Raw genomic sequence first — 56,838 nt, forward strand, 5'->3', positions numbered from 1 at the left:
CCCTTCCGGGTCACCTGGACGCTGGTGCCGGAGGTGGTGGTCACGGTCACGGTGGTGCCGTCGCCGCCGATGCGGAACCCTCCGGGGAAGCCGCCCTGCTGGTCGGTGCTGGTGGACGTGGTGGCCTGGCGGACGACCTCATCGCCCTCCTCCAGGCCCGAGGTGATCTCGGTCGTGCGGTCGCCGACCACACCGGTCTCCACGATCAGCGCCCTGCGCCGCAACGACAGTTTCACAAGCCCCAACTGTGGCGACGCTCGCTGGGCCCAGGCTCAGCCGTCGCTGAGCGTTTGCTGACAGCCGCGCGCCCGGCGCGCACACACAGCAAACCCTCAGCCCGGCCCGAGCATCGGCTGACGTGGCCGGGGCCAGGATGACACGCATGAGAACGACGTGGCCGAGGGTGGCCATCGGGGGTGTGGCCGCCGTCGCGGTGGCCGGGGCGACCGTCCTGGCCGTGGCCGGATCCGGCTCGACGGTGGAGATCACCGCCGGGCTCACCGCCAACGACCGGGTCGTGCTGCCCGCGTCCGTGACCGGTTTCCCCGACCCCTCGTTCCCAACCGGCTAGTCGTCGGGTTCCATCGACTCCAGCGGCAGCAGCACGCGGAAGGTCGCGCCCTTGCCCGGCTGCGAGGTGATCGAGACCGTGCCGTCGTGGGCCTCCACGAGCGCCGCAACGATGGCCAGCCCCAGGCCCGTGCCGCCGTCGTTCTTCGCGGCGCGGGTGCGGGCGGTGTCGGCCCGATAGAAGCGCTCGAAGACCCGCTCGATCTGCTCGGGGGCCAGCCCCGGCCCCTGGTCGGCCACCTCCAGGCAGGCGAACCCGTCGGCGGCGGAGAGCCGTACGGTGATCGGGGAGCCGTCCGGCGTGTGGGTCAGCGCGTTGGTGACCAGGTTGGCGATCACCTGGCGGAGCCGTACCTCGTCACCGGAGACGATCAGCGCCGCGCCGTCCACCTGGAGGGTCAGCTCGCGGTCCGGGGCCAGGATGCGCGCGTCGTGGACGGCGTCGGCCGCCAGCGCGAGCAGGTCCACCGGATCGGTGGCCAGCGGGCGCTGCCGGTCGAGGCGGGCGAGCAGCAGCAGGTCGTCCACGAGCAGCCCCATCCGGGCGGCCTCGTCCTCGACGCGGCGCAGCAGCACGGCCGGGTCGCCCTCGGGGTTCTGCCGGTAGAACTCGGCGAACCCGCGGATCGACGTCAGCGGGGTCCGCAGCTCGTGCGAGGCGTCGGCGACGAACCTGCGCATCTTCTCCTCAGAACGGCGGGCCGCCGCCTCCGACGCCGAGCGGGCCGCGAAGGCCGCCTCGATCTGGGCGAGCATGCCGTTCAGCGCGCGGGCCAGGCGGCCGACCTCGGTGCGCGGCTCGATGTCGGGGACCCGTCGGCTCAGCTCCCCCGCCGCGATCTCGGCGGCGGTGCGCTCGATCTCGACGAGGGGGCGCAGGCTGCGCCGTACGATGGCGATCCCCACCCCGGCGAGGGTGAGCATCACCCCGCCGCCGCCCAGCGCCTCGATCAGCGCCAGCCGGGCGGTGATCTGCGAGACCTCGCTGAGGTCCATGGCCACCACCAGCGTGCGGTCGCCCTGGACGCCGCCCTGCAGCGCCTGCACCCGCCATTTGGCGTCACCACTGACCGCATCCACCGTGTACGGCCCGCCGACCTTGATCCCGGACAGGTTCGGCGGCGGCACGGTGTCGGTCTCCATGCCGTTCACGGTGAGCTGTTCCTCACCGTTCGGGCGGCGCACGGTCATCGTGGCGTCCGGGGGCAGGCGGATGTTGGCCAGCGCCACGTGCCCGCGCTGGCTGCGCCGCAGGGCCTCACCGGCGAGCAGGTGGAGCTGGGTGTCCACCCGGTCCATCAGGTAGCCCTTCAGCACGGACACGCTGACCACGCCGATCAGCGTCAGCCCGAACATCAGCAGCGCCAGCATGGCCGCGATCAGTTTGATCCGCAGCGGCGTACGGCTGAGCAGCCCATGCGCCATCAGGTCGGCGGCGCCGGAGGCTGCGGGAGGCGCAGCACGTAGCCGACGCCGCGCAGGGTGTGGATGAGCCTCGGTTCCACGTTGTCCACCTTGCGGCGCAGCACCGAGACGTAGGACTCGACGATGGCCGCGTCGCCGCGGAAGTCGTAGTTCCAGACGTGGTCGAGGATCTGCGCCTTGGACAGCACCCGCCCGGCGTTGGACATGAAGTAGTGCAGCAGCTTGAACTCGGTCGGCGACAGCGGCACGGGCTTGCCGCCCCGCCACACCTCGTGGCTCTCCTCGTCGAGTTCGATGTCGGCGAAGCCGATCCTCGGCGGCGGCCCCACCGGGTCGCCGCCCGCGCGGCGCAGCACGGCGCGGATCCGCGCGATGACCTCCTCCAGGCTGAACGGCTTGGTCACGTAGTCGTCGCCGCCGATGGTGAGGCCGCGGATCTTGTCCTCCACGGCGTCTCTGGCGGTCAGGAACACCACGGGGGTGTGCGTGCCTCCGCCGCGCAGCCTGCGCACGACGTCGAACCCGTCCATGTCGGGGAGCATGATGTCGAGCACGACGAGGTCGGGGCGGTGCCGCTGGACCGCCGCGACCGCCTCCAGCCCGGCCTTGGCCGTGGCCACCTCGAATCCGGCGAACCGCAGGCTGGCGGCCAGCAGTTCGAGGATGTTCGGCTCGTCCTCGACGATCAGCAGTCGCGCTTCTGGCGAATCGGTCACGGCACTATCTTTGCCCGCTTGGGTGAGAATCCTGTTAAAACATCAGACTACGGGACATGCAACGGTGAGTAGTCACCGTTCACCCCACCGCGGCGGCGACATACCGGGCGATGGCCAGGCTGGAGGTCGCCGCGGGCGAGGGCGCGTTGCGCACCAGCACCACCCGGCCGTGGGTGTCGATCACGAAGTCGTCCACCAGCGAGCCGTCCCGGCGGACGGCCTGCGCCCGCACCCCGCCCTCCGTCCTGACCAGGTCGGCGGCGGTCAGCTCAGGGACGTAACGGCGTGCCGCGCGCAGGAAGGAGCGCTTGACCAGCGAGCCGTAGACCTCCCTGACCCCGGTGCGCCAGTGCTTGGCCACCAGCCGCATCGTGCCAGGGAAGGACAGGATGCGCCGCAGCTCCGACGGCCGGACCCGCCGCCAGGAATAGCCCTCGAAGGCCAGCGCCATCACCGCGTTCGGCCCGACCAGCACCTCGCCGTCGATCCGGCGGGTCAGGTGGACGCCGAGGAACGGATAGCGCGGATCGGGCACCGGGTAGATCAGCCCCCGCACCAGATCCTTCGCCCCGCTGCCGAGCGCGAAGTACTCCCCACGGAATGGGACGATCCGCACGTCACCCGTGTGCCCGGCCAGCCGGGCCACCGCGTCGGTGCCCAGACCCGCGCACGACACCAGGCGGTCGAAGGTGAAGCGCTCACCTCCCGCCCGGACCTCGACCTGGTCGCCGGTCTCGCGCAGCCGGGTCACCGGACGGCCCAGCCGCACCGCCCCGCCCAGCTCGGCGACGTCCGCGGCCAGCCTGCGGGCCACGGCGGGGAAGTCGGCGATCGCGGTGTGCGGGGAATGGACGGCGGCCACCCCCACCGCGTGCGGCTCGATCTCGCGCAGGCCCAGCGCGTCCAGCTCGGCGATCCCCGGCACGCCGTTCTCCCTGGCGCGCTCGGCCAGCCCGCGCAGCGCCGTCCGCTCGGCACGCGTGGCGGCGATCACCAGCTTGCCCACCTCGTCGTACGGCAGGGCGTGCTCCGCGCAGTACTCCCGCAGCATGGCCACGCCCTCGCGGCACAGCCGGGCCTTGAGGGAGCCCGGCTGATAGTAGATGCCCGCGTGGACCACGCCGCTGTTGTGGCCGGTCTGGTGGACCGCGACCTCACGCTCCTTGTCGAGCACGGTCACCTCGGCTCCGCGGGAGCGGGCCAGCTCGCGCGCGACCGCCAACCCGAGGATGCCCGCGCCGATCACTCCGATGCGTTCGCTCACGAGACGAAAGCTAGCGCCACGGGGGCGTTCGCGCGATCGAACTGGGTTTCGATTAATATGCTGGCGTGTATGTGCCACCTGACTGGCCGGAAGGGGTCCGCCCGCCGGGCAGCCCCGACTGGGAGAGCTCGGCGGTCGCGTGGCTTCTCGACGCCGTGCCGCCCGACTACCGGGGTTACGGCGTGCTGCGCCGTCATCCGGTCGCGCTGTCCAGGATGGCGGCCCACCACGTGGGGGCGGCCATCGAGGCGGCCAGGGCCGGGTACCGGGGCGCCGCCGTCGAGCTGAAGGACCATCTGCCGCCGCACGCCGTCGAGGCCGTGCTGGAGACGTACCGGCAGGAGGGGCCGCGCCTGGTCCGGCTCGCCGCCGAGATCGACCTGGTCGATCGGGCCCTGCGCGGCGAGCCGTTCGTGCCCCGGCTCTGACGGCCTGTCCCCGACGGCCCGGCTCTGACGGCTCGCTCAGCGCATCCGGGTGAGCACGTCGCGCAGGCGCCGCACGTCCCGCTTGCGTGCCTCGTAGGTCGCGCCGACCGCGACCAGCAACGCGCCGCCCACCGCGATCGGCACCCAGCGCGGCAGCAGCAGCACCAGCTCCGAGATCCACGGCGACAGCTCGTGCAGCACCACGCACACCAGCGTGAGACCGCCCACCACCGCCGGAGCCTGCAGTCGCTTGCGCGCCCCCCACAGCAGGACGGCCAGCGACGCGCCGCCCAGCAGCAGCGGACGCCGCCAGTCCTCGTAGACGAACACCGCCACCAGGCTCGGCAGCATGGTGAACGACAGGCCCGGGCCGTAGGCCGACCACGACGACGTGCCCGGGTTCTTCCGCGCGCGCCACCAGCCGAAGGCCAGCAGCACGAGCGAGAAGGGAACCGTGTACGCCTCGACCGTGGTCACGTCCTCCACGCCGAGCCGCAGCCAGCCGGACAGCAGCAGGAGCGCGGCGGCGGCGCGCAGCGGCCCGCGGTCGCCCCGGCGGTCGCGGCGCAGCGCCGTACCGGCGGCCAGCAGCCCGGCCACCGCGCACGCCAGGCTCGTGAGGCGGAGGTCCGGCAGGGTCAGCAGCACTCCGCAGGCGACCAGTACGTAGGCGCCGACCTCGACTCCCGTCGCGGCGGCGGGGCGGGGCGTGCGCCGCGCCAGGAGCGCCGCCGCCAGCGCGGCGAGACAGGCCACGGCGAGCAGGGGGAACGCCGCGTACGCGGCCCGCCATCCGGCCGACGCGCACACCGCCAGGACCTCCGCGCCCACCAGGGCGGTGACGAGCGCGGCGGCGTGCGGCCGGAACCCCGTCACGCGGGCGGTCACCGCCACGGCGGCGGCGACCACGGCCAGCACCGGCAGCATGATCAGCGTGGCCGTCTCGTCGGCCACCGCCCAGGCGACGGCGAGCACCCCGGCCCCCCCGGCCAGGACGGCCCGAGCGGTCGCCATCCCCCGCCGCCGATCCACGACGGCCAGCCCGGCGAGCACCACCACGAGCCCGGCCACCACCCCCGTGGCGAGCGGGAACGGCAGAGCGTAGGCCACCGGGGCCACGGCGACGGCGAGCGCGGCCAGGAAGAGCGCGACCCCTTCGGCGACGTGATCAGCGGTCTGGTCGGCGGTGCCGCCACGGAAGCGGCGTGCGATAACCACGGCGGCGACGGCCAGGAGCAGCGCCGCCACCGGCGCGGCGGGCCACGCGGACGGCCACTCGGAGTTGAACCACAGGTCCGCCTGCTCCCACGGGCTCAGCACGGCCCTGCGGACGGGACTCGCGAGGGCGGCGATCGCCCCGGGCACCATCGGAAGCGCCCACAGCACCGCGAGAACGGTGGCGGTGATGCCGACGGCCCGCCGTACGACCCGCTCGGGCACAGCCTGCGCGGCCACCCCCAGCCCCATCGACATGACCATGCAGGCCACCAGCCGCCACCCGGTCTCCCACGATTCGAGCGGATACCGCAACACGGAGATGGCCGCGAGCTCCAACACCACGATCGCGGCCCCCGCCACCATCGCCGCCACGATCGCATGCCGCCCGACCCCCCGAACAGGCGGCCGGGCCCCGGCGGACCCGGTGCCTGGGGCTCCGCCATGGTCAGGGCCCTCCCCACCGATACCGCCTCCGGCCGTGGCTGGTTGGGGCCGGCGGGTGAAGGGCTGGTCGCGGGCGGCGAGGAGGAGGGCGACGATGAGGCCGGCGGCGGCGAAGAGGAAGAGCCTGAAGGACGGGCCCAGGGTGCGGGACAGGGAGCCGTCGGTCATCAGGACCTCGATGGCGCCTACCAGCGCCCCGAGCGCGCCCGCGAAGGCCGCGCAGACCGCCGCCGTACGGCGTACCGCCGCGCCCGTGCCCCCGCGGTTCAGGCGCAACCAGAGCAGCGTGTCCAGGGTGGCCGCCACCAGGCAGCCGAGGGCCGGGTAGTCCAGCTCGAAGCCCGGCAGCACCACCGCGAACTGCGCGAACACCACAGCGATCGGCAGCGGGAGCCGCAACCGCACGAACCGTGCGTACAGCACGAGCACCAGCGCGATCAGCCCGCAGACGAGCGCGATGTAGTACGGCTGGGCCAGCCGGTCAACGCCGGCCAACCCCACCCGTCTGGCCGCGTAGCCGTCCAGGACCATGAAGGCGACCCCCAGCGCGCCCATGGTCTCGGCCGTCGCGGTCAGCCCGCGTCGCAGCAGCGGCACCGGTACGGCCAGCACCAGCGCGGTCGCCCCCGCGAGCACCGCCGCCCGGCCGCCGATTCCCAAGTACCCCCAGCTCACCACGGTGAAGACCACGGCGGCCACGGCCAGCAGCAGCCCGCCCAGGATGAGCAGCAGGTTCTGCGTGGCCCGCGCCGACAGTTCCCGCCGCTCCTGCTCCGTTCGCGGCGTGCCCGGCATGACCGGCGTCACCGGCGGCGCTGGGAACGGCGGGGACGACAGGGGCGATGGGGGCGGCACCGGACGGCCCGCCCCGGCGGGGGTCCGCGCCCCCCGGAGCATCCCGACCAGTTCCACCCGACGCCCCAGCAGCCGCGTGCGTTCGGCGTCGAGGCGGGCGCGTTCGGCGTCGAGCCGCGCGAGCGCCTGGTCCAGCCGCCACAGCTCGTGCGCCACCGGCCCTCCGAGAGGCAGGCCGCACTGTGGGCACGCTTGGACTCCCGTACCAAGCGAACCCCCGCAATCAGGACATTTCATCCCGCCGGGATCATGCATAGTCGAACAATGCCGGTAAATGCCCCAGCGCGCATGCGAAGAGGTACTCAGTCCCTTTATGAGTACAAGTCATCCGCCGTCACCGGCTCCAGATAGACCACCGACACCGCAGGGACCTTCTCCCGCAACTCGGCCTTCGCCCGATCGACGGTGGCGGTGACCGTCCCCAGATCCGTACGGGACGGCAGCTTCACGGACGCGGCGACCAGCAGGTCCTCCGGCCCGAGTGCAGGGTGCGCAGGTCGCGGACCTCGCCGATGCCGCCGCTCGCCGCGAGCACGTCCCTGATCCGCGAGATCACCTCGGGAGCCGCGCCCTCCCCGATGATCACGCTCTTCGCCTCCCTGGCCAGGACCACGGCCACCACGATGAGCAGGCCTCGATGTCCGGGATCAGCTCCCGCCGGGGCGGCCGGTAGCGCTCCCGGCCCGCGATCCGGGCCAGCTCCGGTGTGATCGGCGTCCCGTGGATCCGCCGTACGGCCTGCCCGACCGCCCGCCACTGCCCGGCCGACATCCCGGCATCGACGGCCTGCACGGCCTCCAGCCTCGGGTAGAGCGCGAGCGAGAACCGCCCGCCCGCCACGCTCACGTACGCCGACCCGTCGGCGGCCGGGAGCGGCGCCAGGACGTTCGGGACGCCACGGAGGTAGAAGGCAGATCGAGATCATCTGCACGGTAACGACGGCCTTGGAGCCGCCTACACGCGCTGTTCACCATGTGCGCCAAGCGGGCGAGGCCGCGTCCCCGTCGCTCCCGCTCCTGTCGGTCGAGGTCGATCATCACGCCTTCCAGGCTTCGTCCTGGCCGGGCACTCGCAACGATCAGCTCGTTCCCGGTCTCCCGGATGGCGATTTCGCCGATCCGCTGCCATTCGCTCATGTCTCGGCCCGCCGAAAGATCGCCCACACGATCCGGCCCTGTCCCCACGGCCGATGGCCCCACTCGTCCGACAAGGCTTCGACCATGAGCAACCCTCGCCCGTGTTCGCTGTCGTCAGCCGCCGCCGAGCTGCGGGGCTCCGTGTCCGCCCCCTCATCGGTGATCTCCATGCGCACCCAGTCACGGGAGGCGATCAGAGCAAGGTCATAACACCCGCCCGGCAGGCCGGAGCGCGTGTGGGTGACGGCGTTGGCGATCAGCTCACCGAGCACAGTCATGAGATCACCCAGGGAGACGGGGCATGACCCCGTGAACAGTGATCGACTGGCCGGGCTCGATGGAGTACGGAAGGTGATCACGCTTCTGGTCGCTGCACAGGCAGAGGGAGTCGGCGGGCTGGTGCGGCAGGGATCCAGGTGTGCGCCTGGGCGTCGAGGACGCCGATGCCGGAGGCCCAGTTCATCTTGCCGAGGGGACGGGTGGGGTCGCCCATGTCAGAGGACCAGGGCAGATTCTTCTCGGTGCCGGTGTTGGACAGACGAATCTGCACGACAAGGTGCTTGCCCTTGACGCGGTTGAGGCCGACCACTTCGACCTTGAGGTCCTCGTTGTCGGTGCCACGGGTTTCGGCCAGGGCCTCGCGTGTGTCCTGGCCGGTCGCCGTAGGCGTGGGAGCCGGGGCGCGCGTAAGCGGATCGCTGGGGCTCGGTTCGGCGGCCTGCTCGACCGGCAGCACTCCACATCCGCTCGCGGCGAGCGTGAGTGCGGTGGTCAGGGCCACAATCCGGGAAAACACGGCGGAGATTCTGTCACGCCCGAAACAAATGTCCGAAAAACCCGCAATGCGGTACTTCCGGCCCTGCCGTACCCCGGTCCTCGTCCGAACCGGGGTACGGCGTGGCGGCTTATCCGATCCGGGCAGGGGTGCGACGGTTCAGCCTGCCGAATGCCGCCGCGAACGCCGACGCGGCCAGCGCGCCGAGCGCGGTGAGGACGAACACCCACCGGTAGCCGGATTCGCCGGGCAGGGCGGCGAGGATGGCGGCGACGGCCGCGCCGGACACGCACCCGCCGAAGATCCGCACCAGGGCGTTGACCCCGGCGGCGAGCGCCGTCTTGCCCGGTTCGACGTGCTCGACCGCCATCGTGCCGAGCGCCGCGTAGCCGATGCCGATTCCCAGGCCGAGCACCGAGGAGGCGAGATAGATGTCGAAGGCGGTGCCGTGCCAGAGCACCAGCCACAGCGCGCCCACGGCGACGATCGCCGATCCCGCGGAGACCATCGAGGAGGCCCGGAAGCGGCGCATCAGCCGCCCGGAGAACAGTGAGATCACCAGCATCACGACGGTGATGGGCAGCAGGAAGAAGCCGACCTCCAGGGTGCTCGCGCCGAAGCCGTAGCCCGCGCCCTCGGGGGCCTGGGTGAAGTTGGAGATGCCGGTCATGCCGCCGAAGAAGGCGAATCCGAGCAGCATGGACGACACGGTCGCGCCCACCGTGCCCCGGTGGGTGAGCATCGACATCTCGACCAGGGGTTCGGCCACCCGCCGTTCGACGGCGACCCAGGCGACCGCGCTCACGACCACGACGGCGAGCAGGCCGAGGACGGCGGGCGAGGTCCACCCCCACGCCCTGCCCTGGCTGATCGCGAGCAGCAGCGCGACGAGGCCGACGGTCATCAGCAGGGCCCCGAGCAGGTCAGGACGGCCCCGCCCGGGGGTGCCGGTGTCGCGGACCAGCGCCAGCACCAGAGCCCCGAGCACGACCCCCAGAACCGTGATGATCCAGAACAGCGTGTGGTAGTCGCCGGAGACGAGCCCGGCCATGACCATCCCGCCCCCGCCGCCGACGCCCATGGTGGCGCTCAGCACGCCGATGCCGGTGGCGAGCTGCTCGGGCGGCAGCAGGTCCCTGACGATGCCGATGGACAACGGGAGCAGGGCGGCCACGAAGCCCTGGAGCACTCTCCCGGCGATCAGCCACGGGAGGGAGGGGGCGAGGGCGGCGACGACGGAGCCGGCGGTGAGGAGGGCGAGCGCACCGATGATCACCAGGCGCCTGCCGTACATGTCGCCGAGTTTCGACAGCAGCGGCGTGGCCACCGCGCTCACCAGCAGGCTGATGGTGAGGGTCCAGGTGACGGCGGGCAGGGTCTCGTTCAGGTCGCGCTGCAGTGACGGAAGTAAGGGCAGGACCGCGGTGTTCTGCAGGGCGGCGATGGATGTGGCAATCGCCAGCGTGACCACGGCGGGCCACGGGTTCCTGCTGGACGTCGCACGGCCCTCTGACACGGCGATGGTCGCCACGGAGGGCTCCTCTTAGGTAATTTAGGTAAGTAATCGAGACCCGATACTACATACCTAAGTTAGGTAAGCAAACGGTGGACCCGGATCTGACCACGATCCTGGCGGCCTACCGCCGCCTGGTGACCACGCTCAACCGTGCCAAAACGCACGCTCAGCTCACCGAGGCCGCGGGGGTCCGGCTCGACCGTCCCGACGTGCAGATCCTCGTTCACCTGCTGGACGAGGGCGGGCCCCGCAGGATCGGCGCCATAGCCGAGGCGCTGCGGGTGGAGAGCCCCCACGTCACCCGCCACGTCTCCGCCCTGGAACGCCGTGGCCTGCTCGAACGCGTCCGCGACCCGGACGACGGCCGGGCCTGGCGCATCGCCCTCACCCAGCACGGCGCGGAGGCGGCGGACAGTTGCCGGCGCATCTCGCTCAAGTGGTTCGGCGGCGCGCTGGCCGACTGGTCCGACCACGACCGGGCCGAACTGGCCCGACTGCTCGACCGCCTCGCCGACGACATCCAGGACGAGGTTCACATCCCGTCGGGCTGACCCCTAGGCGGTCACACGGTTCGCCAGGGCGAGGGCTCGGCGATGACCGCGGTGCCGACCCGGCGGAAGCCGAGGGTCGCGTATAGCCGGGCCACGTCGTCGTCGCCCGCCGACAGGAAGATCGTGCCGATTCCGCGCGCGGTGGCGTCGGCGACGAGCGCCGCCGTCACGGCACGGCCGAGGCCGCGCCTGCGGGCGTCGGGGAGCGTGCCCACCCCGACGATCTCGGTCACCCCGCCGACCGGCTGGTGCTGGCCGGAGCTGACCGTCTGGCCGTCCTCGACGACCACCGCGACCGTGGACAGGCCGGTGCGGATGCGCTCGGCCATCCGGTCCACCGTTCCGTCGCCGCGCTGCTCGCGGACCGTCGCGGCCAGTTCGGCGGCGCCGGCCGTACCGACGGCCGTGCCGGGCTCGGCGAAGGCGATGTACGGCACCGCCAGCGCCCCGGCCAGCGCCTCCCGCTCGCCGGGCCCGATGATCCGGGCCCTGACGTCGGGCCGGGGCGCGAGGGCCGGGTCGAGGACCATCAGCGGGTGCTCGTGCGTCACCAGCCCGGTCTCCTCCACGGGCCCGCGCAGCCAGGGGGTCGTCTCCGCGACCCACTCGAAGCTCTCGGGGACCCCCAGCTCCCGCTGCCTGGCCCGGACCCGCTCGACCTCGGCGGCCGTCACCGGCGCGCCGGGCGCGCCGTTCCACCCCAGGGACGGCCGGGCGTAATACGGCCAGCCGTTCCCCTCGCGGACGAAGAGCGTCAGCGGTCCGAAAACCTCGGCTCTCGCGCCCCCGCGCGGCACCGCGTCGTAGTACGTCTCCAACTCGTCCAGCAGAATCCGCTGATCACGTTCCGACGTCACACCGAACCTTTTCCACCCAGAGAGCGTCCCGATCGGAGGCGTGCACGACCCGCACGGCCCTCAGATGCCCACGGCCGAGTCCGGTACGAAACCCCCGAACCATGAGAATAATGTCCCGCGCGAGCGCGCGGGGAGAGGCCCGCCCCAGGGGTTCACCCGACCTTTCCGCCGGTCCTTTCCGGATGTGGGTGGGACATGGGGATCCGGCGCATCCGTGAGGACCGCGTCCGGCCCGGCCGAATTCCCGGCATCCGCTCACTTTGCGTGATCCGGCTCGCGGCGAACGCGTGTCCTTCGTCACTTCTTGTATGGCTTCCGAGATTTGCCGCTTCTTTGCGGAAGGCCACCTTCGCGTTACGGTCTCCGCCGCCCGGCGGCACGGGCGAGACGGAAGCGCGGCCCCCTTCACCAACACGAAAGGCCCTCTCCGTGGAGAGGGCCTTCGACGACGGGACAGATGCGACACCGAAGGACGCCTTCCCGTCCGGGGAGCACTCCGGTTGAAATAGGTCAGTGCGCGGCCTCGTACTGCTCGACCACCGAGGAGGAGATGCGTCCCCGTTCACTCACCGCGAGCCCCTGCCGGCGCGCCCAGTCACGGATCTCCTTGGACCTCTGCCTGCTGGCGGCGCTGCCCCCGGAGATGCCCCGCGACCTGCGGCCGAGCCGTTCACGCCGAACCGGCCGCGCCGCGCTGACGAACGGCGCGAGCACCTTGCGCAGCTTGTCCTCGTTCTTCCCGGACAGGTCGATCTCATAGTCGGTGCCGTCCAGTCCGAACTTTAACGTGCCCACGGCCTCGCCGCCGTCGAGGTCGTCGATGAAGATCTCTTTAATCTGCTTTGCCATAATATCTCCAGTGCTGGTTATGAGGTTTCGCGGACTATAGCACTCACTCAGGCTTTTGCCCTCTATCCTCTTTCTTACACTTCTCACACTGGCGGTCGCAGGGGTAGCCGTCCATGTCGTAATGTCGTACAAAAATGTCCGGCGCAATCTGTGCCTAGGGCACAGTACCCGCTCGCGCCCCAGTCCATGGCGTCTTCGCGCGGTCTCTATCGCTACACCGGTGATTGCCGCTTCCCGGTAATCCGAACCCCGTTCCCCGACGTGCGGGGCACAGTGACGCGACAGCGGCTTGAACACGGTTCGGTAAGCGGTTCGCGCTTCGGTCAACCGATCGGTGGATCGGCTCTACCATGTCGCGGATGCGGCGGGTCGCGCCGCTGCGATGGGCAAGGCGTCCGGAGCCGGGAGTCGCCCGTGCCCGATGCGCCGACAACCGATATTGCCCGGGAAAGGCGCGCCGTGAACGCCGCACGCGCATCTTAGGCCGGATTTTCGGCCATCCTGGCATGATCGGCCGCACTCGGCGTGTTTCAGCCGGTCACGTTTCCGGTCGCGGGCGTCGTGTCCGTAACGCCGGAAAACCAGTGGAAAACCAGGTGCGCCCGGCCGTCCGGCGAGCGGACAATGCCGCATGCTGTCCGATCACTGGCCGCTGTGGGCGCTGCTCGTCCGCACGCCACGACTGGAGCTTCGAGTGCCCGCCGAGGCGGAGCTGGCCGAGCTGGCCGACGTCGCGGCGCACGGCATCCACGAACCGGGCCACCAGCCCTTCCTGACCCCGTGGGCGGCGGACTCCCCCACCCGCAGGGCGCGCGAGGTGCTCCAGCGGCACTGGCGCCACCACGGCACCTGGACCCCGGCCGACTGGGTCCTCGACCTCGCGGTCTTCGAGGACGGGCGCCCCTTGGGCGTGCAGACCGTCCAGGCCCGCGAATTCGGCGTGCTGCGCGAGGTGCTCACCGGGTCCTGGCTGGGCCTGGCCCACCATGGCCGGGGCGTCGGCACCGAGATGCGGCACGCCGTCCTGCAGCTGGCCTTCGCCGGGCTGAACGCGGTCGAGGCGGTGTCCGAGTCGTTCGCCGGCAACGCCCAGTCCATCGGCGTGTCGCGCAAGCTCGGCTACCGCCCCGACGGCGTCAGCGGATATGCGGTGGACGGCGAGGCGAAGCGGTCCCAGCGGTTCCGTCTCACCCGCGAAGACTGGGAGCGGTCGGCCCGCCCCGAGGTGACCGTGGACGGCCTTGAGCCGTGCCTGGAACTCTTCGGCGCCGTCCCGCCCGCCTCATAGCGGGCATCGCCCGATAGGGGCGCTAGCCGACGGGCAGCGTCCCCGAAACGGTCGTGCCGCCGCCGAGCACGTCGTTCACCGTCAGACTTCCGCCGCGCTCGGCGAACAGCGCCCGCATGCGCACCGCGCTCATCTTGTGCGCCGCCGACGTGCGCCCGTCACCATCGTCGCTCACCGTCAGGCGTAAGCCCGTGCGCCCGAGCGTGATCGCCAGCGACACCGCCCGTGGCGATCTCCCCCGCCCCAGCTCGACCCGGCCCAGCGCCTCCCGGACGACCGCCAGCACCGCCCGCGCGATCTCCTTCGGCACCTCACCGGACGGCAGCGCCCAGATCTCCACCTCGACCCCGGTACGCCGTGACCACTCCTGGCAGAAGTGGGTCAGCGCCGGCGACAGACCCTCGTCGCCGCGCAGTTCGAGTTCGTCTACCAAAGCCAGCTCCCCAGTTCCCCGTAACACCCCCGGTGCGGCCATTCACGGGTGCGGTGATGTCGGCGACGCGCCGAGTACAACACGGACAATCTACCTCTAGGAACTGGTGCCGACTAACGCCTTCCCGGCCCGGAAGGTCTAGTGCGCATAACACCGCCGTTACCCGCACGCGACCCGGCGACCAGGGGGGATCGGCGTTCTGTCAGGCTCCGGCGAGGGCCGTCCCCGCTTTCCGGCCCGCCCGGGAGACCGGCGAGCGCTCGCTTTATCGGGGGCCCATCGAATCTAATGATTAAAAGTGAGCCTTTGATTTGTTGAACATTTTGTACATTGATCAACGGACCAGGCGGACGAGGAACAGGATGACCCCGACCGCGACCGCGACGAGGGCGGCCCAGAGGGCGATCAGCCCGTAGGAGACCCCGCCGTCGGCCGGGGACTCGGCGGAGGCCGGGGCGGTGGACGGGCTGGTGCGGTGCGTGGCGCGCTCAGGAGTGGGCGTGAGCGTCGGCCTGGGCCGCAGGCCCGCCGGGAGGGGGACGCGGTAGACGGGGCTCGAAACGCCCTCAGAGCCGGTCAGCACCGCCGTTCCGTCACGGGTGTAGGTGATGGACTCGGCCTGGTTCACGGCGGGCATGGTGAGGCGGCCAATCGACTTGCCCGTGGGGTCGTAGAGGCTGGCGGAGAAGTAGGTGCGGATGACGTAGCCGGAGCCGTCGGGGGCGAAGGCGGCGTCGGTGGCCATCAGCGGGGCGGCGGCGAACCGGCGCAGCACGTTGGTCTTGGTGGTGCTCAGCCGGCGCGGCGCCACGTAGACCGAGCCGCCGAACTCCTTGCTGACGATGTAGAGGCGGCCCGTGCGCGGGTTGACCATCAGCCCCTCGGCGTTGCGGGCGCCGTCCTTGTAGCGGAACCGGTAGCGGGTGGCGGGCAGGGTGGCGTCGCGCAGCTCGGCCGGCTCCTGGACCTTGTACACGGAGATATCGGGCCACGCGCCGTCCATGTTGTCGCCGATGTCGGCGAACCACAGCACGCCCCGGCCGGTCTCGGGGTCGGTGGTCGCGGCCATGCCCTCCCAGTCGCGGGCCTCGGCGCCGCTGAGCCGGAACGTGGCGCGGGTACGGCCGCCCGGCCCAATGGCGTAGAAGGTGGGGCCGGCGTCGCTGTCGTTGTGGGTGTAGACGATGCCGCGATGGGTGGGCGAGGTCGCGAGCCCGCTCGACTCGGTGATCCGAGTGTCCTTGATGCGGAACGCCAGGCGTTCCTTGTCGTCACGAACGGAGCCGGCCAAGGCGGCGGCGGGCGCGAGAATCGGCGCCGGCACGACGAGAGCGGCGGCGAGCGCCGCGCGGATCAGGACCCCCATTCCGCCATCATGCCCTGTCACTCCCGCCACCGCTCGGACCGCTCCCCGTCGGCGTGGCCGGTGGTGAACGGCGGGAGCGGGGCGCTCGACTGGAGTGGACTCCAGGTGCCTAGGGTGATCCTCATGGAATACGTGAATCTCGGCCGCAGCGGGCTTTCCGTCAGCCGGCTGTGCCTTGGCACCATGAACTTCGGCCCGATCACCGCCGAGGAAGACGCCTTCCCCATCATGGACCGCGCCCACGAACTGGGCATCAACTTCTTCGACACGGCCGACACGTACGGCTGGCACGCCGGCTGGGGCCTGACGGAGGAGATCGTCGGGCGCTGGTTCGCGCAGGGCGGGGGCCGCCGAGACAAGACCGTCATCGCCACCAAGCTCTATGCCAGCCAGACCGACTGGCCCAATGACGGCAGGCTGTCCGCGCTGCACATACGCCGGGCCTGCGACGCCTCGCTGCGGCGTCTGCAGACCGACCACATCGACATCTACCAGGCCCACCACGTCGACCGGGACACCCCGTTCGAGGAGTTCTGGGAGGCCATGGAGGTGCTGCGGCAGCAGGGCAAGATCCTGTACGTGGGGTCCTCCAACTTCGCGGGCTGGCACATCGCCAAGGCCCAGGAGACCGCCAAGCGGCGCGGCACGTTCGGCCTGGTGTCCGAGCAGAGCCACTACAACCTGGTCTATCGCGCGGTGGAGCTGGAGGTCCTGCCCGCGTGCCAGGACTACGGCCTTGGCGTCATCCCGTGGAGCCCGCTGGCGGGCGGCCTGCTCGGCGGCATCCTGCGCAAGATCGACAAGGGGCGCACGGCCGACGAGCGGGTGACCAAGGAGCTGGCCAAGCACCGCGACAAGATCGAGCGCTACGAGGCGTTCTGCGATGAGCTGGGCCAGGACCCGGCGCTGGTGGCGCTGGCCTGGCTGCTCAAGCAGCCCGGGGTGACCGGGCCCATCATCGGCCCGCGCACCCTGGACCAGCTCGACGGCACCGCCAAGGCGCTGGAAGTCGATCTGGACGACAAGGCGCTGGCCGGACTGGACGAGATCTTCCCCGGGCACCGCACGGCGCCTGAGGACTACGCCTGGTAGCTCAGGTCAGCAACGCGCCGATGACCACGATGAGCACGAGCAGGGCGAGCACCGTGGGCAGCAGCCATCTTCTGGGACGGTCCACGCTGTGGAGCCTAGCCGTCGTCCTGACCGGTCCGTGCCAGCGGCCATGACTCAACGGTCTCGTACCTCACCCGCGCACCCAGGTGACTGCGGACCAGATGCACCTCCGACGCCTCCCACGGCACCCCTGAGAACGACCCGAGGGCGCTGACGAGAGGCCACACATCGATGTCGGCCCGGTTGTCCGCCCGCGCGCGAGCCACGCTCAGGTGCGGGCGGAACGGCTTCTCGTCCACCTGGACGGCGCCCGCCCGCCTGGCCCCCGCGCCGAGGGACGCGGCGAGCCGGTTCAGGCGCCCGATCGGGCCGGACATGCCACACCAGACCACCTTGGCGCGCCGGGCCGAGGGGAAGGCCCCCACGCCCGTGAACGACAGCGTGGCGGGCGCGTGGCGGGCGGCGGCCCGGGCCAGCCGTACGGACAGGTCGGGCAGCGCCCGCTCCGGGACCTCCCCGAAGAACGACAGCGTGACGTGCCAGCTCTCCCGGTTCAGCCAGCGCAGGCCGGGCCAGGCGTCGCGGTGGGGCCGCAGGGCCCCCTCGATCTCATCGAGCGCCTCCGGCGGCGGGGACAGCGCCGCGAACAACCGCATTCGAGCTCCTTCGCCGGATGATGGCGTTGGCCAACAGTACGGCAAGCCCGGTGCCGACGAGCGTCATCACGCCGCCGATCATCACGCCCATGCGCGGCCCTGCCAGTTCCGACACCCACCCGATGAGCGGGGCGCCGATCGGCGCGCCTCCGGTGAAGACCAGGAAGTAGATCCCCATGACGCGCCCGCGCATCTCGGCCGAGGTGCCGAGCTGGACGATCGCGTTGGCGGCGGTGTTCACGGTGATCAGCGCGATCCCGGTGGGCACGAGGAAGAGCAGGTAGGCGGCGTACCAGGGAGCGAGCCCGGCGGCGATCTGGGCGAGGCCGAAGGCCACCGCGCCGCCGAAGAGCAGCTTGCGTCCCGGGCGGACCCGCCGGGCGGCGAGCAGCGCCCCGGCGAGCGCGCCCACGGCGAAGCCGCTGGAGGCGAGCCCGAAGGACGACGCCCCGGCCTGGAAGACCTCTCTGGCCATCAGCGCGATGGACATCATGAAGCTCTGCGAGAACATCGACAGGAACGCGACCACCAGGATCGGGGTCAGCAGTTCGCGGCGGTCCAGCACGTAACGCAGGCCCTCGCGGAGCTGGCCCTTGGCGCGCGGCAGCGGCTCGGGGGTGCGCAGCTCGGAGCGGCGCATCAGCAGCAGGCTGGCGATCACTCCGGCGAACGTCAGCGAGTTGACCAGGAAGATCGGCCCGGTGCCGCCCAGGACGTAGATCAGGACTCCGGCCAGCGCGGGACCCACCACCCGCGCCAGGTTGAAGATCGAGCTGTTCAGCGCGATGGCGTTGGTCAGGTCGTCGCGGCCGACCATCTCCACCACGAACGCCTGCCGGGTCGGGATGTCCAGGCAGGAGATGACGCCGACGAGCAGCGCCATCGCGTACACGTGCCAGACCTGCGCGGCGCCGGTCACTGTGAGCAGGCCGAGAGACAGCGCCAGCACGCCCATCAGGGCCTGCGAGGCGATCAGGATCGGCCGCTTGGCGTAGCGGTCGGCGAGCATGCCGCCCCACATGCCGAGCGCGAGCTGCGGCGCGAACTGCAGGGCGGTGGTGACGCCGAGCGCGGCGGCGCTGCCGTGTGTGAGTTCGAGGACCAGCCAGTCCTGGGCGGTGCGCTGCATCCAGGTGCCGACGTTCGACACGATGCCGCCCGTGGCGTACAGCCGGTAGTTGTGGTTGCGCAGCGAGCGGAACATGCCGCCGCGCCCGTGCGCGGGCCGTACGACCTGCGCGCCGCCCGACTCGCTCGCCTGGATCTCACCGGCGGCCGCGGCTCTGGCGGCGGCCCTGCGGCGCGACAGACGCAGCCTGGAGGGCCGCGGCCGCGCACGGACCGTGTCCCCGGTCTTGGTGCTCTCGGTCTTGGTGCTCTCGGGCTTGGTGCTCTCGGCGCGCCCTCGGGTGAAGGGATGAAACCGGCGGGGGCGCACGGACTCCGCGGCGGCGGTCTCGCCGGTGGACGCCGCCGCGCCGGGTTCCTCGGGCTCGGCGGCCTCCGCGTCAGCGGATGAGGCGCCTATATCCTGCTGAGCTTCTCCAGGATTGGCGCCGCCGCCCGCAGCACGGACCTCTCCTCCACGGTCAGCTCCTTCAGGCGCTGTGTCAGCCACGCCTCCTTGCGGCGGCGCTCCTCCTTCAGCAGCGCCGATCCTTCCTCGGTCACGCTCACCGAGACCTGACGCCGGTCGGTCGGATGCGGGGCTCGGACGACCAGGCCGCGTTCGTCCAGCCCGGAGATCACCCGCGTCATTGACGGCGGGCGCATCTTCTCCAGCTCGGCGAGTTCGCCTGGGGTTATCGCGGAGTGGCGTTCGATGGCCGCCAGCGCCGCGAGCTGGGTGGGAGTCAGCGAGTCTACGGTGGCCTGCCGCCGCAACCTGCGGTTCAGCCTGGCGAGCGACACGCGCAGGGCGGACGCCAGCCCGGCGTCGCTGCGCAGGTTCACGACGGGGCTCTTGGGTGGGTTCGTTAGCATGAGTCATTACCTTTGCTAACTATATACACTCTCAACCTATTCCTCCAGAAACTTCGTCAGCCCCTACCGCATAGGGGGATCCGGGACGGACCCCCCTACAGACAACTATGCGGTGTGTCGGCCCGGTTACGCGCCGAAGACCGCCTTGATCGGCTCGACCGTGAAGTACAGCAGGAACAGCGCCGCGACCACCCAAAGCAGCGGGTGGACCTCGCGCGCCCGGCCGCGCAGAGCCTTGATCACGACGTAGCTGACGAAGCCCGCGCCCATGCCCGCCGTGATCGAGTACGTGAACGGCATCAGGACGATGGTGAGGAAGGCCGGGATCGCCACCTCGTAGTCGGTGAAGTCGATCTCGCGCACCTGGGTCATCATCAGGAAGCCCACGACCACCAGCGCCGGGGCCGCGGCCTCCGAGGGCACGATCTCGGTCAGCGGCGCGAGGAACATCGCCGCCAGGAACAGCAGGCCGGTGACCACGCTGGCCAGGCCGGTGCGGGCGCCCTCGCCGACCCCGGCCGCCGACTCGATGTAGGTGGTGTTGGAGGAGATCGAACCGGCGCCGCCGGCCGCCGCGGCGACCGAGTCGACCAGCAGGATCTGGCGGGTCCTCGGCAGCGTGCCGTCCTCGCGGACCAGGCCGGCCTGACGGCCCACGCCGACGACCGTCCCCATGGTGTCGAAGAAGTCGGCCAGCAGCAGGGTGAACACGAACAGCAGCGCGGTCAGCACCCCGGCCTTGGCCACGTCGAAGCCGCCGAACAGGCTGAACTGGCCGAGCAGCGACAGGTCGGGCAGGCCCAGGATGGTGTCGGGCACCTTCGGGGCGATCAGGCTCCACGCGGCGGGATCGACCAGCTTGCCGCCGACGATCTGGGTGCCGAGCCCGGCCACGGCCTCGACGATCACGGCCACCACGGTGGTGCCCAGGATGCCGATCAGGATCGCGCCCTTCACCCGCCGGGCCACCAGGAACGCGGTGGCCAGCAGGCCCAGCACGAAGACCAGGGTGGGCCAGCCGGTCAGCGAGCCGGTGCCGGTCGCGCCGAGCTGCACCGGGACCGAGCCGCCCGCCGTACGGCGGACGAACCCGGCGTCCACGAAGCCGATCAGCGCGATGAACAGGCCGATGCCCACGCTGATCGCGGTCTTCAGGGAGGCCGGGATGGCGTTGAACACCGCGACCCGGAAGCCGGTGAGCACCAGGACCAGGATGACCAGGCCCTCCAGGACGACCAGGCCCATGGCGTCCTCCCAGCTCATCTGGCTGGCGATGCTATGGGCCAGGAAGGCGTTCAGGCCGAGGCCGGTGGCCAGCGCGAACGGCACGCGCGCCACCACGCCCATGGCGATGGTGAGCACGCCCGCCACGAAGGCGGTGGCGGCGGCCACGAGCGGGAAGTCGGGGGCGGCTCCGTCACCGAGGTACTGGCCGGTGCGGTCCGCCACGGCGCCGATGATGATCGGGTTGAGCACCACGATGTAGGCCATCGTGAAGAAGGTGGCGAATCCGCCGCGCACCTCGGCGCCGACGGTCGATCCGCGATCGGTGATCTGAAAGTAGCGGTCGAGGGAGGCACGGAGACCGGGCCGGGGGGTGGGGGAGGCGATGTCGTTCACGGGCGCAGCGTCGCAGTCACTATCAGGAGGAGGAAAGGGCGGTTTGGGGGATTTTGATGGTACCGAGATGCGTTCGTGCTCTTCGCAGCCCCCCGCCCGGCGTCGCCTAGGCTGGAACGCGTGAACCCTCCACAGCGCCGGGAGCAGCCCGCCGAGCCCTCCCAGCGGCCGGTTCTGCAGCCGTTGCGGACCAATGACACCAGGACCATCCAGGTCGGCATGGGCCTGTGGGCCGCCGCCCTGGTGGTGCTGGTGATCGTGCAGCCCGGCGCCGACCACCGCTGGTGGATCTGGACCTGCGTGGCCGGCCTCGCCGGCGGGGTCTTCGGCCTCTGGTACGTGCGCAGGCGCGACCGCCACGCGCCCGAAGACCCCCCGGACGACGCCCCCTCTACCGCCGGTTAGCCGCCCTGGGCGTCGAGGTCGGCCTCGGCGAGCAGCAGCGGCACCGCGCCCGGATCGCGCAGCAGCGCCGCCACGGCCAGCCGGTCGCCCCACTGCCCGGCCGCCCACGCCAGGCCCCTGGCCAGCCCGTCCACCCCCGTGGCGTGCACGACGCCCTCGAAGAGACGCCAGGACGCCTCCACGCCGTCCACGAGCAGCCGCTCGTGCTCGACATAGGTCTCCGGCGCGGTCGGCAGCAGCGAGCGCACCTGCGGCGGCACGGGACGGGTCTGCCCCTCCGAGGTCACCTCACCGGGGGCGATCTCCCCCGCCAGGTCGAGGTCGAGCAGCTCGGACAGCGCCTCGGCCAGGTCGAACGGCGCCAGCACCAGCGGCCGGGCGGCCACCAGCGGAAGCAGGTCGGGGGCCTCCACCACCACGGGGCCCTCGTCGGCGTCGGCCTCGGCGACCATGATCTCGCCCTTCAGCACCGCGCGCACCCCGCTCGGCGGGGCCACCCTGGACGGCTCGACCCCGGCCAGCGCCGTCCATAGCGCCCGGAGCTGGGCGCGGTCGACCGGGCGGCCCGGATCGGCGAGCACGTCGAGCAGTTCCTCGGGGCCGCCGTGCTCGGCGAGCAGTTCGGGCAGCGTGGTGCGGACCCCGATCATGGCCAGCGCGGCGGCGTCGAGCCCGGCGGGGGCCTCGGCGTACAGGCCGAACAACAGGGCGTCGGCCCCGGCCACGCGCATCGTGGTGGGCAGCCGCCCGCCCAGCACCGGGCTGGTGCGCAGCCACCACGCCGTGTAGGACGGAACCTCCACGATCTGACCCCCGGCCAGCACCCGCAGCGGGGCCAGCGCCGCGCGCAGCGGCGGCCTGGTGAGCAGGGCGAGCGCGGCGGGCCAGTCGGCGACCAGCTCCAGGTCGCGGATGGCGGTGAACTCGGGGGCCACCGGGGGCACGTCGAGGTCGGGCAGGTAGTCGAGGACGGCGTCGAGCCATGCGTCCTCGCGGTCGAGGTCGTGGTCGCAGTCGTCGGGGTCGAGCAGCACGTCGGCGTCGTTGACCACGGCGAAGCCGTCGAGGACCCCGGCGGCGGCGAGCACGCGCGGGCCGTACTGCTCGACCAGGTCGGGCGCGGCGGTGCCGAACGGCGCGTCGTCGGCGTCGAGGTCGACCACGGCCGCCAGCGCGCCCTCGCGCAGCAGCAGCTCACCCGCCGGGTAGAGGCCGCCGTCGGCGCCGCGCAGGGCCAGCTCCGACAGCCAGGGGGCGTCGCCGGGGACCAGCCCGGCGGCCTTGACCAGCGCCAGCACGGCCTGCGCGACCACCTCGGCGTCGGGACTGTCCAGCGACTCCGACACGGCGGTGCGGGTCAGCGGGTCTTCCAGCACGGTGCGCGGCGTGGCCTCGGCCGCGCCGAGCCGCAGCAGCACCGGATGCGCCGCCTCCGGGTGCACCACCCGCAGGCCCAGCGGCACCAGCACGGCCGGGTCGAGCGAGGAACCGTCGGACAGCAGCAGCGTGCCGCGCGGGCCCCGGACCAGGCGTCCGTCGGCGAGCGGCACCGGCAGCGCGCCCACGGCCTCGGCGTCGTCGGCGGGCAGCACGTCGTACAGCGACCGCCACCACGAAGGGTCCTTGTCCTCGACGGCGTCGCCGGACAGCAGGTCGATCACGTCGGCCAGGTCGATGCGCCGCGCGCCGAGCGTGGCCAGCGCCGGATGCCTGGGCGGCCAGTGGGCGGGCAGCAGGCCCGGCACCATCGGCGCGATCCGGTCGAGGAACTCGGCGGGACCGGCCACGACGGCGGCCTCGCGGCCCGTCACCAGCGGGGTGCCTTCGTCGGTGGCGACCGGCTCGCCGTCGGGCCGCTCGGCCGGGGGCGACAGCGCGGGCAGCAGCGGCGCGGCGGGCAGCCTGCGCAGGATCGCCCGGCGGATCTCGGCGTCGAGCTCGCTCTTGCCCATCAGGCCGGGGACCAGGTCGAGCAGCGCGGGCGTGCGCGGCATCGAGCCCAGCAGCTCCACGTACAGCTCGGCGGCCCGCTCGACCAGGAAGTCGGTCAGCGGCCCGCGCGCGACGTGCCGCCGGTCGGTCGCCATCGGGAAGCTCGCGATCAGCAGCGCCCGCAGGTCGAGCGGCTCGTCGCTGGGCGTCGGCGCGTGGACCACCGGCGGGACGGCGGCGGGCAGCCGCCCGGACTCGGGCACCGCCCAGCGCACCTGCCAGTACGGCCTGGCCCGCTCCTCGGTCGGCCGGTCGGCGAACAGCTCGGCCACCTGGGCGGGGGTGAAGTCGCCGGAGGCCGCCACGAGCCGCCAGCCGTCGGCGGTGACCGTGCGCGGCTCGCCGTCGAGCTCGACCTCGATCGTCCTGAGCGCGGGCAGGCCGAGCAGCAGCGCCGGGCTGGTCTCGGCCAGCATCCGGCGCACGGCCTCCTCGGCGGTCTTGTCGCGCAGCGGCAGCCGCACGACGGTGTCGAAGCCCTCCGGGACGTCGATCGTGTCGGCCGGGAACGGCAGGCGCAGCAGCGGCACGTGGCCGGAGCGCTCGGCCAGCACGGTGGCCAGCGCGGGCTCGGCGGCGACCAGCTCGGCGGTGCTCTCGCGCGACCAGCGGACCGCGCCGCTGGCCCAGGAGCCGATCTCGGGGGCGTCGCACACGGACACCACGGCGGCGAAGCCGACGCCGAAGCGGCCGGCCGTACCGGTCTGGTCGCGTTTGGCCGACACCCGCAGGGTGGACAGACCCTCCACGCCGCCGGAGTCAAGCGGGGCGCCGGTGTTGGCGGCGACCAGCACGCCGTCGCGCAGCGTCAGCCGCAGCCTGCCGGGCACGCCGCCGCGCAGCGCGGCGTCGGCGGCGTTCTGGGCCAGCTCCACGATCAGCCGGTCGTGGTAGCCGCCGAGCGCGAAGTCCTCTTCGGCGTTGGCGTCTTCACGGAACCGGGCGGGCGAGGCCGTCCAGGCGGCGAGCACGGTGGCGCGGACGCCGGCGGTGTCGAAGATATCGGTGATGTCGGTCATCCGGTTGCCAGCTCACGATCGGTGGGGGGTGGACCATCAAGGACGCCGCCGACTGACGGCACGCCGGTCACGAGTGGCCGAACGGCTCCGAGTCCGTGTCGTCCACCGAGCCGGTGAGGTCGGGCGCGGCCTCGCCCTGTTCGGACCTGTCCTCCATGAGGTCGAAGCCGAGGTCGTCGAGGATGGGCGGGGGCTGCTCGATCGCCGGGGGCGCGGCGGACGCCTCGGAGTGGGCGCCGCAGCCGTGGTCGGCCGACACCACCCGGCCGTCGTCGGGCGCGTACTCGTTGGCGCACACGCCGAAGCCGAGCCGCAGCACACCGGCGAGCGGCCAGTAGAACCCGCAGGTGGAACACTGCGCGGGCGCCGCGTGCGCGAGCGGGGTGTGCGGGCCGGACTCGCCGGAGTGCCAGCGCCGCACGGCCTGGTCGCGGCCGCTGGGCGAGAGCACCCTGGCCCGGCCGAGACCCAGCTCGAAGATCATTTGCCGGTCGGCGTCGTCGTCGGTCGCGGTGAAGCCGGGGGTGAGCCGGTCGTCGTCGGCCGAGGTGGGCAGCAGGTCGCCGACCCCGAGGTCGCCGGGGCGCAGCCGCTCGCTCCACGGCACCCACTGGGGCGCGAGGAGGGAGTCGGCGCCGGGCAGCAACGAGGTCTCACTTACGGTGACGACCTTGGCCCGTGAGGCGCGGGTGACGGTGATGGCCCATCGCCAGCCGCGGTAGGCGCGGTCGAGACAGGCGAAATAGTGGGTGCCGGTGCGGTCGCCCTCCACCTCGAATCCGAGATGGTCGCCGACCTCACCGGGCCCGGCGAGGCCCTGAGCGGCCTCGCGGGCGAGATCGACGGCGGCCACGCAGGCGGCATCAGGTGGCGCCACGCGGGTCCGGGTGCGGCTCACGAGACCACCCCCGCCGGCAGCGGGTGCCCGCCCGGGTGACTCGGGCTGTTGGTGTTGGCTCGCCAGTTCACACTTCATTTTCCCCCATGGCGGGTGGTGCCAGCGACGTCCCCCGCCCTTCACGATTGCATTGTCGCCGCCAAGTCGCCGCGAAGTCGCCGGGAGCGGCCTGCACAAGCCACCAGGAACTCCCCGGAACAAGGGCGATAGGGGCGGTGGTGTCGGAGGGGACGAGCCGGGCAGTCGCGGCGCGGTTCGGGTAAGACTGGATGCGTGACAGGTGGTGGCTGGGAGAACGCGCGGCGCGCGGCGGGCTCCGCCTCGCGCCGGTTCGCCAGATCGGCCGCCTCGGCCGGCAGGGCGACCGTCCGCGCGGGGCGGGCGACGATGGGGGGCACTCGCGTGGCGGGCAAGGCCGCCGCGGACGGCACGCTGCGTGTCGGCCGGGCGGCCAGGCGGCTCACCCACGCCCAGGGCGCGGGACGCACAGGGCTGGGCCGGCTGATCGAGCTGAGCGCGCTCGCCGCCGCCGGCGACGCGCTGATCACGGTCGCGCTGGCGGGCACGCTCTTCTTCGGACTGCCGGTGGACGAGGCGCGCGGCCAGGTAGCGCTCTACCTGCTGATCACGATGGCGCCGTTCGCGGTGGTCGCGCCGCTGGTCGGCCCGGCGCTCGACCGGTTCCGCTCGGGCCGCCGCTACGTGATGGCGGGCACGCTCATCGCCAGGGGCCTGCTGTGCTGGTCGATGGCCGCCGCCGTGCTGTCCAACGACGCGGTCACGCTGTTCCCCGCCGCCCTCGGCGTGCTCGTGCTGTCCAAGGCGTACAACGTGAGCCGGGCGGCGATCATGCCGAGCGTGCTGCCGGCCGACATCGGCCTGGTCACCGCGAACGCCCGGGTGGCGCTGTTCACCCTGGTCTCGGCGGGCGTGGCCATTCCCGTCGGCGCGGGCCTCTCCGCCTGGCTGGGCGGCGAGTGGGTGCTGCGCGGCACGCTGGTGCTGTTCGCCGTGGTCGGCGTCTACGCGCTGCGCCTGCCGCGCCACGTGGACGCCCCCGACATCGAGCCCGATCCGGACGAAGAGCACCTACAGGAACGCCCGGCCCGCTGGCGCACCCTGCTCAACGTGGGCCCGGCCGTGGCCGAGGCGATGCGCGCCAACGCCGCGATCCGGTTCTTCTCCGGCTTCCTGCTGTTCTTCCTGCTGTTCGTGGTGCAGGAGGACCACCTGCCCGGCGACTACTCCAAGGAGCTGATCATCGCGGTGCTGGCCGGGGCGGCGGGCGCGGGCGGCCTGGCCGGGGCGGCGGTGGCCTCGTGGGTGCGCAACCGCTCCCCGCAGGTGACCGTCCTCATCACGCTGGCGCTGGCCACCGCCGTGGGCGCGGGCACCGCGTTCCTCTACAACCTGTGGACGGCGGTCGCCGTCGCGCTGGTCGCGGCCTTCGCCCAGGAGCTGGGCAAGCTCGCCCTCGACGCCATCGTGCAGCGCGAGATCGGCGAGGAGGTGCGGTCCTCGACGTTCGGGGTGGTCGAGGCGCTGCTCCAGATCGCGTGGGTGATCGGCGGGCTGGCCGGGCTGATCATGTCGCTGTACTCGCGCGGCCCGGCCGCCCTGACCGTCGTCGCCGTGGCGATGGGCGCCACCCTGGTGTGGCTGGTGGTCGGACGGCGGCGCCGGCTGCGGGTCACGGACGCGCGGGTGGAGTCGGCGCGGGCCCGTTCGTCCCGGAGTCCGGCGCCGGCACCCGCTTCCGCGTCCGCCGAGGCCGCGTCGGGCATGACGACGACCGATATCGTGCCGCGCCCACCCGCCGACCATGGCGACAAGCCCGGTCACACCAAACCACTCACAAACCCCCACGGATAACGCGAAACCTAAACACCGAAGAATTGGGAATCGCGTTACGTGTCCAGATCGTCCGCCACTCCGCGCAGGACCGCGGCGATCTTCTTGGTGTGCTGGGCGTCCGGATGCTTGCCCTTCTGATAGGAGGTCGAGACCGCGTCCAGGAGTTTGATGAGGTCTTCGATGATGACCACCATCTCGTCGGGCTTCTTCCGCTTGGCCTTGGTCTTCGTCTTGACGAGCGACGGCGGCTGGTCGATCACTCGGACAGACAGCGCCTGCTGGCCACGGCGGCCCTCGGCCACCCCGAACTCGACCTTCTGGCCGGGCTTGAGCGACTCGACGCCGCTCGGCAGCGCGGAGGAATGCACGAAAACCTCACCGCCGTCGTCGCGGGTGAGGAAGCCGAAACCCTTGTCGGCGTCGTACCACTTGACCTTGCCACTCGGCACAGGGGTGACCTCGTTCAGACTGTCGTGAAAGGTGAATGGATGTAGGTTATGCCCACCCGGACCGAAGAGCGACCATGTATTTCCGCGAGAAATCAGGCCAATGGGGGTTCGGCTCGCCACCGACGGAACCACGCGCCGAACTCCCGCAGATCCGCGAGGACTACGTCCGCTCCGTGTTCACGCAGTTCTCCTGCGGTGTAAGGGCCGGTGGCCACCGTGACGCTGACGGCATCGCCCGCCCGCGCCGCCGCGATGTCCGCGACGTGATCTCCAACATATGCGTCGGCGCCGAAGGACGCGAGCGGGACGCCTTTCCCGGCGCCGAACAGCGCCCCCTCCACGGCGTCCACGTGCAGGTCCAGAGCGGCCACCGTGCGCTTGGCGTCGGCGGTGTTCTTGCCGGTGACGACGATCACCCTGCCTCCCGCCTCCCGGACGGCGGCCACCGCCTCACGGGCCCCGGGCATGGTGGTCGTCGCCGGGACCGCGATCCGGGGATACAGCTCGCGGTAGAGGTCGGCGGCGGCCGGGATCTCCTCGGCGGGCATCCAGTACGCCAGCTCGGTCTCCAGCGGCGGGCCGAGCCGGGAGATCACCGCGTCCGTGTCGACCGGCACCCCGAGCCGTCTGGAGAGTTCTTCGAACGTGGCGCCGATCCCGGCCCGCGTATCGGCCAGCGTCAAATCCAGATCAAAACCTATCGTGCACATGACCGTAAGCATCCCAAAGGCTTGACGTAGGGACGTAACAACCTCCCCCGTGGGAGCGTTGAATCCGCGAAAGGACTTAGTTATCCCTCAGGAGTGCTCATGCCGGACCATCGGCACGTTCCCGCTCGACGGCCTCTCCGCGAGAAAGCCGGAATTCCCGCGATAGGGGTGGGGAGCCTTCTTCGGCGTCCCGGCCGGCCCACCCGCCGGCACGGGCGGCCCACCCCCTGAGCAGCCGGGTCATCTAGGGTCAGTGCGGAGGTAACCGGTCAATCATGCACAGATCTACGCGTGAGCGGATCGTCGGAGAGGCCCTGCGGCTGTTCTCCGAGCGGGGCTACGCCGCGACGTCGGTGGCCGAGATCGAGGCCGCCGCCGGCCTCTCCCCCGGTGCGGGCGGCCTCTACCGGCATTTCAAGTCCAAGTACGAGGTCCTCGCGGCCGCCGTACACCAGCACACCACACGAACCGGCGAGCAGATCACCGCCGCCCTGAACGGCACGGCGGGCCCCGAGGCGGTGGGCGCGGACGGGCCGCTCGACGCGCGCCTGGGCGAACTGTGCCGCGCCGGGATGGCCAAGGTGCGCGAGGAACGCGAGCTGACCCGGGTGTTCTTCCGCGACCTCGGCCAGTTCCCCGAACTGGTGCTGGCCGTCCGCGAGGGACTGTTCCAGCCGATGTTCGACGCCATCACGACGTGGTTCACCGCCCAGCCGGAGTACTCCGACTCGGAACTGGACTGGCCAGGCGTGGCCGCCGTGCTCGGCGGGGCCGTGGTGCACTACCAGTTGTTCCAGGAGACCGTCAGGGAGCCGCCCGCCAGGGCGGAACGCGACCGGTTCGTGGCCGCGTGGGTGCGGATGGCCCTGGGCCTGCTCACCGCGCGCGGGGGGATCAGTGCGGGAGGGACGGCCGCCGGGCGTGCCGTTCCGGCGGGTTGAGCAGGCGGTAGGAGAGGTAGAAGACCCCGGCGGCCGAGCCGAGCATGAACATGATCTCGCCCACCCTGAAGTACTCGTCCGCCAGGGCGCCGGCGTCGGTGACCCCCTGCACCCAGCGCACGGCGGTCACCAGCAGGCCGCCCACGACGTAACCGGCGACGGGCGCGCCCGCGCCCGTCAGCCGGTCGCGCGGCTCCCACCCGGTGCTCATCCACGTCACGACGGCCGCGACCGCCCACACGATCAGCGGCACCGGGAAGATCGCGATCGGGTCGAGCCGGAACGGCAGCAGCACCGCCGCCGCGACCAGCAGCAGCACCGCGATCCCCTCGCGCGGGTGCTCCTTCAGGATGGTCCGCGCGTCCCGGCCCTCGGTCGCCATCGGGTTGGCGCTCGCCATCGCCGCGCGCCGCAGCCATGCCCCCGGCAGGCCCAGCCCGCCGGAACGCCGCCGGGCCGTACCGCGCCGCGCGACTGCGCTCCGGGCGACCTGCGTGTGACGGCGGACGCCCTCCGGCACACCGGACGGCCGGATCATCGCCCGCCTGGGCTCCTCGTCATCCACCACACGGGGGAACACCGCCGTGCTGGCCTCGGCGTCGCCCGGATAGCCGGGGATGGACACCATCAGCGTGCCGTCCGCCACGGGCGGTTCGTCCGCGACGTCGGCCCGTGCGCCGTTCTGCGCCGCCAGGCGTTTCCGTTCGGCCCGCACCAGTTCGGCCGGTTCGCCCAGCCCGGCCAGGACGCGCGCCACCCGCCGTGGATCGCCGCTGCCGCCCCGCGCCTCTTCGATCCGCGCGCGTACGCGCGCGACCAGCTCCAGACGCTGATCCTGGCGCAGCACACCGTGCGCGTGGTCGCCCACCCTGCTCAGGTAGTCCAGGACGAGCCGGTCGGCACGCTCGGTCACGTGGTCACCTTCTTCCTCCCCGCCACGCGTCGCGGCACCCTATACCAGGGCGGCGCGGAACCACCGTAGCGGCACAGTGCGATCATGACCTGGTCGTTTGCCGCCATACCATGAGAAGGGGCGCTGGATGCGCCGGTGGCGACGAGAGGGGGCATGCCGGTGAGCGCGGACTTCGCCGACTGGTTGCGCGGACGCGACGACGAGGAACTGCGCGCACTCGTCACCGCGCGTCCCGAGCTGGTCACGCCGGTGCCCGCGCACATCGCCGGGCTCGCCTCCCGGGCGACCACCCCGTCCGCCGTCGGCCGCGCGATCGACCGGCTCGACCGGTTCGCGCTCGCCGTCCTGGAGACGCTCGTGCTGTTGCCGCCGCCGGTGCACCAGCGGGAGCTGCGCACGCTGATGCGCAGGGCGGCCGGAGGGGCGCGCGGGGCTTTCGAGGAGGCCCTGAACGGCACGCTGCGGCGGCTGCGCGAGCTGGCGCTCGTCTACGGCCCGGAGACCGCTCCGGCGCCCGCTCCGGGGGTCAGGGAGGCGCTGGACCCCCCGGCCGGGCTCGGGCCGCCCGCCGTCGTGGTGTTCCGCGACTACGCGCCCGAGCGGCTCGGCGAGATCGCCCACGACGTCGGCGCCGGCCCCGGCGAGCGGGTGCCCGACCTGCTGGGCGTGCCCGGCGTCGTCGAACGCCTGGTTGAAGAGGTCTCCCCGCAGGCCAGGGCGGCACTCGACGAGCTGGCCTGGGGCCCGGCCACCGGACGCCTCGCCAACGCCCGTCGCCCCGCGCGGACCGCCACCGCCCAGTCGCCCATCGAGGAGCTGCTGGCGCGCGGGCTGCTCGGCGCCACCGGCGACGAGACCGTGACGCTCCCCCGTGAGGTGGCGCTCTACCTGCGCGGCGGGCGCTTCCACCGCGACCTGCTCCCCGGGGCGCCCGCGCTGCGCGGCCCCGAGCGGACCGCCGGGCTCGCCGAGCGCACCGCCGCCGGTCAGGCGTTCGCCTTCATCAGGGTGGTGGAGGACCTGTGCGAGCGGTGGAGCGTAGAACCGCCGGGCGTGCTGCGCACCGGCGGCCTGGCCGTGCGCGACCTGAAGCGCGCCGCGCTGTCCCTCGACCTGCCCGAGTGGTCGGCGGCGCTGGTCGTCGAGGTCGCGTTCGCGGCAGGGCTGATCGTCGCGGCGGGCGGCGTGGACGGCGAATGGCTCCCCAGCGCCCTCTACGACGCCTGGCGGATCAAGCCGGGCGAAGAGCGCTGGGCCGCGCTCGCCGGTAGCTGGCTCACCATGGACCGTGTGCCCGGCCTCGCCGGGGAGCGCGACGACCGCGACCGGCTGATGAACGCGCTCACCCCCGAGCTGCGCAGAGGAGCAGCCCACGAGGTGCGCGCCGCCACGCTGGCGGTGCTGGCGTCGTCCGCCCACGACGTCGCGCCCGACGCCGCCTCCGTGCGCGAACGGCTGGCCTGGGAGCAGCCCCGCCGTCGCGGCCCCTACCGCGACCGGTTGATCGACTTCACCCTGCGCGAGGCCGAGCAGCTCGGCGTGACCGGCCTGGGCGTGCTGTCCGCGCACGGCCGCGCGCTCGCCGACGGCGACTCCGGGGCCGCGACCAAGCTGCTCGCGCCGCTGCTGCCCCAGCCTGTCGACCACGTCCTGCTCCAGGCCGACCTCACCGCCGTCGCGCCGGGCCCGCTGACCGGCGACCTGCGGCGCTGGCTCGCGCTGGCCGCCGACGTGGAGTCCACGGGGGGCGCGACGGTCTACCGGTTCGGCGAGGGCTCGGTGCGCCGGGCGCTCGACGCCGGGCACGGCGCCGAGGAGCTGCTGGCCGTCCTGGCCCGTCATTCGGCCACGCCCGTGCCGCAGCCGCTCACGTACCTGATCTCCGACGTCGCCCGCCGTCACGGACGGATCAGGGTCGGCTCGGCGGGCGCCTACATCCGCTGTGACGACCCCTCGGTGCTCGACCAGGTGATGGCCGACCGGCGGGCGCTGCCGCTGCGGTTGCGCAGGCTCGCCCCCACGGTGATCGCGTCCCGCTCGGCCAGGGCCGCCCTGGTGGACGGCCTGCGCGCGATGGGCTACGCCCCCGTCGCCGAGTCGCTGGACGGCGACGTGATCGTGAGCCGTCCCGACGCGCGCCGCGCCGAGGGCCAGCCCGCGCGCGCCGCCACCGTGGTCAACGGCCTCGACCGCGACGTGGTGGCCGCCGCGGTGCGCGCGATCCGCGCGGGCGACGCGGCGCACCAGGCCAGGAGGCCGGCCGTGGAGTCGCCGGAGGGCGAGGTGCCCCGCTCTCCCGCCACCGCCACGATCAACACGCTGCAGCAGGCGATCCGCCAGGGCGGGCGCGTGTGGATCGGCTACCTGGACAACCAGGGCCACGCCACCAGCCGCATCCTGGAACCGGCCCGCATGGAGGGCGGCTACCTCACCGCCTACGACGAGACCCGGGCGGCGGTGCACCGCTTCGCGCTGCATCGGATCACCGGGGTGTCCGATGTCACCGACTCCTCGGATACCGGGTGAGCGGGTCGTATGACGCCGTCGGCCGCCCCCAATACCCTGGTACCAGTTGACCTTTGGACGCCAGGCGGAACGGAATACGCACAGTGAGCACCCCACCCGAGGGCCAGGACAGTCCCGACGACCAGGGGCAAGGGCCCGGACACGGCCAGGTCCCCGGCCATGGTCAGCCCGGCTACGGCCCCGGATACGACCAGGCTCCGGGTTACGGCCAGGCTCCTAGTCACGGCCAGCCCGGGTACGGCCCTGGCCCCGGTTACGGGCCCGGTCCGGGTTACGGCCCGCCGGGCGGCCCTTACCCGCCGCCCGGATACGGCTACGGCCAGCCGCCGTACCGCAATCCCGAGGCGCCGCGCACGCACGCGATCGTGGCCCTGGTGATCAGCATCGTGCTCGCGCTGAGCTGCTACGTAACCCCCGGCGGCATCGCGGGAGCGGTGCTGTCCGGCATCGCGCTGAGCAAGGTCGACTGGGAGCCCGACCGGGCCCGCAACCTGCTCAAATGGGCCTGGATCAGCATCGGGATCAACATCGGGCTGATCGTCCTCGGCATCGTGGCGCTCATCGTCGCGGGGGCCAACGGCGCGTTCGACACCTGATGTTTTAACCGTTCACGGGATTGCGGGGGCCCGTCGTCTTGTTGGATAGGCGTCAGCCGCACGGACCCCTGGAGGCAGTCTTGAACGACGGTCCGCTCATCGTTCAGTCCGACAAGACCCTGCTGCTCGAAGTGGACCACCCCGGTGCCGACTCGTGCCGCAAGGCCATCGCGCCGTTCGCCGAGCTGGAACGCGCCCCCGAGCACGTCCACACCTACCGCGTCACGCCGCTGGCACTGTGGAACGCGCGGGCCGCCGGGCACGACGCCGAGCAGGTCGTCGACGCGCTGATCGCGCACAGCCGCTACCCGGTGCCGCACGCGCTGCTGGTCGACGTCGCCGAGACCATGGCCAGGTACGGCCGGCTGCGCCTGGAGGAGCACCCGGTGCACGGTCTCGCCCTGTCCTCCTCCGACCGCGCGGTGCTGGAGGAGGTGCTGCGCGCCAAGAAGATCGCGCCGATGCTCGGCCCGCGCCTCGACGCCGACACCGTGGCCGTCCACCCCTCCGAGCGCGGCACGCTGAAGCAGGCGCTGCTCAAGCTGGGCTGGCCCGCCGAGGACCTCGCCGGATACGTGGACGGCGAGGCCCACTCGATCAAGCTCAACGAGGACGGCTGGATCGTCCGCCCCTACCAGCGGGAGGCCGCCGACGCCTTCTGGCACGGCGGCTCCGGCGTCGTGGTGCTGCCCTGCGGCGCCGGAAAGACCATCGTCGGCGCGACCGCGATGGCCCACGCCGAGGCCACCACGCTGATCCTGGTCACCAACACGGTGAGCGCCCACCAGTGGAAACAGGAGCTGCTCAAGCGCACCTCGCTGACCGAGGCGGAGATCGGCGAGTACACCGGCACCAAGAAGGAGATCCGCCCGGTCACCATCGCCACCTACCAGGTGATGACGACCCGCCGTCAGGGCGTCTACCGGCATCTGGAGCTGTTCGACGCGCGCGACTGGGGCCTGATCGTCTACGACGAGGTCCACCTGCTGCCCGCGCCGATCTTCCGGATGACCGCCGACCTGCAGGCGCGGCGGCGGCTCGGCCTGACCGCCACGCTGGTCCGCGAGGACGGCCGGGAAGGCGACGTGTTCTCGCTGATCGGCCCCAAGCGCTACGACTCTCCGTGGAAGGAGATGGAGAACCAGGGCTGGATCGCCCCGGCCGACTGTGTCGAGGTGCGGGTGACGCTCAGCGACGAGGAGCGGCTGGCGTACGCGATGGCCGAGACCGAGGAGCGCTACCGGTTCTGCGCGAGCACCCCGGCCAAGACGCGGGTCACCGAGGCGCTGGTCCGCCGCCACACCGGCGAGCAGGTGCTCGTCATCGGCCAGTACATCGACCAGCTCGACGAGCTGGGCGAGCACCTCGACGCCCCGGTGATCAAGGGCGACACCCGGATCCGCGAGCGGGAGCGGCTGTTCCAGGCGTTCCGCGACAAGGAGGTCCGCGTGCTGGTGGTGTCCAAGGTCGCGAACTTCTCCATCGACCTGCCGGAGGCGGCGATCGCCATCCAGGTCTCCGGCACGTTCGGCTCACGCCAGGAGGAGGCGCAGCGGCTGGGGCGCGTGCTGCGGCCCAAGTCGGACGGCGGCGGCGCGCGGTTCTACTCGGTGGTGAGCAGGGACACCGTGGATCAGGATTTCGCGGCGCACCGGCAGCGGTTCCTGGCCGAACAGGGATACGCCTATCGAATCGTGGACGCGGACGACGTTCTCGCGGGCGAGTGAACGGCATAGTGCCAGCTTGTACGCACGGATGAACATGAACCGTACGCGCGCGTGACCGAATGGTGCTTGTGCGTGAACGGAAAACGCTCAGGTATGAACGACACTCGCGATTTCTGCGGGTCCGAAAACGGGGCGGGTACGACGCCGACGTGCCCGCCGGCGATTAGCCGGTCATCCGGCCGAAACGCTGGCGAACACGTCGCTGTTCGTCAGATCCACGAGATTCCGCGGGTCCTCGACATTCCCACCACCCCCTCGCTTTGGCCGGGTCTTGGCCAACTGCGGCATACCCCATGATCCGGTCCAATCACCGGACTGGAGCGGCTTTTTCCGGAAAATCCGTCAGAATGACGCACTGTGCAGGAATGGTTACCGGATTAGCATTCCCCCCAAGAACAACACACCCTCCGCGGCCACCCAGGCCACGACCGCCGCGATCATGAGCGGCATCAGGGCGTGCGGTGAGCGCAGCAGCCACGCGGCCACCGCGCAGCACCCGCCGACCACGGCGAAGAGCCCGGAGAACGTCGAGACGGTCTCCAGCCGCGCCGCGCAGGCGGACACCGGCTCACCGTCGGAACAGAACGCCTCCAGCCCCCAACCGGCGTACACCGACGCACCCCACAGCGCCGCCAGCAGCAGCACGGCCACCGTGGGGATGACGGGGGATATCGCCGCCCAGGTGCGTGTCACCCATCAGAATTACCCGCTCTCACACCGTCTCAGTCCAGGGAACCGACACGGGATTTTAATGCGTGGAGGCATTTGGCGTACGCCGGTAGGCTGGTTCATTCGCCACCTGGCGACCAACCTCCATTCCGACGTCGTACGCGCACGCGCGTAACCGTCCCCGATCCGGCAGGGAGGCACCTTCGCATGCCCGAACCCCGACCCGCGGACCAATCCGCGGACCATCCGGCCGACCACTCGGCCGACCACTCGGCCGATCGTCTGGCCGATCACTCGGCCCCCGACATACGCCCCGGCGACGACCCCGGTGAGATCCTCGCCGCCGAGCGCGGCCACCTCACCGCCGCCCGGGCGGCGCTGCGCGCGATGCGGGAGCACGCGCGATCGCTGTCCGCCGACGCCGCCGGCGACTGGGTCTCCCAGCAGATCCTCCAGGCCCTGCTGGACGAACGGGTGGCGGCGCTCGCCGACCACCCCGACACCCCCCTCTTCTTCGGCCGCTTGGACCGCTCGGCCCGCGACGACCTGCCCCAGACCATCTATGTCGGCCGCCGTCATATCCATGACGACCGCAGCAGGCCTCTTGTCATCGACTGGCGCGCCCCGGTCTCCAGGGCGTTCTACCAGGCCGGTCCCGCGGATCCGATGGACGTCGCCCGCCGCCGCCGCTTCGGCTACCACGGCGGCGACCTCACCGCCTTCGAGGACGAGCACCTCGACCAGGACGACGCGGTGCCGACCGCCTCGCGCATCCTCACCCAAGAGGTCGAACGCCCGCGCACCGGCCCGATGCGCGACATCGTCGCCACCATCCAGCCCGACCAGGACGACATCGTGCGGGCCGAACTCGCCCAGACGGTGTGCGTCCAGGGCGCGCCCGGCACCGGCAAGACCGCGGTCGGCCTGCACCGGGCCGCCTACCTGCTGTTCACCCACCGGGAGAAGCTGGCCCGCTCCGGCGTGATGATCGTCGGGCCCAACCGCGCGTTCCTCTCCTACATCTCATCCGTCCTGCCCGCGCTGGGCGAGGTCAAGGTGGAGCAGACCACCATCGGCGGCATCGTCGGCGAGCACGCCGCCCCCGAGGACCCCGCCGTGGCCGCGCTCAAGGGCGACGCCCGGATGGCGGCCGTGCTGGAGCGCGCGCTGTGGCTGCACATCGCCAAGCCGACCGAGGGCGTCCTCTACACGCGAGGGGCGTCCCGCTTCCGGGTGCCCGACTACGAGGTGCGCGAGATCGTCGCCTCGCTGCGCGGCACCACCCGGTACGGACCCGGGCGGGCCGCGCTGGCGCAGCGGCTCGCGCACGCCGTACTGGTCAGGATGGAACAGCGCGGCGAGTCGCCCGACGACCGCGTGCAGGACGCCGTGGCCAGGTCCAAGCCGGTCAAGCAGATCCTCGACGCCGTCTGGCCCAAGGTGACGCCCGAGCAGGTGCTGCACCGCCTGCTGTCCGACCCCGCCTTCCTGGCCGCCGCCGCCCGCTCCGCCCTCGAAACCGACGAGCTGGAGCTGCTGCCCTGGGCCAAGCCGCCGCGCTCGTGGAAGTCGGCCCGGTGGTCGGCGGCCGACGCCGCCCTCATGGACGAGCTGGCCGACCTGATCGAGCGCACGCCGTCACTCGGGCACGTCGTCGTGGACGAGGCGCAGGACCTCTCGCCGATGCAGTTGCGGGCGCTCGGGCGGCGCTGCCGTACCGGGTCGGCCACCGTGCTGGGCGACCTCGCCCAGGGCACCACCCCCTGGTCCACGCGGACGTGGGACGCCGTCCTCACCCACCTGGGCCGCCCGTCCGGCGAGGTGACCGAGCTGACGCTCGGCTTCCGGGTGCCCAGGGAGGTCCTCGACTACGCCGCGCGGCTGCTCCCCTCGGTCGCCCCCGGGCTCGCCGCCCCGCGCTCGCTGCGTCCCGGCGCGGGCTCCCTGTCCGTACGGCACGCCGCCGCCGCCGGCCTCGCCGAGGCCGTCCAGGCGGCCACCCGCGAGGCGCTCGCCAGGGAGGGCTCCGTCGGCGTGATCGTCCCCGACGCCGAGGTCCCGGCCGTGTCCAAGGCGCTCACCGCGGACGACCTGGAGCACGCCGTGCTCACCCCCGACTCCACCGGCGAGCAGCGGCTGCTGGTGATCCCCGCCACCCTCGCCAAGGGCCTGGAGTACGACCACGTGATCGTCGTCGAGCCCGCCGACATCGTGGCCGCCGAACCGCGCGGCCTGGCGCGTCTCTACGTGGTCCTCACCCGCGCGGTCACGTCGCTGACCGTGCTGCACGCCCGCGACCTGCCCGAGGCTCTGGCGGCCTGAAGGTCGTTGAATGTAGTAGCTTGCTGGGGCATGGGAGAGCGCGGGGTGGATGTCCGATCGGGCGGCATGGACGACATCGAGGGCGTACTGGCCTTCTGGCGCGAGGCCGCCGAGGGGACGGACCGGTTCGACTCCGCCGACAAGATCGTGGCGCTGGTCGAGCGCGACCCCGAGGCGCTGCTGCTGGCCGAGCTCGGCGGTGAACTGGTCGGCACACTGATCGCGGGCTGGGACGGCTGGCGCGCGCACCTCTACCGCCTCGCCGTCCACCCCGGCCACCGCCGTAAGGGCATCGCGACCACCCTGCTGCGCGCCGCCGAGACCCGGTTCGCCGCGTTCGGCGCGTTCCGCGCGGACGCCATGGTCTTGCACGACAACACCCTCGCCCACCACGCCTGGACCGCCGCCGGCTACGACCGCCAGCCCCAGTGGGGCCGCTGGGTCAAGCCCCTCCCCCCAGTGACCGGCCGGTGATCGGCCAATGATCGGCCGCTGACCGACGCGAACGGCCCACGGGTGAGATCCCGTGGGCCGGTCGCGCGAGCGGGCGGAGGCATCGGAACGCTTCGTTGCGTTACCGGCCGGCGCTCCCCATGCCCCCCGCCTGCCGTGAATCGTGTGTTCTGTTACCGATCGTGCCTTGCTACCGGTTATCAGCCGGCGACGGGCAGGTCCACCTCGGCCGGCACCGGAGCCGGAGCGGCCTCCTCGACCTTGTCGCGCCGCACGACCTCGGAGACGTCGGCCGGCCTGACGCCGTGGTCGCCCCGGCCCTGGTCGTCCGCGTCGCCGTGCGCGCCCGGCCCGTTCGAGTCGTGGTCGTTGCCGTCGTTGTGCTGGCTGGAGCTATCCGAACCGCCGGTGCCACCCGCGCCGCCGCACGCGACCGAGGCCACGTCGACCGTCTGCGACTGCCCCTCGGCCAGCGGCAAGGACACGGCCATGCCGGTCACGTTCAGTCGGCCGTCGGCGCCCCGGACCTGCTTGTTCAAGGTGACCGAAGCGGTCCCCATCTTGCCGAGGTCCACCGGGATGGTGGTGTTCGGCGCCGGGTTCGCCTCGATGGCGCGCTCGCCGAGACGGGCGCCGGTCAGCGTGGTGACGCCCCGCCCGCCCTCACAACGCGCCTTGATCACCTGGGCGGTGATGTGCCGCTCCATGGTGCGGACGTCCGCGGCGGTCGCCTCGGAGTGCGTGCCGTCGGCCGCCGCGACCAGACCGGTGGCGGTGATCAGCGAGTTCTCGTGGCTCTGCAGGGCGACCCTGCGCGCCGGCTGCCCCTCCGGCCAGACGGCCTTGGGCACCGGGTTGATGGCGACCGGCCCCGTGGCCGAGAGCACGTAGGCGATGCTGGGCGAGTCGGTGCTCGCCTGCGACGCCGAGGCCGCGGCGCCCACCAGTGTCGCGGCCACGGCGACTCCGAGAGCCGCCGCCCCCGCGACGTGTCTGCTGAGACCCATGTTCCCCCCTATGGGTAACGGATTTCGGTACGGCTAGGCGGTGCGATCCCGGGGATCCCTAGCGCGTGATGATGACGACGGTGCCGAGCGGGACCTTTGACAACGCTTCGAGGGCGCTGTCGGGCGCTCGGATGCATCCGTGACTGACGGCCCTGCCGAAGACCGACTTGTCGGGCCAGCCATGGAACGCGACGGTCCCCGGACCGCCACCGTAGGAGTCCAACGTTCGGGAATGCGTTCCCGTGGGCATGACAGGCGGACCGGCCTCTCGCTCACCGCTGAGCGAGGCGAGCAGGAAGGTCCGCCCGAGCGGAGTGGGCGTCTTGGGAGCGCCCACTCCGACGGTCCACCGGCCGATCGCCCGCCCGGACCTGTAGACCGTCAACCGCCGAGCCGACGTCTCGACCCTGACCAGGTAGGGACTGCGGGCGACCTGAAGGCCGCCGGCCGTCCCGGAGATCCACCCCGTCGCGCGGTTGGGACGCGAAGGCAGCAGGATCTTGATCCACCCTGGCACGGTCGCAACGACCGGCACCCACGTCGGGTTGCCAAGCTGCAGACTCGGCAACACCGCCACGGGACGGCCACCGGGACGCGCGCGGACCGGTGTCGCTTCCACCGGATGAACCACCACGCCCGTCCCCTCGGACAGTGGCGCGGAGTCCCGCGCCACGCCGGTGAGGGCCGTGAACGTCGTCGCGTGCGGCAGGGAGATCGTCCCCGCCGTACGCGACACGCTCGAACCCGCCGCGAACAACATGAGAACGGCGACGACGGAGACGCCGCGGTACGGTCTCCTCCTCGGCCATCGCTCGCTCATCACTGCTCCCCTGCTGGCTGTCCGACCGGGGGGACACTACCGACCGGCCGATCGGCCGATCAGCCGCGCGGCGGAGTGCAGACCCGAGGTTTACGGCCCGCTGACGCGGACGGCCCCGCCCATGCCCGCGCCATGACCCTTCTTGCCACAAACCAGGGCGGGCCGGGGGCGGCCCGCACGGGGGCTGGAGGGGGCTGGAAGGGTCCGGGAACGAGAAAAGGGCGGCCCCTACGGGGACCACCCTCTTCCTGCGCGGATTACCGGCGTGCTGGACTCAGAAGTCCATGTCGCCGCCGCCGCCCGGCATCGCCGGCGCCTTCTCCTTCTCCGGCTTCTCGGCGATGACGGCCTCGGTGGTGAGGAACAGCGCCGCGATCGACGCGGCGTTCTGCAGCGCCGAGCGAGTCACCTTGGCCGGGTCGAGAATGCCCGCCTCGAACATGTTGACGTACTCGCCGGTCGCGGCGTTCAGGCCCTCACCAGGGGTGAGGTTGCGCACGCGCTCGACGACGACGCCACCCTCAAGGCCGGCGTTGACCGCGATCTGCTTCAGCGGCTCCTCAAGCGACTTGCGGACGATCGCCGCACCGGTCGCCTCGTCGCCCTTCAGCTCCAGCTTGTCGAAGGCGTTGGTGCCCGCCTGCAGCAGCGCCACGCCACCGCCGGGGACGATGCCCTCCTCGACGGCCGCCTTCGCGTTGCGAACGGCGTCCTCGATGCGGTGCTTGCGCTCCTTCAGCTCGACCTCGGTGGCCGCGCCCGCCTTGATGACGGCGACGCCACCGGCCAGCTTGGCCAGCCGCTCCTGGAGCTTCTCACGGTCGTAGTCCGAGTCGGTGTTCTCGATCTCGGCACGGATCTGGTTCACCCGGCCGGCGATCTGCTCGGCGTCACCGGAACCGTCCACGATCGTGGTCTCGTCCTTGGTCACCACGACCTTGCGGGCGCGGCCCAGCATGTCGAGACCGGCGGTCTCCAGCTTCAGGCCCAGCTCCTCGGAGACGACCTGGCCACCGGTCAGGGTGGCGATGTCGCCGAGCATGGCCTTGCGGCGGTCGCCGAAGCCCGGGGCCTTCACCGCGACGGAGCGGAACAGGCCACGGATCTTGTTGACCACGAGGGTGGCCAGGGCCTCGCCCTCGATGTCCTCCGCGATGATGACCAGCGGCTTGCCGGCCTGCACGACCTTGTCGAGCAGGGGCAGCATGTCCTTGTTGGCGGAGATCTTGGAGTTGACGATGAGGATGTACGGGTCCTCGAACACCGCCTCCATGCGCTCCGGGTCGGTCACGAAGTAACCCGAGACGTAACCCTTGTCGAAGCGCATGCCCTCGGTGAGCTCAAGCTCCAGGCCGAAGGTGTTGCTCTCCTCGACGGTGATGACGCCTTCCTTGCCGACCTTGTCCATCGCCTCGGCGATGAGCGAGCCGATCTCGGGGTCGGCGGCGGAGATGGAGGCGGTGGAGGCGATCTGCTCCTTGGTCTCCACGTCCTTGGCCAGCTTGGAGAGCTCCTCGCTGACCCGCTCGACGGCGGCCTCGATGCCCTTCTTCAGCGCCATCGGGTTCGCGCCGGCCGCGACGTTGCGCAGCCCCTCGCGTACCAGCGCCTGGGCGAGCACGGTGGCGGTGGTGGTGCCGTCGCCCGCGACGTCGTCGGTCTTCTTGGCGACCTCCTTGACCAGCTCGGCGCCGATCTTCTCCCACGGGTCTTCGAGCTCGATCTCCTTGGCGATCGAGACACCGTCGTTCGTGATCGTGGGGGCGCCCCACTTCTTCTCCAGCACGACGTTGCGACCCTTGGGACCAAGGGTCACCTTCACGGCGTCGGCGAGCTGGTTCATACCGCGCTCGAGACCGCGCCGGGCGTCCTCGTCAAACGCGATCATCTTGGCTGCCATACGGCTAGACCTCCCAGATACAGGGTGGCTTGCAGCGGATCGAGCCGACGCCCGCGACGGCATGTGAACCCGCTTGCCCACGACACCGGTCGCCGTGGTCCGCGAGGCCCCATCGCCTCGATCCCGGTTTGTCACTCTCGACAGGAGAGTGCCAACGAACTGTTTAGCACTCTACCCACCCGAGTGCAAGCGCGAACCCTAACGACCAGCGCCGACCTGCAGTTTCTCCCCCCGCCCACCTCACGGTATGGAAAACCGCCCCCACCAGAAGCGCCCTCATGTATCACCCCCGAACCAGCCCCCAGGCCCAGACACCACCGCCCACCCCCGCGCTTCCCCACAGGGCCACCTCAGGACCAGCCCCCGCCGCCTCCGAACGGGCCACCTCAGACCGGCGTGTCCGCACCCACTCCGCCACACGGGCCGTTCCACCGACCTCCCGCCAGCCGCGTCCCCACGGCCGCCGCACCGGCCCGCCGCTTGGTCTCTGGAGCATGGCCTCTCGGGCAGAGCGCCGGCTCGCCCCGAACCTTCCGCCGGGTGGACGGGCCGACAAGCCGACGGACCGGCGAGCCGACATCAGCGAGCCATCACCGCGAAACCGCCTCAGCCCGGCACGCTACGGGGCGTCCGGGCTCACGTCGGCGTCAGCGTCCCGCCCCCGCTCCCGGCGCGGGTGGTCGCGACTGCCGTCCGCCGCACTTGACCCGCCGGCGACCGGCCTGGTGGTGCCACCGGCCGCCGACGGGCCCGGGTACGGCTGCGAATTATGCGGTTGCGGTAAGGAAAGGGACCGGCCCGCGGAAAGGGGAAGGGCCGGACCCTTGGGGCGGGCCGGGGTCATCCGGCGATTCCGCGCGGACTGCGCTGCCGCGCGGCTCCGGACACACCGGCCCACCAGACGTTCCACGTGTGGATGACCCGCGTCACCTGCCCGGCGGCTCGGGGTCCCCCTCGACGCCGACGGGCCGACTACGCGGCTCAGACCGTCCGGACGGACTCAGCCTGGGGCCCCTTCTGCCCCTGGGTGATCTCGAACTCGACCCGCTGGCCCTGCTCCAACGAACGGTAACCGTCCATCATGATTGCCGAGTAATGGACAAACACATCCTTACCACCGTCTACCGCGATGAAGCCGTAGCCCTTGTCCGCGTTGAACCACTTGACGGTGCCCTGCGCCACTTTCCGACTCCTCTTGCTGGGCTCCGGACCGTGCCCATTCCTCTGCGCGGCCCGCGATCTCCGAAGCGGGGATAGAGAGACTGAAGTATGGGACTCCCAGATACTTGGGAGACCAACTCCTTACTCCTACTCGTGCTACGTCGATCGATCTCGACCATACCTGTGGGACGGCATTGAGCAACAGAGTCAGAGCCAAAACTCGTTCTTGGCGTTCGCTCATAGCATGTTGAGGAGAATTTTCTTCCAACGAATCTATGGTTAAAACTTGCACCATTACCTATGACAGGAAAGGAACGGAGGCTCTTAGCCGCCGTCATGGGGGGCCATCCGATCACTACTTCCCCGCCCATAACCCCATTCCCCGCACGGACCGCGACGCTTCCCATACAACCCGCACACAGCGCCGCAACCCTCCCATCGCGTTATAGGTCCCACCCGCCGTGAGGGGAAGGTTCGACTTCCGTAACCGCCCCGACCTGCGGCTGGCCGGTACGGTCCGCGATGGAGGACGCTTCACCCTGCTGCGCGAAGCGGCGACAGGAGGCAGGCAACACGAATAACCCTCACCTCTTGCGCTCCGGAAATAGCGGTACGCAAACCTCGAATACCCCGTAGTCACATGGGGGTCCACCTGGCACCCGCCGGCCCCGTCGTAGGGCCTCCGCAATAGTGCCGATTAGCCGCTCCGCCACAACTCCATGTCGCCCCGGGCGGCCGGCGAGCGCAATCCCGAGGCGTCTCCGCAGCGTACGGAGCCGGTCACCGTCCTGGCGGGAATGGTCGTTCAGGAGTGCCGAATACCGTCACTCCGCCTTCAAAAGCAGACCTACTCAAGTTGCGCCATCCGTAATAGTGCCGATTACCGTGAGGCCGATCGGAACAGATACGCGAACCGCGCTATACGGCGTGTCACCAACCGTCCCAGCCCTGCAGGCCGTACCAGGGGCCGTCCAGGTGCCGGAGGGTCACGCCGTCATCCTCAGCCGTGAGATCCAGATCACTGGAAGGCGACCACCCGGTAGACCCAGTACAGCCCGAGACCACCCCAGGCGACGACCATGAAGAGGAACGTCTCGATGAACCGGAAGGACGCACTCCCCAGGTAGATGTCGAAGAGCGTCACCAGTCCGACGGCCACGAGAAACGGCCGCCCAGGCATCCTCTCAAGGCCCATACATCACTGTAACTTGATCTTTCCCCCACTATCCGGACAATCAGAACTCCCTAACTCCCAACTCCACCTTCGGAGCACCAAAACCCCACACTCCGGACATCCCACCCCCACACCCCGCCGTACATGGATGCGGTCATAGAGGGACCGCCGACCGCCATGCAGACCGGACGGCGGCGCGGGCCCTTGGAGAGCCGACAGCTCAGGCCGGACGGCGGCCCGGCCGCGGAGGGGCAACAGCGCCGGGCCGAACGTGGGCGCGGTCACAGAGGGCGGCGGTGCGGGGTTGGGTGGTGGTGGCGGTCGTACGGGGCGGTTGCGCATGCTGCGGGAACGATGAGCCTGCGGAGGGTGTCCCGTTGGGACGGCGGGCGCCCGGCTCCACGTTTGGTGGAGCGGGCGACCAAGGCCGGCGCCAGAGGAGGCTCATGGAGGGGTGACCGCTCCCGAAGGGTGGGCGAACCCCCGGTGGGGGCCGTTCTCGGAAGGGTGGGCGATCCCGGAGGGGCCGTTCCACGCCCCTTTCTTTCTTAGGCGTGGAACGATCCGGCATGGAATTCATGCCGGAAAATACCGATAATGCCCCAGAATGCGCAGACAAAGCCCGCAGACAGACCCCTTAGCGGGCTCCGCCCGCTACCGCCGGGATGACCGAGACCTGGACGCCGTCCGGGGTGGCCGTGTCGAGGCCCTCGGCGAAACGGACGTCCTCGTCGCCCACGTACACGTTCACAAAACGACGGATCTTTCCGGCCTCGTCCAGGATCCGCGGTCCGATGCCCGGGTAGTCGGCGTCCAGCTTCTGCAGCACCTCGCGCAGGGTCGCGCCCTCCCCGCCGACCTCCGCCGCCCCGTTGGTGTACGTGCGCAGGATCGTCGGAATACGCACAGAAACGCTCATGACAGGCTCACTTTCTCGTTGTATATGAAGATCACTCGGAAACGGCGGCGCGGAACGCGTCGAGGCTGGGGCGGATCACCGCGCTCGGGCGGGCCTGATCGGCCACGGCGTCGAGCGTCTTGAGGCCGTCGCCGGTGTTGAGGACCACGGTCTCGGCCTCGGGGTCGAGACGGCCCTCGCGGACCAGCTTGGCCAGGACGCCGACGGTCACGCCGCCCGCCGTCTCGGCGAAGATGCCCTCGGTGCGCGCCAGCAGCCGGATCGCGTCCACGATCTCGGCGTCCGTGACGTCGTCGATCGCCCCGCCCGTACGGCGGGCGATGTCCAGCACGTACGGCCCGTCCGCCGGGTTCCCGATGGCCAGCGACTTGGCGATGGTGTCCGGCTTGACCGGCCTGATCACGTCCTGCCCGCTGCGGAACGCCGCCGACACCGGCGAGCACCCCGCCGCCTGGGCTCCGAAGATCTTGTAGGGCTTGTCCTCCACGAGCCCCAGCTTGATCAGCTCACCGAATCCCTTGTCGATCTTGGTGAGCTGCGAGCCGGAGGCGATCGGGATCACGATCTGGTCCGGGATCCGCCACCCGAGCTGCTCGGCGATCTCGTACGCGAGGGTCTTGGACCCCTCGGCGTAGTAGGGCCGCAGGTTGATGTTGGTGAAGCCCCACTTGTCGCCGAGCGGGTCGCCGATGAGCTCGGAGCAGAACCGGTTGACGTCGTCGTAGGTGCCCTCGATGCCGACCAGCCTGCCGCCGTACACCGAGGCCATGACGACCTTGGGCTGCTCCAGGTCGGCGGGGATGAACACGCACGCGTCGAGCCCGGCCCGCGCGGCGGCGGCGGTCACGGCGCCCGCGAGGTTGCCGGTCGAGGAGCAGGACAGCGTGTGGAAGCCGAAGTTGCGCGCCGCCTCCAGGGCGATGGCGACCACGCGGTCCTTGAAGGAGTGCGTGGGGTTGCCGGAGTCGTCCTTGACGTGCAGGGAGCGCAGGCCCAGCTCGGCGGCCAGGCGGTCGGCCTTGACCAGCTTGGTCCAGCCGGGGGCGAGGTTGGGCTTGGCGGCCACGTCGGCGGGCACCGGCAGCAGCGAGCGGTATCGCCACACGTTGGCCGGGCCGGCCTCGATCTCCTCACGGGTGACCCGCCCGAAGTCGTAGGCGACCTCAAGCGGGCCGAAACACTCCAGACAGGCGAAGTTCGGGCCGAGGTCGTAGCGGGTGCCGCACTCGCGGCAGGACAGCGCGACGGCGGCGCCGAAATCAATGGAGGTGGTGGGCTTGTCGTGTGTCGCGAGCGCCATGGAAGCGAGGCCTTTCCCTCATCTTCGCCTGCGACCACCGTGATCACAGGCCGGATTTGGCACCTGTCCCGGTCGGCCTCTCGCCAGGTCGCGAGCGCTGTTTCCGGGAGGGTTGCCGGGGCTTCGCAGGGCCGGTCCCTCCACCCCTCTGGATGAGCAATATGTAGTTATAGGCGAGCATGGGGCATCCCAGCTCTATCGCACTCTACCCCGACAGGTCCGCAACCCCGCGTCGTGTATCAGCATTCGAGACATCCTGGATCAAGACACGGACAGACCCTCAGGCGCCGTAGGCGTCGCCCAGCGCGGCCTGCACGAACTTGCGCGCCTGATGGATGCGTGACTTCGCGGTGCCGAGCGGGATCTGCAACTGGTCCGCCACCTCGGCGTAGTCGAGCTGACAGATGTCGCGTAACACCAGAGCCTGGGCCAGATCGGGCTTGTCGGCCTCCAGAGCCTCCATCGCGTCGAGCAGGTCGAGCCGCGATCCCGCGATCACGCTGACCCTGCGGACGTCGGGACGCTGGGTGGGCAGCTCGTCGGAGCTCTGCTCGGCCGCGCGCCGCTTCAGCGAGCGGTAGGTCGTACGGGCGCAGTTCGCCGTCACGATGTGCAGCCAGGTGCTGAACCGGGCACGGCCCTCGAACCGGGCGATGTTGCGGGCCACGGCGAGCAGGGTGTCCTGGCACGCCTCTTCGGCGTCCTGGTAGTAGGGCAGGATACGGCCGCAGTGCCGCAACACGTCGGGCTCGATCCGCCGCAGCAGCTCGCCGAGTGCCCGGTGGTCGCCCTGTGCGGCGTCGCGGGCCAGTTGCTCGGTCGTCTCGTCCAGCGCCATTCGGGTCCCCATCAGCCGTGAGTCCTGGACATCCTATGGTCAGGGGTCAGGGTTGGTTAACCTTCCCGCAAGCGTCCCACGGCGAGGGAACGGTGGTCTAACAATGAACGCTGTCCTGGTGGCCTCCAATCGCGGCCCGGTGTCCTTCACCCTGTCGGAGGACGGCGAGCTCACCATGCGCAGAGGCGGCGGCGGGCTGGTCTCCGGCCTGTCCGGCGTGGTCAAACAGATGGACGTGCTCTGGGTGTGCGCCGCGCTGTCCGACGACGACCGCTCGGCCGTACGGCTGGCCCCCGGCGGGCGTCTCGACCAGGCCGGATACGACACGGGCGCGCTGCGCATGCTCGACATCCCGCCCGCGACGTTCCACCGCGCCTACAACGCCATCGCCAACTCCACCCTGTGGTTCATCAACCACCTGCTCTACGACACGCCCAACGCGCCCCACTTCGACGCCCGGTTCTACCGCGAGTGGGAGTCGTACCAGTCGTACAACGCGGCCTTCGCGCTCGCCCTCGCCGAAGAGGCCGGGCCTGGCGCCCGCGTGATGATCCAGGACTACCACCTGACCCTGGCGCCCGCGATGCTCCGGGGCGAGCGGCCCGACGTCCGGATCGCCCACTTCTCCCACACTCCGTGGGCCCCGCCGGAGTACTTCTCGCTGCTGCCGGACGAGGTCGGCGTCGAGGTGCTCTGCGGCATCCTCGGGGCCGACCACGCCGGGTTCCTGACCGAGCGCTGGGCCATGGCGTTCATGGACTGCTGCGAGAGCGTGCTCGGCGCCCAGGTCGACCGCGCCGGGCGTACCGTCACCCACGAGGGACGCACGACACGGATCGGCGTCCACCCGCTGGGCGTGGACGGCGAGGCCCTGTGGACGCGGGCGCTGGAGCCCGACGTCGAGTCGCACATGGCGGCGCTGCGCCAGCAGGTCGGCGACAGCCGTCTCATCGTGCGGATCGACCGCACCGAGCTGTCCAAGAACATCGTCCGGGGGCTGCTGGCCTACCGGGAGTTCCTGGCGGCGCACCCCGAGTGGCACGGCCGCGTCGTGCATCTGGCGTTCGCCTACCCGTCCCGCCACGACCTGCCGGAATACCGGGAGTACACGGCGGCGGTGCAGCGCTGCGCCAAGGAGATCGAGGACGACTACGCCAGCGAGGACTGGGACCCGCTGATCCTCAACGTCCACGACGACTACCCGCGCTCGCTCGCCGCCTACCGGCTGGCCGACGTCCTGCTGGTCAACCCCATCCGCGACGGCATGAACCTGGTCGCCAAGGAGGGGCCGGTCCTGTCGCCTAACGCGGCGCTGGTGCTGTCCCGCGAGGCGGGCGCGGCGGCCGAGCTGGGGGGTGACGCGCTGCTGGTCAACCCCTACGACGTGGCGGGGACGGCCGAGGCCCTGCACGAGGGGCTGGTGATGCCGGAGGAGGAGCGCGCCCAGCGGGGCGAACGGCTGCGCTCGGCCGCCACCGCGCTGCCACCGGACGCCTGGTTCAGCGAGCAGCTCGACGCCCTCGACGGCTGACGACTCCCCCGACCAGAGAGGGTCACCCCTGGCGAGCGGCCCCGCTCAGTGCGCGAAGCAGCGCGACGACCCCGGCCGGGCCGTCCACGACGAGGTCGGCGCGGTCGGCGAGCGCGGTCACCTCGGCCGAGCCGCTGCACACGGTCACGCCGGGCAGGCCCGATCCGCGCACCGCGTCGAAGGCCGCGAGGTCGCCCAGGTCGTCGCCCACGTACAGCACCGAGCGGGCGGACCGCTCGGCCAGGAAGGCGCTCAGCGCGTCGCCCTTGTCCGTGCCCGGCGGACGCAGCTCCAGCACGAACCGCCCGGGCTCGACGATCAGGCCGTGCCGCGCGGCCAGCGCCGCCAGCGGCTCGGCCAGCGTCTCGAACGCGCCCCTCGGGTCGGCCGCCCGCCGGGTGTGGACGGCCAGCGCCCGGCCCTTGTCCTCCACCCAGGCGTCATGCACGCCGAGGGAGGCCAGCGCCTTGGGCAGCTCCGCGCGCACGGCCTCGACGCCCTCGGGCGGCGGCGGCGAGGTCAGCTCGCCCGCCTCCCAGCGCTCCACGCCGTACTGCCCGAGCACCACCAGGCCAGGTACGTCGGCCAGGCCCACGCCGTCCGGGGCCACGCCGTACTCGATGACGGACGCGGCGGGTCGGCCGGTCAGCACCAGGATGGTCTTGACGGCCACGCCCAGCTCCGCGAGCACGGCCGGGGCGTCCGGGTGCACGCGGGCGGAGGCAGGATCGGGCACGATCGGTGACAGCGTGCCGTCGAAGTCGAGCCCGACGACCGCGCCGGACGGATCGGCCACGATCGCGTCGAGCCCCACCGATCCCGCCGCCGTGCGCGGCCATGGCAGGTCGGCCGGCAGGTCGGCGGGCGGGGCGTCACGAGGTTGGTCGGTCACGCGATTTCTCTACCCGGTCGATCAGGGACGCATGCCGAGACGGCGGGCGGCGCGCTCGCGCTGCCGCGCGGCCCGCAGCCTGCGCAGCCGCTTGATGAGCATCGGGTCATGGGCGAGGGCCTCCGGACGGTCGACCAGCTCGGCGAGCAACTGGTAGTAGCGCGTGGCGGAGAACCCGAACTCCTCACGGATGGCCTGCTCCTTGGCCCCCGCGTAACGCCACCACTGGCGCTCGAAGGCGAGGATCCCGAGGTCGCGCTCGCTGAGGCCGCCCTCGGCGGCCGGGGAGGCCGCGGACGGCTGGGAGTCCTGGGAAGCGGCGGAGGCCGTAGAAGCCGGGGAATTCAGGGGTTCTGGGGATGGTTCGTGGGTACCACTGTCACCGTGCACCGGTGCAGTGTCCATGCTCTCCTCCTTGGTCGGGCCCGCGGCGATCACGCCGTGAGCACGCGGCCCGCAGCCATCGTAGTCGGCAATTTGCGGGTGTTCACGGCGGTTGACGAGACGTACAGTCACCAGTTGTGACCCCAGTCATCACGCTTCTTACGGACTACGGGCTGGAAGACGGATATGTCGCCGCCTGCCATGGTGTGATCGTCGGCATCGCGCCGGGGGCGCGGCTCATCGACGTATGCCACCTGATCCCGGCGGGAGACGTGCGCCGGGGAGCGGCCGTCCTGGCCCAGACCGTGCCGTATCTACCGCCCGGCATCCACATCGGGGTCGTCGATCCCGGCGTAGGCGGAGCGCGGCGGGCCGTCGCGATCGAAGCGGGCGACCGGGTGTTCCTCGGACCCGACAACGGCCTGCTGTCCTGGGCGGTCAACGCGTCGGGCGGCACCACGGCCGCCTACGAGATCACCAACACCGACCTGTTCCTGTCCCCCGTCTCGCCCACCTTCCACGGACGCGACGTCTTCGCGCCCGTGGCCGCCCACCTGGGCAACGGGCTGCCGATCAGCGAACTGGGCGCGCAGGTGCCCCCCGACCGGCTCGTGCACCTGCCCGCGCCCACCTCCTACCGGCGCGAGGGCGCGGTCGAGGGCGAGGTGGTCTCCGTCGACCGGTACGGCAACGCGCAGCTCTCCATCAGCGCGGGCGACCTCGGCTCGCTCGGCGTCCGCGCGGGCGACACCCTGGCGGTGTGGCTGGGCCGCCGCCAGCTCTCCGTGCCCTTCCGGGAGACGTTCGCCTCGGTGCCGCCCGGCGACCTGGTGGCGTTCGCCGACTCGGCGGGCCTGCTGGCCTTCGCGATCAACTGTGGCGACGCCGCGCAGCGCCTCGGCATCCCGCCGGGCGCGCACGTCCGGGTATCCCCGGCGCGGTAATGCCCACACCAAAAACCTGACATGAATCTCACTACCCTGCGTATCGCCCTGTTTACCGATCCGCAGGACTACGGCGCCGCCGCATGTCAGAATGGGCGCAGCACCGGCGGATGATCGGGTGCGGGTCCGCGAACCGCGGGCCTGATCCGTTTGGCGAGGGCGCCTTGACCGAAACACGTGACAGACGTCACCGTGGCGCGCACCGCAAGAAGCGCGGTGGCCGTCCGCTGGGTGGCCGACCGCGAGGCCGCCGCCGGGTCCGGCGTGCGCGGCGCGGGCCGTACGCGCTGCCCGCCGTGCTGATCGCGGTGCTCACGTTCGCCACACTGTCCTGGCCGCCCGCGCACAGCGGCACCCGGGCCTCGGTGGGCGACCGCTGGCGGGTCTGGCCGGCGGGCCGCATCTTCCCCGCCTCGGTGCCGGGCACCAGCCCGTCGGGGGCGGCGGTCAGATACCGCCTCACCGGGGTGGCCACCGAGGTCCCGTGCGACCGGGGCCTGCAACCCGACGCGGCAAGGGCGCTGCGGCCCTTCGGGTGCCTGACCATCCTGCGGGCCACCTACGCCGACGGCACGCAGACCTACGTGGCCACGGCGGGCATCGCGGTGCTGTCCGACAAGGCGGAGGGCGCGTCCTCCTCCGCCGCCAGGCGGCTCGGCACCCGGCCGACCGGCGGGCCGCGCCTGCGCCCGCCCTCGGTCCGCCCGGCGGGCTTCGCGGGCGGCGCGGCCGAGGGGTTCGGGGAGCGGCAGTACGTCGCGGGCGCGCTGGCGGGCGGCGACGACCGTTACGTCGTGCTGACGTCGGCGGGCTACGCGGACGGCCGGCCGTACACCAGCGGCACGAGCATCGACTCCCGCCTCACCCGGGTGGCCCGCGAACTCGCCACCACCCTCCACCGAGACCTGACCCGATGACCCCACCCCCACCCCGGGCCCTCCCCCCGGCCCCGCAGCGGAACCTGACGCGGTGACCCCGGCCTTCCGGCGGCTCACGCCGCTCCTCCTGGCGACCGCACTGAGCACGGCACCATCGACGGCCCCGCCGGCCGCGTCCTCCGGCCGAAGCGCGGCCCCCTCCACCCTCCTGGTGAGGATGGGGCCGGAGGAGGATGTGGCGGCGGCGGCGCGGGCCAAGCAGTGGCCGTTGACCGCGTTGCGGGCCTCGGACGCCTGGCGCCGCAGCCGGGGGGAGGGGGTGCTGGTGGCGGTGCTCGACACCGGGGTGGACGCGCGGCATCCCGATCTGGCGGACGCGGTGACGCCCGGGCCCGACTTCACGGGCGGCCGGGGCAGGTCCCGCTACTTCGGGCATCACGGCACCTCGATGGCCAGCCTGATCGCCGGACGCGGGCACGGCAGGCAGGGTGCGAGCGGCGTGCTCGGCGTCGCCCCCGAGTCCCGGGTCCTCTCCGTGCGGGTGACGCTGGAGAACAACGACCCGCAGCGCGGGCGGGTCGCGGGCCGGGGCGGCAACGCGCTGGCGCGCGGCATCCGCTACGCGGCCGACCAGGGCGCCGAGGTGATCAGCATGTCGCTGGGCGGCGGCAGCGGCACCTGGGAGGGGTCGGCGGCCGAGGAGGAGGCCGTGCAGTACGCGCTCGACCACGGCGCGGTCCTGGTCGCCTCCTCGGGCAACGACGGCGCCGGCGGCAACCGTCGCAACTTCCCCGCCGCCTACCCCGGCGTGATCGCGGTCGGCGCGGTCGACGAGACGATGCGCGTGCCGAGGTTCTCCAACCGGCAGGAGTACCTCTCGGTCGTCGCCCCGGGCGCGCGGATCGTGAGCGCCGACGGCCCCGATTCCTACGTGGTCGGCGACGGCACCAGTTCGGCGGCGGCGATGGTGGCCGGGGTGGTGGCGCTGGTCCGGGCGGCCTATCCGGAGCTTTCGCCCGCGCAGGTGCGCAGGGCGGTGGAGCGGGGGACGGCCCGCCGTCCGGCCTCCGGCCACGACCCCTCCTACGGGCATGGGGTGGTCCGCGCCGACCTCGCGCTGGCGCAGGCCGCCCGGATGGCGCGGCGCACCCGGCCGGGCCCCACGCCCATGATCGGACGGGGTCCGGCGGCGACCGGAAACGGAAAGACCACAGCGGTCAAGCCCTCGCAGACCAGCAGATCCGGCGCCAGAAATGTGCATCCGGTCTATTTCGGCGGTGGGCCCCCGCCGCGTGATCCCGCGCCCTCGCGCTGGCTCGTGGGAGCGCTGTTGCTACTGGTCAGCGCGCTCGTCGGAGTGGGGGTCGTGATCCGCCATCACAACGCGCACCGATATGTACGACAACATTGATCAGCTACAAAATGCGTGTATAGACGGAGTTGTCAAGGGATGTTGGCGAAGGATCGCGTATGCCAATATTGGCCCCATGAGCGCGCTCCGCACCGCCCGCGTCCCGGACAGCTCCGCAGTCTTCCACGAGATCCTCGCCGAGCTGGCACGCATCGAGCAGCGGGTGTCCGCCGATCCCACGTTCGACGAACGCACCAGAGCCGAGGGCCGCACCTGGGCCTTCTCGCTGCTGCGCGTGGCACTCGACACGCAGGTATGGGCGCATCCGCACCGGCCGCGCTTCACCGACATCGTCTGGCCGTACGCGAAATGGGGCGGCGACAACGCCGACGCCTACTTCTGCTTCACTCCCCTCGACCCGGAGCGCACCTATCTGGTGACCGGCCAGCGGGCGGACGCGGCCTACATGTCCCTCACCCTGTACGGCGGGCCCGACGACGGACGCTACGCCGAGCGCATCGTGGCCACCGCCAACGACCGCACCATGCGCTTCGGCCTCGACGGCTCGTTCGAGCTGATCCTGTCCCCCGAGGAGCCCCCGGAGGACTCCACCGCCAACTGGCTCCGCCTGGAGCCCGACGTGGTGTGCGCGATCACCCGCGACTACCTGGTGGACCCCGAGACGGGACGCCGGGCGGCGTGGACCATCGAATGCCTGGACGCCCCCAGCGCGCCGCCGAAGGAGACCGACGCCGACCTCGCGCGGCGGCTCACCGCGGCGCTGACCTGGCTGCGTGAGCAGTCCACGCTGGTGCTGCCGCTGGTGGAGGAGAACGACGTCGCCGAGCCGTACCCGGTGCCGACCGAGACCTTCGGCTGGGCCGCAGGCGACGCCGCGTACGCCATGGGCTCGTTCTCCCTCGAACCGGGCGAGGCCCTGCTCATCGAGGGGCGCTCGCCGGAGTGCGCCTTCTGGAACATGTGCCTGTGGAACCCGTTTCTGCACACCTACGACTACGCGTGGGAGCGGGTGACGATCAACGGCGGGCAGGTCGAATACGAACCGGACGGCTCATGGCGAATCGTGGTCGCTGCCAACGATCCGGGCATGCCCAACTGGGTGTCCACGGCCGGGCACACCCGCGGCCGGATCTGGTTCCGCTGGTTCCTGCCGGATCGCACCCCGGAACGCCCGATCACCAAGGTGATCAAACGCTGATCGCGTCCCGGGTCACTCTTCCGCCAGGATCGCCACCGCTCGTGGTGGGTTAAGCGTCAAGTCGGTCCTGTGCCCGCCGCGGTGCTGGGATGCTTCGGGCGACACATCGCATCCACCCGGGCGGCGGGTCTATTCGCCGTGCCCGGGAGAGCTTCGGGGGAAAGAAAGTATGATCCGTCGCATTCTTGTCGCCACCGCCATCGCGGGGATGGCCGTGATCGTCCCGGCCGGCATGGCGTCGGCCCAGGCCCAGGACCCGATCAAGGACGTGCTCGGGCTGGTCTTCGGCGCGCTGCAGGAGGGCGGGCTCAGCGACCTGGCGGGCGGCGCCGCCGGCCTCGGCGGCCTGGGCGACTGAGCGCCCCACCCCAACGGACCAGGCGAGCCGCTCCGGCGGACTGAGCCGTGAAACACCTGAGCCCTCCACAAGACCGGCCTGTGGAGGGCTCAGACGTGCGTGGACCGCCTCAGCCGATGTGGACCACGTCCTGGCTCTCGGCGAAGTGGCAGGCGCTCTCGTGGGCCGTACCGGCCCGCACTTCGAGCACCGGCTCCTGCTCGGCGCAGATCTCCTGCGCCTTCCAGCACCGGGTGCGGAACCGGCAGCCGGAGGGCGGGTTCGCCGGGGACGGCGGGTCGCCCTGCAGGATGATCCGCTCACGCTGCTCGCGGCCGTCCGGGTCGGGCACCGGGACGGCCGACAGCAGCGCCTGGGTGTACGGGTGGGCGGGCTTGTCGTAGATCTCCAGGTCCTTGCCCAGCTCAACGATCTTGCCCAGGTACATCACCGCGACCCGGTCGGAGATGTGGCGCACCACCGACAGGTCGTGGGCGATGAAGATGTAAGCGAGGTCGAACTCGTTCTGCAGCCGCTCCAGCAGGTTGATCACCTGCGCCTGGATCGACACGTCGAGCGCGGAGACCGGCTCGTCACAGATGATGATCTCCGGCTGGAGCGCCAGGCCCCGGGCGATGCCGATGCGCTGGCGCTGGCCACCGGAGAACTGGTGCGGATAACGGTTGATGTGGTCGGGGTTGAGACCGACCACTTCGAGCAGGTCCTGCACCTTGCGGCGGCGCTCGCCCTTCGGGGCCACCTCGGGGTGGATCTCGAACGGCTCTCCGATGATGTCGCCGACCGTCATCCTCGGGTTGAGCGAGGTGTACGGGTCCTGCATGACCATCTGCACGTTGCGGCGCATGCGCTTCAGCTCGCGCCCCTTGGCGCGGGCCATGTCCTTGCCGTTGATCGTGACCGATCCCGACGTCGGCCGCTCCAGCGCCATCAGCACCTTGGCCAGCGTGGACTTCCCGCAACCGGACTCGCCCACCACGCCCAGGGTCTCGCCCCTGTGCAGGTCGAAGGAGACGCCGTCCACGGCCTTGATCTGCCCGATCTGCCGCTTGAAGACGATGCCCTGGGTCAGCGGGAAGTGCTTGACCAGGTCGCGGACCTCAAGGACCCGCTCACCCGTGGCTGCCATCGAGGACCTCCCTCCAGTAATGGCACGCGCTGTTGCGGTCCGGGTTGATCTCGTTGAGCTGCGGGATGTCGGTGACGCAGTTGTCCTGCCGGTAGGGGCAGCGCGGATGGAAGGCGCAACCGGTGGGCATGTCGAGCAGGTTCGGCGGCATGCCCTTGATCGCGTAGAGCTCCTGGCCCTTGAGGTCGACCCGGGGGATCGACTCCAGTAGTCCCTTGGTGTAGGGGTGGCCGGGGGTGCGGTAGATGTCGTGCACCGGGGCGTTCTCCACGATCCGCCCGGCGTACATGACGGCGATCTTGTCCGCCACGTCGGCCACCACGCCCAGGTCGTGGGTGATCAGGATCAGCCCCATGTTGCTCTCGCGCTGCAGTTCGGCGAGCAGCTCCATGATCTGGGCCTGCACCGTGACGTCGAGCGCGGTGGTCGGCTCGTCGGCGATCAGCACCTCGGGGTCGAGTGCGATGGACATCGCGATCATGATGCGCTGGCGCATGCC

At 71.6% G+C, this 56,838-nt stretch carries 56 protein-coding genes and 1 riboswitch (2 of these 57 running past the window's edge); of the genes, 20 read left to right on the forward strand and 36 right to left on the reverse strand.

The genetic code is table 11. From position 1 onward, the window contains the following. Positions 1-236 carry the 5' portion of a hypothetical protein gene (locus P3X83_RS34795; RefSeq protein ID WP_277309593.1) on the reverse strand. It extends 103 nt beyond the left edge of the window, so the window shows 236 of its 339 coding nt (coding positions 1-236); it begins with the start codon at positions 234-236; its stop codon lies beyond the left edge, outside the window. A 146-nt stretch (positions 237-382) separates the two neighbouring features. Between P3X83_RS34795 and P3X83_RS34800 the strand changes: the two genes are divergently transcribed. Beyond that, complete coding sequence (locus P3X83_RS34800) at positions 383-571, forward strand: hypothetical protein (protein WP_277309594.1); 189 nt, start codon at positions 383-385, stop codon at positions 569-571. Here P3X83_RS34800 and P3X83_RS34805 read toward each other — a convergent pair. The 3 genes from P3X83_RS34805 to lhgO all read right to left on the reverse strand — a co-directional run bounded on the left by P3X83_RS34805 (position 568) and on the right by lhgO (position 3,975). Beyond that, positions 568-1,995 (reverse strand): ATP-binding protein, encoded by a 1,428-nt coding sequence (locus P3X83_RS34805; RefSeq protein WP_277309595.1) that lies wholly within the window; start codon positions 1,993-1,995, stop codon positions 568-570. The two genes, P3X83_RS34800 and P3X83_RS34805, sit on opposite strands and share 4 nt — an antisense overlap. Then, a complete protein-coding gene (locus P3X83_RS34810) occupies positions 1,995-2,711 on the reverse strand; it encodes a response regulator transcription factor (protein ID WP_277309596.1) in 717 nt (238 codons plus the stop codon). The genes P3X83_RS34805 and P3X83_RS34810 overlap by 1 nt, the downstream gene beginning before the upstream one ends. Positions 2,712-2,790: 79 nt before the next feature. Then, positions 2,791-3,975 (reverse strand): L-2-hydroxyglutarate oxidase, encoded by a 1,185-nt coding sequence (gene lhgO, locus P3X83_RS34815; protein WP_277309597.1) that lies wholly within the window; start codon positions 3,973-3,975, stop codon positions 2,791-2,793. Positions 3,976-4,040: 65 nt separating this feature from the next. Between lhgO and P3X83_RS34820 the strand changes: the two genes are divergently transcribed. Next, on the forward strand, positions 4,041-4,403 hold the full coding sequence (locus P3X83_RS34820) for a hypothetical protein (RefSeq protein ID WP_277309598.1): 363 nt from the start codon (positions 4,041-4,043) through the stop codon (positions 4,401-4,403). Between the two features lie 36 nt (positions 4,404-4,439). On the opposite strand, the gene P3X83_RS34825 is transcribed toward P3X83_RS34820, so the two are convergent. From P3X83_RS34825 to P3X83_RS34850, 6 genes are all read right to left on the reverse strand, one after another. Then, positions 4,440-7,076 (reverse strand): hypothetical protein, encoded by a 2,637-nt coding sequence (locus P3X83_RS34825; protein ID WP_277309599.1) that lies wholly within the window; start codon positions 7,074-7,076, stop codon positions 4,440-4,442. Positions 7,077-7,365: 289 nt separating this feature from the next. Further along, a complete protein-coding gene (locus P3X83_RS34830; protein WP_277309600.1) occupies positions 7,366-7,506 on the reverse strand; it encodes a hypothetical protein in 141 nt (46 codons plus the stop codon). After that, complete coding sequence (locus P3X83_RS34835) at positions 7,503-7,766, reverse strand: hypothetical protein (protein WP_277309601.1); 264 nt, start codon at positions 7,764-7,766, stop codon at positions 7,503-7,505. Before P3X83_RS34835 ends, P3X83_RS34830 begins: the two co-directional genes overlap by 4 nt. A 286-nt stretch (positions 7,767-8,052) precedes the next feature. Then, positions 8,053-8,334 carry an ATP-binding protein gene (locus P3X83_RS34840; protein ID WP_277309602.1) on the reverse strand — a complete coding sequence of 94 codons (282 nt, stop codon included), beginning with the start codon at positions 8,332-8,334 and terminating at the stop codon, positions 8,053-8,055. 77 nt (positions 8,335-8,411) lie between these two features. After that, positions 8,412-8,852: a hypothetical protein gene (locus P3X83_RS34845; RefSeq protein ID WP_277309604.1), complete on the reverse strand. Its 441-nt coding sequence runs from the start codon at positions 8,850-8,852 to the stop codon at positions 8,412-8,414. Between the two features lie 109 nt (positions 8,853-8,961). After that, positions 8,962-10,362 carry an MFS transporter gene (locus P3X83_RS34850; RefSeq protein WP_277309605.1) on the reverse strand — a complete coding sequence of 467 codons (1,401 nt, stop codon included), beginning with the start codon at positions 10,360-10,362 and terminating at the stop codon, positions 8,962-8,964. A gap of 74 nt (positions 10,363-10,436) precedes the next feature. Here P3X83_RS34850 and P3X83_RS34855 point away from each other — a divergent pair, with 74 nt between their 5' ends. Beyond that, entirely contained in the window at positions 10,437-10,898 is a 462-nt protein-coding gene (locus P3X83_RS34855) for a MarR family transcriptional regulator (RefSeq protein WP_277309606.1), read from the forward strand. An 11-nt stretch (positions 10,899-10,909) separates the two neighbouring features. On the opposite strand, the gene P3X83_RS34860 is transcribed toward P3X83_RS34855, so the two are convergent. Further along, on the reverse strand, positions 10,910-11,755 hold the full coding sequence (locus P3X83_RS34860; RefSeq protein WP_277309607.1) for a GNAT family N-acetyltransferase: 846 nt from the start codon (positions 11,753-11,755) through the stop codon (positions 10,910-10,912). Positions 11,756-12,265: 510 nt separating this feature from the next. After that, positions 12,266-12,604 (reverse strand): Lsr2 family protein, encoded by a 339-nt coding sequence (locus P3X83_RS34865; protein ID WP_277309608.1) that lies wholly within the window; start codon positions 12,602-12,604, stop codon positions 12,266-12,268. Between the two features lie 631 nt (positions 12,605-13,235). Between P3X83_RS34865 and P3X83_RS34870 the strand changes: the two genes are divergently transcribed. After that, positions 13,236-13,892 carry a GNAT family protein gene (locus tag P3X83_RS34870; protein WP_277309609.1) on the forward strand — a complete coding sequence of 219 codons (657 nt, stop codon included), beginning with the start codon at positions 13,236-13,238 and terminating at the stop codon, positions 13,890-13,892. A 22-nt stretch (positions 13,893-13,914) separates the two neighbouring features. Here the strand turns inward: P3X83_RS34870 and P3X83_RS34875 are convergent, their stop codons facing one another. Next, positions 13,915-14,325 carry a hypothetical protein gene (locus tag P3X83_RS34875; protein WP_277309610.1) on the reverse strand — a complete coding sequence of 137 codons (411 nt, stop codon included), beginning with the start codon at positions 14,323-14,325 and terminating at the stop codon, positions 13,915-13,917. A 334-nt stretch (positions 14,326-14,659) separates the two neighbouring features. Then, on the reverse strand, positions 14,660-15,691 hold the full coding sequence (locus tag P3X83_RS34880; RefSeq protein ID WP_277309611.1) for a hypothetical protein: 1,032 nt from the start codon (positions 15,689-15,691) through the stop codon (positions 14,660-14,662). Between the two features lie 123 nt (positions 15,692-15,814). Between P3X83_RS34880 and P3X83_RS34885 the strand changes: the two genes are divergently transcribed. Beyond that, on the forward strand, positions 15,815-16,783 hold the full coding sequence (locus P3X83_RS34885; protein WP_277309612.1) for an aldo/keto reductase: 969 nt from the start codon (positions 15,815-15,817) through the stop codon (positions 16,781-16,783). 95 nt (positions 16,784-16,878) lie between these two features. Here P3X83_RS34885 and thpR read toward each other — a convergent pair whose 3' ends face one another. The 4 genes from thpR to P3X83_RS34905 form a co-directional block, all read right to left on the reverse strand. Then, entirely contained in the window at positions 16,879-17,460 is a 582-nt protein-coding gene (gene thpR, locus P3X83_RS34890; protein ID WP_277309613.1) for an RNA 2',3'-cyclic phosphodiesterase, read from the reverse strand. After that, positions 17,414-18,898 carry an MFS transporter gene (locus tag P3X83_RS34895; protein ID WP_277309614.1) on the reverse strand — a complete coding sequence of 495 codons (1,485 nt, stop codon included), beginning with the start codon at positions 18,896-18,898 and terminating at the stop codon, positions 17,414-17,416. Before P3X83_RS34895 ends, thpR begins: the two co-directional genes overlap by 47 nt. 86 nt (positions 18,899-18,984) lie before the next feature. Then, positions 18,985-19,443, reverse strand: coding sequence for a MarR family transcriptional regulator (locus P3X83_RS34900; protein WP_277309615.1), 459 nt, complete (start codon positions 19,441-19,443; stop codon positions 18,985-18,987). A gap of 126 nt (positions 19,444-19,569) precedes the next feature. Then, positions 19,570-21,063, reverse strand: coding sequence for an NCS2 family permease (locus P3X83_RS34905; protein ID WP_277309616.1), 1,494 nt, complete (start codon positions 21,061-21,063; stop codon positions 19,570-19,572). A 120-nt stretch (positions 21,064-21,183) separates the two neighbouring features. Between P3X83_RS34905 and P3X83_RS34910 the strand changes: the two genes are divergently transcribed. Continuing rightward, on the forward strand, positions 21,184-21,468 hold the full coding sequence (locus P3X83_RS34910; protein ID WP_277309617.1) for a DUF2530 domain-containing protein: 285 nt from the start codon (positions 21,184-21,186) through the stop codon (positions 21,466-21,468). On the opposite strand, the gene P3X83_RS34915 is transcribed toward P3X83_RS34910, so the two are convergent. Then, complete coding sequence (locus tag P3X83_RS34915) at positions 21,465-24,479, reverse strand: hypothetical protein (RefSeq protein ID WP_277309618.1); 3,015 nt, start codon at positions 24,477-24,479, stop codon at positions 21,465-21,467. The two genes, P3X83_RS34910 and P3X83_RS34915, sit on opposite strands and share 4 nt — an antisense overlap. 67 nt (positions 24,480-24,546) lie before the next feature. Beyond that, complete coding sequence (locus tag P3X83_RS34920) at positions 24,547-25,377, reverse strand: DUF3027 domain-containing protein (RefSeq protein ID WP_277309619.1); 831 nt, start codon at positions 25,375-25,377, stop codon at positions 24,547-24,549. A 273-nt stretch (positions 25,378-25,650) separates the two neighbouring features. On the opposite strand from P3X83_RS34920, the gene P3X83_RS34925 reads away from it, so the two are divergent. Beyond that, the gene (locus tag P3X83_RS34925; protein ID WP_277309620.1) at positions 25,651-27,249 is read left to right on the forward strand and encodes an MFS transporter; all 1,599 of its coding nucleotides are present in this window, start codon (positions 25,651-25,653) and stop codon (positions 27,247-27,249) included. Positions 27,250-27,284: 35 nt separating this feature from the next. Here the strand turns inward: P3X83_RS34925 and P3X83_RS34930 are convergent, their stop codons facing one another. Together P3X83_RS34930 and P3X83_RS34935 are read right to left on the reverse strand one after the other, a co-directional pair. After that, positions 27,285-27,680: a cold-shock protein gene (locus P3X83_RS34930; protein WP_277309621.1), complete on the reverse strand. Its 396-nt coding sequence runs from the start codon at positions 27,678-27,680 to the stop codon at positions 27,285-27,287. Positions 27,681-27,772: 92 nt separating this feature from the next. Beyond that, positions 27,773-28,402, reverse strand: a complete 630-nt coding sequence (locus P3X83_RS34935; protein ID WP_277309622.1) for an HAD hydrolase-like protein — start codon at positions 28,400-28,402, stop codon at positions 27,773-27,775. A 263-nt stretch (positions 28,403-28,665) separates the two neighbouring features. Here P3X83_RS34935 and P3X83_RS34940 point away from each other — a divergent pair, with 263 nt between their 5' ends. After that, positions 28,666-29,331 (forward strand): TetR/AcrR family transcriptional regulator, encoded by a 666-nt coding sequence (locus P3X83_RS34940; RefSeq protein ID WP_277309623.1) that lies wholly within the window; start codon positions 28,666-28,668, stop codon positions 29,329-29,331. On the opposite strand, the gene P3X83_RS34945 is transcribed toward P3X83_RS34940, so the two are convergent. Then, a complete protein-coding gene (locus P3X83_RS34945) occupies positions 29,285-30,244 on the reverse strand; it encodes a hypothetical protein (RefSeq protein WP_277309624.1) in 960 nt (319 codons plus the stop codon). The two genes, P3X83_RS34940 and P3X83_RS34945, sit on opposite strands and share 47 nt — an antisense overlap. A gap of 135 nt (positions 30,245-30,379) precedes the next feature. Here P3X83_RS34945 and P3X83_RS34950 point away from each other — a divergent pair, with 135 nt between their 5' ends. The 3 genes from P3X83_RS34950 (at position 30,380) to P3X83_RS34960 (ending at position 35,093) form a co-directional block, all read left to right on the forward strand. Next, complete coding sequence (locus tag P3X83_RS34950; protein ID WP_346742775.1) at positions 30,380-32,770, forward strand: helicase C-terminal domain-containing protein; 2,391 nt, start codon at positions 30,380-30,382, stop codon at positions 32,768-32,770. Between the two features lie 83 nt (positions 32,771-32,853). Further along, positions 32,854-33,366: a hypothetical protein gene (locus tag P3X83_RS34955; protein WP_277309625.1), complete on the forward strand. Its 513-nt coding sequence runs from the start codon at positions 32,854-32,856 to the stop codon at positions 33,364-33,366. Positions 33,367-33,446: 80 nt separating this feature from the next. Next, positions 33,447-35,093, forward strand: a complete 1,647-nt coding sequence (locus P3X83_RS34960) for a DNA repair helicase XPB (protein WP_277309626.1) — start codon at positions 33,447-33,449, stop codon at positions 35,091-35,093. A 369-nt stretch (positions 35,094-35,462) separates the two neighbouring features. Here the strand turns inward: P3X83_RS34960 and P3X83_RS34965 are convergent, their stop codons facing one another. After that, the gene (locus P3X83_RS34965) at positions 35,463-35,786 is read right to left on the reverse strand and encodes a hypothetical protein (protein ID WP_277309627.1); all 324 of its coding nucleotides are present in this window, start codon (positions 35,784-35,786) and stop codon (positions 35,463-35,465) included. A 183-nt stretch (positions 35,787-35,969) separates the two neighbouring features. Here P3X83_RS34965 and P3X83_RS34970 point away from each other — a divergent pair, with 183 nt between their 5' ends. Both P3X83_RS34970 and P3X83_RS34975 read left to right on the forward strand, forming a co-directional pair. Further along, positions 35,970-38,084 carry an AAA family ATPase gene (locus P3X83_RS34970; RefSeq protein WP_277309628.1) on the forward strand — a complete coding sequence of 705 codons (2,115 nt, stop codon included), beginning with the start codon at positions 35,970-35,972 and terminating at the stop codon, positions 38,082-38,084. A 45-nt stretch (positions 38,085-38,129) separates the two neighbouring features. Beyond that, a complete protein-coding gene (locus P3X83_RS34975; RefSeq protein ID WP_277309629.1) occupies positions 38,130-38,558 on the forward strand; it encodes a GNAT family N-acetyltransferase in 429 nt (142 codons plus the stop codon). A gap of 179 nt (positions 38,559-38,737) precedes the next feature. Here the strand turns inward: P3X83_RS34975 and P3X83_RS34980 are convergent, their stop codons facing one another. The 8 genes from P3X83_RS34980 to P3X83_RS35015 all read right to left on the reverse strand — a co-directional run bounded on the left by P3X83_RS34980 (position 38,738) and on the right by P3X83_RS35015 (position 47,656). After that, the gene (locus P3X83_RS34980; RefSeq protein ID WP_277309630.1) at positions 38,738-39,544 is read right to left on the reverse strand and encodes a choice-of-anchor P family protein; all 807 of its coding nucleotides are present in this window, start codon (positions 39,542-39,544) and stop codon (positions 38,738-38,740) included. A gap of 58 nt (positions 39,545-39,602) precedes the next feature. After that, positions 39,603-40,364, reverse strand: coding sequence for a L,D-transpeptidase (locus P3X83_RS34985; RefSeq protein WP_277309631.1), 762 nt, complete (start codon positions 40,362-40,364; stop codon positions 39,603-39,605). 274 nt (positions 40,365-40,638) lie between these two features. After that, complete coding sequence (groL, locus tag P3X83_RS34990; RefSeq protein WP_277309632.1) at positions 40,639-42,264, reverse strand: chaperonin GroEL; 1,626 nt, start codon at positions 42,262-42,264, stop codon at positions 40,639-40,641. A 981-nt stretch (positions 42,265-43,245) separates the two neighbouring features. Beyond that, positions 43,246-43,446, reverse strand: coding sequence for a cold-shock protein (locus P3X83_RS34995; RefSeq protein ID WP_106250594.1), 201 nt, complete (start codon positions 43,444-43,446; stop codon positions 43,246-43,248). A 997-nt stretch (positions 43,447-44,443) separates the two neighbouring features. Beyond that, positions 44,444-44,584, reverse strand: a complete 141-nt coding sequence (locus P3X83_RS35000) for a hypothetical protein (RefSeq protein WP_277309633.1) — start codon at positions 44,582-44,584, stop codon at positions 44,444-44,446. A 652-nt stretch (positions 44,585-45,236) separates the two neighbouring features. Then, on the reverse strand, positions 45,237-45,518 hold the full coding sequence (locus tag P3X83_RS35005; protein ID WP_277309634.1) for a MoaD/ThiS family protein: 282 nt from the start codon (positions 45,516-45,518) through the stop codon (positions 45,237-45,239). 31 nt (positions 45,519-45,549) lie between these two features. Beyond that, on the reverse strand, positions 45,550-46,818 hold the full coding sequence (gene thrC, locus P3X83_RS35010; protein ID WP_277309635.1) for a threonine synthase: 1,269 nt from the start codon (positions 46,816-46,818) through the stop codon (positions 45,550-45,552). Between the two features lie 15 nt (positions 46,819-46,833). After that, a riboswitch (SAM riboswitch) is annotated at positions 46,834-46,977 on the reverse strand. Between the two features lie 121 nt (positions 46,978-47,098). Beyond that, a complete protein-coding gene (locus tag P3X83_RS35015) occupies positions 47,099-47,656 on the reverse strand; it encodes an RNA polymerase sigma factor (RefSeq protein WP_277309662.1) in 558 nt (185 codons plus the stop codon). A gap of 103 nt (positions 47,657-47,759) precedes the next feature. Here P3X83_RS35015 and P3X83_RS35020 point away from each other — a divergent pair, with 103 nt between their 5' ends. After that, a complete protein-coding gene (locus P3X83_RS35020) occupies positions 47,760-49,187 on the forward strand; it encodes a trehalose-6-phosphate synthase (RefSeq protein ID WP_277309636.1) in 1,428 nt (475 codons plus the stop codon). Between the two features lie 22 nt (positions 49,188-49,209). Here the strand turns inward: P3X83_RS35020 and otsB are convergent, their stop codons facing one another. Beyond that, positions 49,210-50,001: a trehalose-phosphatase gene (otsB, locus tag P3X83_RS35025; RefSeq protein ID WP_277309663.1), complete on the reverse strand. Its 792-nt coding sequence runs from the start codon at positions 49,999-50,001 to the stop codon at positions 49,210-49,212. 99 nt (positions 50,002-50,100) lie between these two features. Then, entirely contained in the window at positions 50,101-50,484 is a 384-nt protein-coding gene (locus P3X83_RS35030; RefSeq protein ID WP_346742776.1) for a DUF3263 domain-containing protein, read from the reverse strand. Between the two features lie 116 nt (positions 50,485-50,600). Between P3X83_RS35030 and P3X83_RS35035 the strand changes: the two genes are divergently transcribed. From P3X83_RS35035 to P3X83_RS35060, 6 genes are all read left to right on the forward strand, one after another. Next, positions 50,601-51,407, forward strand: a complete 807-nt coding sequence (locus tag P3X83_RS35035; RefSeq protein ID WP_277309637.1) for an SAM-dependent chlorinase/fluorinase — start codon at positions 50,601-50,603, stop codon at positions 51,405-51,407. Between the two features lie 177 nt (positions 51,408-51,584). Next, positions 51,585-51,710 (forward strand): hypothetical protein, encoded by a 126-nt coding sequence (locus P3X83_RS35040; RefSeq protein WP_277309638.1) that lies wholly within the window; start codon positions 51,585-51,587, stop codon positions 51,708-51,710. Continuing rightward, on the forward strand, positions 51,704-52,324 hold the full coding sequence (locus P3X83_RS35045) for a hypothetical protein (RefSeq protein WP_277309639.1): 621 nt from the start codon (positions 51,704-51,706) through the stop codon (positions 52,322-52,324). The genes P3X83_RS35040 and P3X83_RS35045 overlap by 7 nt, the downstream gene beginning before the upstream one ends. A 52-nt stretch (positions 52,325-52,376) precedes the next feature. Beyond that, positions 52,377-53,696, forward strand: coding sequence for a S8 family serine peptidase (locus P3X83_RS35050; RefSeq protein WP_277309640.1), 1,320 nt, complete (start codon positions 52,377-52,379; stop codon positions 53,694-53,696). Positions 53,697-53,772: 76 nt separating this feature from the next. Continuing rightward, positions 53,773-54,855, forward strand: a complete 1,083-nt coding sequence (locus P3X83_RS35055; protein WP_277309641.1) for a DUF1214 domain-containing protein — start codon at positions 53,773-53,775, stop codon at positions 54,853-54,855. 169 nt (positions 54,856-55,024) lie between these two features. Beyond that, on the forward strand, positions 55,025-55,213 hold the full coding sequence (locus P3X83_RS35060; protein ID WP_277309642.1) for a hypothetical protein: 189 nt from the start codon (positions 55,025-55,027) through the stop codon (positions 55,211-55,213). A 109-nt stretch (positions 55,214-55,322) separates the two neighbouring features. Here the strand turns inward: P3X83_RS35060 and P3X83_RS35065 are convergent, their stop codons facing one another. Together P3X83_RS35065 and P3X83_RS35070 are read right to left on the reverse strand one after the other, a co-directional pair. Continuing rightward, complete coding sequence (locus P3X83_RS35065) at positions 55,323-56,339, reverse strand: dipeptide ABC transporter ATP-binding protein (protein WP_277309643.1); 1,017 nt, start codon at positions 56,337-56,339, stop codon at positions 55,323-55,325. Then, positions 56,323-56,838, reverse strand: partial view of an ABC transporter ATP-binding protein gene (locus P3X83_RS35070; RefSeq protein WP_277309644.1) — the end only. It continues 531 nt past the right edge of the window; only the last 516 of its 1,047 coding nucleotides appear in the window; its start codon lies off the right edge, out of view; its stop codon occupies positions 56,323-56,325. Before P3X83_RS35070 ends, P3X83_RS35065 begins: the two co-directional genes overlap by 17 nt.

It is taken from the genome of Spongiactinospora sp. TRM90649 (genome assembly GCF_029382225.1).
GTDB lineage: Bacteria > Actinomycetota > Actinomycetes > Streptosporangiales > Streptosporangiaceae > Spongiactinospora.

Coding starts and splice junctions, on each gene's coding strand:
- P3X83_RS35030 (WP_346742776.1), bottom strand. CDS start 50,484: ATGGACACTGCACCGGTGCACGGTGACAGTGGTACCCACGAACCATCC.
- groL (WP_277309632.1), bottom strand. CDS start 42,264: ATGGCAGCCAAGATGATCGCGTTTGACGAGGACGCCCGGCGCGGTCTC.
- P3X83_RS34900 (WP_277309615.1), bottom strand. CDS start 19,443: ATGCTAACGAACCCACCCAAGAGCCCCGTCGTGAACCTGCGCAGCGAC.
- P3X83_RS34980 (WP_277309630.1), bottom strand. CDS start 39,544: ATGGGTCTCAGCAGACACGTCGCGGGGGCGGCGGCTCTCGGAGTCGCC.
- P3X83_RS34805 (WP_277309595.1), bottom strand. CDS start 1,995: ATGGCGCATGGGCTGCTCAGCCGTACGCCGCTGCGGATCAAACTGATC.
- P3X83_RS34970 (WP_277309628.1), top strand. CDS start 35,970: ATGCCCGAACCCCGACCCGCGGACCAATCCGCGGACCATCCGGCCGAC.
- thpR (WP_277309613.1), bottom strand. CDS start 17,460: ATGCGGTTGTTCGCGGCGCTGTCCCCGCCGCCGGAGGCGCTCGATGAG.
- P3X83_RS34940 (WP_277309623.1), top strand. CDS start 28,666: ATGCACAGATCTACGCGTGAGCGGATCGTCGGAGAGGCCCTGCGGCTG.
- P3X83_RS34935 (WP_277309622.1), bottom strand. CDS start 28,402: ATGCTTACGGTCATGTGCACGATAGGTTTTGATCTGGATTTGACGCTG.
- P3X83_RS34865 (WP_277309608.1), bottom strand. CDS start 12,604: ATGGCAAAGCAGATTAAAGAGATCTTCATCGACGACCTCGACGGCGGC.
- P3X83_RS35060 (WP_277309642.1), top strand. CDS start 55,025: ATGATCCGTCGCATTCTTGTCGCCACCGCCATCGCGGGGATGGCCGTG.
- P3X83_RS35015 (WP_277309662.1), bottom strand. CDS start 47,656: ATGGCGCTGGACGAGACGACCGAGCAACTGGCCCGCGACGCCGCACAG.
- P3X83_RS35055 (WP_277309641.1), top strand. CDS start 53,773: ATGAGCGCGCTCCGCACCGCCCGCGTCCCGGACAGCTCCGCAGTCTTC.
- P3X83_RS34985 (WP_277309631.1), bottom strand. CDS start 40,364: ATGAGCGAGCGATGGCCGAGGAGGAGACCGTACCGCGGCGTCTCCGTC.
- P3X83_RS34870 (WP_277309609.1), top strand. CDS start 13,236: ATGCTGTCCGATCACTGGCCGCTGTGGGCGCTGCTCGTCCGCACGCCA.
- P3X83_RS34880 (WP_277309611.1), bottom strand. CDS start 15,691: ATGGGGGTCCTGATCCGCGCGGCGCTCGCCGCCGCTCTCGTCGTGCCG.
- P3X83_RS35020 (WP_277309636.1), top strand. CDS start 47,760: ATGAACGCTGTCCTGGTGGCCTCCAATCGCGGCCCGGTGTCCTTCACC.
- P3X83_RS35065 (WP_277309643.1), bottom strand. CDS start 56,339: ATGGCAGCCACGGGTGAGCGGGTCCTTGAGGTCCGCGACCTGGTCAAG.
- P3X83_RS34800 (WP_277309594.1), top strand. CDS start 383: ATGAGAACGACGTGGCCGAGGGTGGCCATCGGGGGTGTGGCCGCCGTC.
- thrC (WP_277309635.1), bottom strand. CDS start 46,818: ATGGCGCTCGCGACACACGACAAGCCCACCACCTCCATTGATTTCGGC.
- P3X83_RS34915 (WP_277309618.1), bottom strand. CDS start 24,479: ATGACCGACATCACCGATATCTTCGACACCGCCGGCGTCCGCGCCACC.
- P3X83_RS34885 (WP_277309612.1), top strand. CDS start 15,815: ATGGAATACGTGAATCTCGGCCGCAGCGGGCTTTCCGTCAGCCGGCTG.
- P3X83_RS35005 (WP_277309634.1), bottom strand. CDS start 45,518: ATGAGCGTTTCTGTGCGTATTCCGACGATCCTGCGCACGTACACCAAC.
- P3X83_RS34840 (WP_277309602.1), bottom strand. CDS start 8,334: ATGACTGTGCTCGGTGAGCTGATCGCCAACGCCGTCACCCACACGCGC.